General features: G+C 61.9%; 51 protein-coding genes and 1 other RNA gene (2 of these 52 only partly in view). 29 read left to right on the plus strand and 23 right to left on the minus strand.

Features of this window, described 5'->3' with window-relative positions; all coding sequences use genetic code 11:
- From ABDX79_RS00225 to ruvA, 5 genes are all read left to right on the plus strand, one after another.
- On the plus strand, positions 1-300 hold the 3' portion of the coding sequence (locus ABDX79_RS00225) for an FAD-binding oxidoreductase (protein ID WP_346218866.1). Its footprint begins 1122 nt before the window's first position; 300 of the gene's 1422 nt are visible here — the last part of the coding sequence; its start codon lies beyond the left edge, outside the window; the stop codon is at positions 298-300.
- Between the two features lie 105 nt (positions 301-405).
- The gene (gene ruvC, locus ABDX79_RS00230; protein ID WP_346218252.1) at positions 406-924 is read left to right on the plus strand and encodes a crossover junction endodeoxyribonuclease RuvC; all 519 of its coding nucleotides are present in this window, start codon (positions 406-408) and stop codon (positions 922-924) included.
- A 79-nt stretch (positions 925-1003) separates the two neighbouring features.
- The gene (locus tag ABDX79_RS00235) at positions 1004-1267 is read left to right on the plus strand and encodes an AbrB/MazE/SpoVT family DNA-binding domain-containing protein (RefSeq protein WP_346218253.1); all 264 of its coding nucleotides are present in this window, start codon (positions 1004-1006) and stop codon (positions 1265-1267) included.
- Positions 1251-1661 carry a type II toxin-antitoxin system VapC family toxin gene (locus tag ABDX79_RS00240; protein ID WP_346218254.1) on the plus strand — a complete coding sequence of 137 codons (411 nt, stop codon included), beginning with the start codon at positions 1251-1253 and terminating at the stop codon, positions 1659-1661. Before ABDX79_RS00235 ends, ABDX79_RS00240 begins: the two co-directional genes overlap by 17 nt.
- Positions 1658-2278, plus strand: coding sequence for a Holliday junction branch migration protein RuvA (gene ruvA / locus ABDX79_RS00245; RefSeq protein WP_346218255.1), 621 nt, complete (start codon positions 1658-1660; stop codon positions 2276-2278). The genes ABDX79_RS00240 and ruvA overlap by 4 nt, the downstream gene beginning before the upstream one ends.
- A 35-nt stretch (positions 2279-2313) precedes the next feature.
- On the opposite strand, the gene ABDX79_RS00250 is transcribed toward ruvA, so the two are convergent.
- From ABDX79_RS00250 to metX, 11 genes are all read right to left on the minus strand, one after another.
- Positions 2314-3213 (minus strand): hypothetical protein, encoded by a 900-nt coding sequence (locus tag ABDX79_RS00250; RefSeq protein WP_346218256.1) that lies wholly within the window; start codon positions 3211-3213, stop codon positions 2314-2316.
- A 65-nt stretch (positions 3214-3278) separates the two neighbouring features.
- Positions 3279-4151 carry an ABC transporter permease gene (locus tag ABDX79_RS00255; RefSeq protein ID WP_346218257.1) on the minus strand — a complete coding sequence of 291 codons (873 nt, stop codon included), beginning with the start codon at positions 4149-4151 and terminating at the stop codon, positions 3279-3281.
- Positions 4148-4945, minus strand: a complete 798-nt coding sequence (locus ABDX79_RS00260) for an ABC transporter ATP-binding protein (protein ID WP_346218258.1) — start codon at positions 4943-4945, stop codon at positions 4148-4150. Before ABDX79_RS00260 ends, ABDX79_RS00255 begins: the two co-directional genes overlap by 4 nt.
- A 71-nt stretch (positions 4946-5016) precedes the next feature.
- Positions 5017-5700, minus strand: coding sequence for a hypothetical protein (locus tag ABDX79_RS00265; protein WP_346218259.1), 684 nt, complete (start codon positions 5698-5700; stop codon positions 5017-5019).
- A gap of 53 nt (positions 5701-5753) precedes the next feature.
- Positions 5754-6731: a PQQ-dependent catabolism-associated beta-propeller protein gene (locus tag ABDX79_RS00270; protein ID WP_346218260.1), complete on the minus strand. Its 978-nt coding sequence runs from the start codon at positions 6729-6731 to the stop codon at positions 5754-5756.
- A gap of 112 nt (positions 6732-6843) precedes the next feature.
- A complete protein-coding gene (locus ABDX79_RS00275; RefSeq protein WP_346218261.1) occupies positions 6844-7116 on the minus strand; it encodes a hypothetical protein in 273 nt (90 codons plus the stop codon).
- A gap of 263 nt (positions 7117-7379) precedes the next feature.
- Positions 7380-8024, minus strand: coding sequence for a response regulator transcription factor (locus ABDX79_RS00280; protein WP_346218262.1), 645 nt, complete (start codon positions 8022-8024; stop codon positions 7380-7382).
- Entirely contained in the window at positions 8021-9385 is a 1365-nt protein-coding gene (locus ABDX79_RS00285) for a sensor histidine kinase (RefSeq protein ID WP_346218263.1), read from the minus strand. The genes ABDX79_RS00280 and ABDX79_RS00285 overlap by 4 nt, the downstream gene beginning before the upstream one ends.
- Positions 9386-9436: 51 nt before the next feature.
- On the minus strand, positions 9437-10714 hold the full coding sequence (locus ABDX79_RS00290) for a hypothetical protein (protein WP_346218264.1): 1278 nt from the start codon (positions 10712-10714) through the stop codon (positions 9437-9439).
- An 85-nt stretch (positions 10715-10799) separates the two neighbouring features.
- Positions 10800-11456: a methionine biosynthesis protein MetW gene (metW, locus tag ABDX79_RS00295; protein WP_346218265.1), complete on the minus strand. Its 657-nt coding sequence runs from the start codon at positions 11454-11456 to the stop codon at positions 10800-10802.
- Positions 11453-12640 carry a homoserine O-acetyltransferase MetX gene (metX, locus tag ABDX79_RS00300; protein ID WP_346218867.1) on the minus strand — a complete coding sequence of 396 codons (1188 nt, stop codon included), beginning with the start codon at positions 12638-12640 and terminating at the stop codon, positions 11453-11455. The genes metW and metX overlap by 4 nt, the downstream gene beginning before the upstream one ends.
- Before the next feature lie 264 nt (positions 12641-12904).
- Here metX and ABDX79_RS00305 point away from each other — a divergent pair, with 264 nt between their 5' ends.
- From ABDX79_RS00305 to serA, 3 genes are all read left to right on the plus strand, one after another.
- Complete coding sequence (locus ABDX79_RS00305; protein WP_346218266.1) at positions 12905-13717, plus strand: outer membrane protein; 813 nt, start codon at positions 12905-12907, stop codon at positions 13715-13717.
- 180 nt (positions 13718-13897) lie between these two features.
- Positions 13898-15073: a phosphoserine transaminase gene (locus tag ABDX79_RS00310; RefSeq protein WP_346218267.1), complete on the plus strand. Its 1176-nt coding sequence runs from the start codon at positions 13898-13900 to the stop codon at positions 15071-15073.
- Between the two features lie 268 nt (positions 15074-15341).
- Positions 15342-16940 (plus strand): phosphoglycerate dehydrogenase, encoded by a 1599-nt coding sequence (gene serA, locus ABDX79_RS00315; RefSeq protein ID WP_346218268.1) that lies wholly within the window; start codon positions 15342-15344, stop codon positions 16938-16940.
- A gap of 160 nt (positions 16941-17100) precedes the next feature.
- Here serA and ABDX79_RS00320 read toward each other — a convergent pair whose 3' ends face one another.
- Positions 17101-18204, minus strand: coding sequence for a GGDEF domain-containing protein (locus ABDX79_RS00320; protein ID WP_346218269.1), 1104 nt, complete (start codon positions 18202-18204; stop codon positions 17101-17103).
- A gap of 769 nt (positions 18205-18973) precedes the next feature.
- Here ABDX79_RS00320 and ABDX79_RS00325 point away from each other — a divergent pair.
- Positions 18974-20884, plus strand: coding sequence for a methyl-accepting chemotaxis protein (locus tag ABDX79_RS00325; protein ID WP_346218270.1), 1911 nt, complete (start codon positions 18974-18976; stop codon positions 20882-20884).
- A gap of 128 nt (positions 20885-21012) precedes the next feature.
- Here ABDX79_RS00325 and ABDX79_RS00330 read toward each other — a convergent pair whose 3' ends face one another.
- From ABDX79_RS00330 to ABDX79_RS00340, 3 genes are all read right to left on the minus strand, one after another.
- Positions 21013-21183 carry a hypothetical protein gene (locus ABDX79_RS00330; protein ID WP_346218271.1) on the minus strand — a complete coding sequence of 57 codons (171 nt, stop codon included), beginning with the start codon at positions 21181-21183 and terminating at the stop codon, positions 21013-21015.
- Between the two features lie 438 nt (positions 21184-21621).
- Positions 21622-23166, minus strand: coding sequence for a putative bifunctional diguanylate cyclase/phosphodiesterase (locus ABDX79_RS00335; protein ID WP_346218272.1), 1545 nt, complete (start codon positions 23164-23166; stop codon positions 21622-21624).
- An 84-nt stretch (positions 23167-23250) separates the two neighbouring features.
- Entirely contained in the window at positions 23251-24150 is a 900-nt protein-coding gene (locus ABDX79_RS00340; protein ID WP_346218273.1) for a DMT family transporter, read from the minus strand.
- A 281-nt stretch (positions 24151-24431) separates the two neighbouring features.
- Between ABDX79_RS00340 and ABDX79_RS00345 the strand changes: the two genes are divergently transcribed.
- Together ABDX79_RS00345 and ABDX79_RS00350 are read left to right on the plus strand one after the other, a co-directional pair.
- Positions 24432-25727, plus strand: a complete 1296-nt coding sequence (locus ABDX79_RS00345) for an adenylosuccinate synthase (RefSeq protein WP_346218274.1) — start codon at positions 24432-24434, stop codon at positions 25725-25727.
- A 50-nt stretch (positions 25728-25777) separates the two neighbouring features.
- Entirely contained in the window at positions 25778-27670 is a 1893-nt protein-coding gene (locus tag ABDX79_RS00350) for a hypothetical protein (RefSeq protein WP_346218275.1), read from the plus strand.
- A gap of 38 nt (positions 27671-27708) precedes the next feature.
- Here the strand turns inward: ABDX79_RS00350 and ABDX79_RS00355 are convergent, their stop codons facing one another.
- The gene (locus ABDX79_RS00355; RefSeq protein WP_346218276.1) at positions 27709-29787 is read right to left on the minus strand and encodes an NAD(+) synthase; all 2079 of its coding nucleotides are present in this window, start codon (positions 29785-29787) and stop codon (positions 27709-27711) included.
- A 143-nt stretch (positions 29788-29930) separates the two neighbouring features.
- Between ABDX79_RS00355 and ABDX79_RS00360 the strand changes: the two genes are divergently transcribed.
- Positions 29931-30386 carry a methyltransferase family protein gene (locus tag ABDX79_RS00360; protein ID WP_346218277.1) on the plus strand — a complete coding sequence of 152 codons (456 nt, stop codon included), beginning with the start codon at positions 29931-29933 and terminating at the stop codon, positions 30384-30386.
- A gap of 11 nt (positions 30387-30397) precedes the next feature.
- Here ABDX79_RS00360 and chrA read toward each other — a convergent pair whose 3' ends face one another.
- Both chrA and ABDX79_RS00370 read right to left on the minus strand, forming a co-directional pair.
- Positions 30398-31588, minus strand: coding sequence for a chromate efflux transporter (chrA, locus tag ABDX79_RS00365; protein WP_346218278.1), 1191 nt, complete (start codon positions 31586-31588; stop codon positions 30398-30400).
- 117 nt (positions 31589-31705) lie between these two features.
- On the minus strand, positions 31706-32140 hold the full coding sequence (locus ABDX79_RS00370) for a DUF4112 domain-containing protein (RefSeq protein ID WP_346218279.1): 435 nt from the start codon (positions 32138-32140) through the stop codon (positions 31706-31708).
- A gap of 223 nt (positions 32141-32363) precedes the next feature.
- Between ABDX79_RS00370 and ABDX79_RS00375 the strand changes: the two genes are divergently transcribed.
- Complete coding sequence (locus ABDX79_RS00375; protein ID WP_346218280.1) at positions 32364-33770, plus strand: cation:proton antiporter; 1407 nt, start codon at positions 32364-32366, stop codon at positions 33768-33770.
- A gap of 92 nt (positions 33771-33862) precedes the next feature.
- On the opposite strand, the gene ABDX79_RS00380 is transcribed toward ABDX79_RS00375, so the two are convergent.
- On the minus strand, positions 33863-34690 hold the full coding sequence (locus ABDX79_RS00380) for a glycoside hydrolase family 25 protein (protein WP_346218281.1): 828 nt from the start codon (positions 34688-34690) through the stop codon (positions 33863-33865).
- A gap of 245 nt (positions 34691-34935) precedes the next feature.
- Here ABDX79_RS00380 and ABDX79_RS00385 point away from each other — a divergent pair, with 245 nt between their 5' ends.
- From ABDX79_RS00385 to murC, 16 genes are all read left to right on the plus strand, one after another.
- A complete protein-coding gene (locus ABDX79_RS00385; protein ID WP_346218282.1) occupies positions 34936-35649 on the plus strand; it encodes a DnaJ family molecular chaperone in 714 nt (237 codons plus the stop codon).
- Positions 35646-36428: an N-acetylmuramoyl-L-alanine amidase gene (locus tag ABDX79_RS00390; RefSeq protein ID WP_346218283.1), complete on the plus strand. Its 783-nt coding sequence runs from the start codon at positions 35646-35648 to the stop codon at positions 36426-36428. The genes ABDX79_RS00385 and ABDX79_RS00390 overlap by 4 nt, the downstream gene beginning before the upstream one ends.
- Before the next feature lie 60 nt (positions 36429-36488).
- An RNA gene (rnpB, locus tag ABDX79_RS00395) (RNase P RNA component class A) lies at positions 36489-36936 on the plus strand.
- Between the two features lie 554 nt (positions 36937-37490).
- Complete coding sequence (gene mraZ / locus ABDX79_RS00400) at positions 37491-37955, plus strand: division/cell wall cluster transcriptional repressor MraZ (protein ID WP_346218284.1); 465 nt, start codon at positions 37491-37493, stop codon at positions 37953-37955.
- Entirely contained in the window at positions 37952-38974 is a 1023-nt protein-coding gene (gene rsmH, locus ABDX79_RS00405; protein ID WP_346218285.1) for a 16S rRNA (cytosine(1402)-N(4))-methyltransferase RsmH, read from the plus strand. The genes mraZ and rsmH overlap by 4 nt, the downstream gene beginning before the upstream one ends.
- A gap of 7 nt (positions 38975-38981) precedes the next feature.
- Positions 38982-39338 carry a cell division protein FtsL gene (gene ftsL / locus ABDX79_RS00410; RefSeq protein WP_346218286.1) on the plus strand — a complete coding sequence of 119 codons (357 nt, stop codon included), beginning with the start codon at positions 38982-38984 and terminating at the stop codon, positions 39336-39338.
- Positions 39338-41059 (plus strand): peptidoglycan D,D-transpeptidase FtsI family protein, encoded by a 1722-nt coding sequence (locus ABDX79_RS00415; protein ID WP_346218287.1) that lies wholly within the window; start codon positions 39338-39340, stop codon positions 41057-41059. Before ftsL ends, ABDX79_RS00415 begins: the two co-directional genes overlap by 1 nt.
- Before the next feature lie 149 nt (positions 41060-41208).
- Positions 41209-42660, plus strand: a complete 1452-nt coding sequence (locus ABDX79_RS00420) for a UDP-N-acetylmuramoyl-L-alanyl-D-glutamate--2,6-diaminopimelate ligase (protein ID WP_346218288.1) — start codon at positions 41209-41211, stop codon at positions 42658-42660.
- Positions 42657-44174 (plus strand): UDP-N-acetylmuramoylalanyl-D-glutamyl-2,6-diaminopimelate--D-alanyl-D-alanine ligase, encoded by a 1518-nt coding sequence (locus ABDX79_RS00425; RefSeq protein WP_346218289.1) that lies wholly within the window; start codon positions 42657-42659, stop codon positions 44172-44174. Before ABDX79_RS00420 ends, ABDX79_RS00425 begins: the two co-directional genes overlap by 4 nt.
- Positions 44171-45253, plus strand: a complete 1083-nt coding sequence (mraY, locus tag ABDX79_RS00430; RefSeq protein WP_346218290.1) for a phospho-N-acetylmuramoyl-pentapeptide-transferase — start codon at positions 44171-44173, stop codon at positions 45251-45253. Before ABDX79_RS00425 ends, mraY begins: the two co-directional genes overlap by 4 nt.
- 5 nt (positions 45254-45258) lie before the next feature.
- A complete protein-coding gene (gene murD / locus ABDX79_RS00435) occupies positions 45259-46650 on the plus strand; it encodes a UDP-N-acetylmuramoyl-L-alanine--D-glutamate ligase (RefSeq protein ID WP_346218291.1) in 1392 nt (463 codons plus the stop codon).
- Entirely contained in the window at positions 46647-47804 is a 1158-nt protein-coding gene (gene ftsW / locus ABDX79_RS00440; RefSeq protein WP_346218292.1) for a putative lipid II flippase FtsW, read from the plus strand. The genes murD and ftsW overlap by 4 nt, the downstream gene beginning before the upstream one ends.
- Positions 47805-47808: 4 nt before the next feature.
- The gene (locus ABDX79_RS00445) at positions 47809-48078 is read left to right on the plus strand and encodes an amino acid transporter (RefSeq protein WP_346218293.1); all 270 of its coding nucleotides are present in this window, start codon (positions 47809-47811) and stop codon (positions 48076-48078) included.
- Complete coding sequence (locus tag ABDX79_RS00450) at positions 48078-48224, plus strand: hypothetical protein (RefSeq protein WP_346218294.1); 147 nt, start codon at positions 48078-48080, stop codon at positions 48222-48224. Before ABDX79_RS00445 ends, ABDX79_RS00450 begins: the two co-directional genes overlap by 1 nt.
- An 88-nt stretch (positions 48225-48312) precedes the next feature.
- A complete protein-coding gene (murG, locus tag ABDX79_RS00455; RefSeq protein ID WP_346218295.1) occupies positions 48313-49404 on the plus strand; it encodes an undecaprenyldiphospho-muramoylpentapeptide beta-N-acetylglucosaminyltransferase in 1092 nt (363 codons plus the stop codon).
- A 117-nt stretch (positions 49405-49521) separates the two neighbouring features.
- Positions 49522-50937, plus strand: coding sequence for a UDP-N-acetylmuramate--L-alanine ligase (gene murC / locus ABDX79_RS00460; RefSeq protein WP_346218296.1), 1416 nt, complete (start codon positions 49522-49524; stop codon positions 50935-50937).
- 84 nt (positions 50938-51021) lie between these two features.
- On the opposite strand, the gene cysE is transcribed toward murC, so the two are convergent.
- From cysE to ABDX79_RS00480, 4 genes are all read right to left on the minus strand, one after another.
- The gene (gene cysE / locus ABDX79_RS00465; protein ID WP_346218297.1) at positions 51022-51840 is read right to left on the minus strand and encodes a serine O-acetyltransferase; all 819 of its coding nucleotides are present in this window, start codon (positions 51838-51840) and stop codon (positions 51022-51024) included.
- 170 nt (positions 51841-52010) lie between these two features.
- Positions 52011-52844, minus strand: a complete 834-nt coding sequence (locus ABDX79_RS00470) for a TIGR02186 family protein (protein ID WP_346218298.1) — start codon at positions 52842-52844, stop codon at positions 52011-52013.
- The gene (locus tag ABDX79_RS00475) at positions 52841-53776 is read right to left on the minus strand and encodes a sulfite exporter TauE/SafE family protein (RefSeq protein ID WP_346218299.1); all 936 of its coding nucleotides are present in this window, start codon (positions 53774-53776) and stop codon (positions 52841-52843) included. The genes ABDX79_RS00470 and ABDX79_RS00475 overlap by 4 nt, the downstream gene beginning before the upstream one ends.
- A 125-nt stretch (positions 53777-53901) precedes the next feature.
- Positions 53902-57523, minus strand: partial view of a peptidoglycan-binding protein gene (locus ABDX79_RS00480; RefSeq protein ID WP_346218300.1) — the 3' portion only. It continues 209 nt past the right edge of the window; 3622 of the gene's 3831 nt are visible here — the last part of the coding sequence; the start codon falls outside the window, past its right edge — the gene reads right to left on this strand; it ends in the stop codon at positions 53902-53904.

The raw sequence follows: 57523 nt of genomic DNA on the forward strand, positions 1-57523 counted from the left end.
GGGCTCATAGCGCCGATCGTCGGCCATGTGGGCGACGGCAATTTCCACGTGTCCCTCTTGATCGATACGGCCGTCGCGGCTGAAGTGGCGAACGCGGAAGGCTTCATGAAGCGGCTTGCGGAACGGGCGCTCGATATGGACGGCACCTGCACGGGCGAACACGGCATCGGCCAGGGCAAGCGTGGCTATCTCAACGCCGAGCTCGGCGATGCGGTCGATGTGATGCGTGCCATCAAGACCGCGCTCGACCCGCTCAACATCATGAACCCAGGCAAGATCTTCTCGATGGACGCCGAATAGGCGAACAGCCGCGCCCTGCGGAAATCTCGAATTGTTTCATCTTTGTTCACGATTCGGATGCCATTCCTCCACTGGTGTGATAACCAAATGGGGAACGCGTCCATCATGTTGCAGGAGATACCCATTCGCATCATCGGCATCGATCCGGGATTGAGGCGCACGGGCTGGGGCATCGTGGAGACGCAGGGCAATTCCCTGCGCTTCGTTGCGAGCGGAACGGTCACCTCCGATGCCAAATGCGATCTTGCCTCGCGTCTCAAGCAACTTCATGACGGCTTGAGCGAGATCGTTCATGCCTACCGGCCTGACGAGGCGGCGGTCGAGCAGACCTTCGTCAACAAGGACGCGGTGGCGACCCTGAAGCTCGGACAGGCGCGGGGCATCGCCCTTCTTGTGCCATCGCTGGCCGGAATTCCGGTTGCCGAATATGCGCCCAACGCTGTGAAGAAGGCCGTCATCGGCGTCGGGCACGGCGACAAGAAGCAGATCCACATGATGGTCAACGTGCTGATGCCGAAGGCGACTTTCGACACGGATGATGCGGCCGACGCGATTGCGATTGCGATCTGCCACACCCATCACCGCCAATCGGCGCAATCTCGACTGGCGATGGCCGGGCGCTGAGGTGCGTCGTTCGCGTTCTTGACTTGTTCTCGTTTCTTGGGTAGGTATTACCGAGACGGTATTACCGGAGCCGGACCCGATGCGCGTGACTGAAAAGGGGCAGGTAACAATCCCCAAGCCGATCCGGGACAAGCTCGGAATCGGGCCGGGCAGCGAGGTGGACTTCGTTCAGAGCGGGGACGACGTCTATCTCGTCAACGCCAAACAGGGTTTCGATGAACGGGTCGAGGCTATGCGTCGGCATTTCAGCCAATTTCAAGGTCAGAATTTGTTCAACGGCATGGATGGCAAGACTTATGTCGACTGGCTGAGGGGGCCTCGAGACGATGTCGACCCTGATTGATACGAATATCTGGATCGATCTTACTGAACCCAGCCCGCGATTCGACGCATCCGCGAAATCCATTGTGCTGGCGCTTGGGGAAGGGCCGGTGATTCTGAGCGCCGTCGTGTGGGCTGAATTGACTGCCGGCCTTGGTCCCGACATCGACATAGAGGCTATCTACTCCGTGTTTGCATATCGCCGTGAAGCGTTTCCCTTTGCTGCCGCTTATCCCGCCGGTCAGGCTCACCGCCTTTATCGCCAGCGCGGTGGCCGGCGCGATCGAACGCTGCCGGACTTTCTGATCGGCGCCCACGCGCTTGTCGGCGGGCACCGGCTGCTGACGCGCGATCCCGTGCGGTATCGCAGCTATTTTCCGGATCTCGAAATCATGACGCCGGAAGGCACGGTATGATCGGCAAGCTCAAGGGGACGGTCGAAGAGATCGGCGAGGATCACGTGGTCGTCGACGTCCATGGGGTCGGATATGTGGCCTTCTGTGGAGCGCGGACGCTTTCAAGCCTGACAGGCGTCGGCGAGGCGGTCGTGCTCTTTATCGAGACCATCGTGCGCGAGGACATGATCCGGCTTTACGGGTTCGCCTCAGCGTCCGAGAGGGACTGGTTTCGCCTGCTTCAGACCGTTCAGGGTGTCGGCTCGAAGGTGGCGCTTGCGGTAATTGGCACCCTCGCGCCGGGCGACCTTGCCAATGCCGTCGCGCTTCAGGACAAGGCGATGGTCGCGCGCACGCCAGGCGTCGGTCCCAAGGTCGCCCAGCGGATCGTTGCCGAACTGAAGGACCGCGCACCGGCCTTTTCGGGGGCGGGATCGGAGGAGAGCTTCGGGCTGAAGCGCGACATCGGCGGCGGCACAGCCTCTGCGCCGGTAGCGGATGCGGTCTCGGCGCTCACCAATCTTGGCTATCCGCGCGATCAGGCCGCGACTGCCGTCGCGACCGCGATCAAGGAAGCGGGCGAGGGCGCCGACAGCGCCAAACTCATCCGTCTCGGTTTGAAGGCGCTGAGCCGGTAGGCTTTGCCTGCCGGCTTCGTTCCCGGCCGCCGGTTTCAGCCGAGATTACGGCTCAACTCGCGTCCGAGCGAAAACGCACGCTGTTCGATCAGGATCGGCACTTCACAGACATAGGTGAGTGACTTGCGTCGATCATCGAAGATGCGCGTGTCCCATTGCATTTCTTCGCGGATATCGGCAAAGGCCGTGGCGTCGCCTTCCCGGCGAATCTCCGCCATCCGCCGTGATTTCTCGCGGAGGGTTTCGGCGAGCTGCTTCTGGCGCGAGCCGTAGCGCAGGATGCCGTTCATCACCTGGCCGCGCTCGGCATTCAGGCGGTCGAGCATATCGGTGAACAGTGCAGCGGCAACCTTCTTGCGATCGGCTTCAGGCATTGTGTCGATATAATCGCGCACCAGCTTCCGGGCTTCCTCGCCGGAGATGCGCCGGGCAATCGCGCGGTCCACGATGGCGCGCATTTCGGGCGTCCGTTCCACGTCGTTTCCAAGGGAAAGATCGGGTCCGGCCCACATCTGCGCGGGCTGGATCGTCTCGACCTGTCGCTGGACGCAGGGCCAATCGGTGGTTCCGGTTTCCGGTGCCGTGGCGAAGGCCATCGGATTGGCGGCTGTGCGTCCTTCGCCGACGACGGTCGGCGTCGCTGGGGCGAGCGTGCCGCCTTGGGACGTCGCGGCGGCGCTACCACTATCGGGAGAAGCTGGATCTCCGTCTTTGCTGGTTCCGCTCTGGTTTTCCGTGCCGGGCACGGTTCCGTCGGGATTGGCGTCGGGCGCGTTCGTCGGTGCCGGACCCGGCAGCACGAACCCTTCAGGGATTGCGCGCGGCTGGCTCTCGTCGCGCTGGGCAAAGGCCGGCTGGACCAGTGCGAGGCAAAGCCCCGCCGCCATGAAGGTGGCTGAGCGCGTCAGCCTCAGCGAAATGGTCTTGATCGTCATCGAATGAGCCTCCCAAATTCGTATGGTTTCTCTGCGTTGCCGGGCTTCAAACAGCCCGGTTTCGATCAACCCTGCTTCTTGCGCGCGATGGTGCCGCGCGCCGGGTCGTAGGCGATGATCGCTGCACCGAGGAAGAACACGGTGCAGCCCGTCACGATGAGAAACGCTTGCAGATTGAACTGTTGATAAAGGGCGAAGCGCACGAGCTCCACCGCATGGGTGAACGGGTTGAACAGGCAGATCGTGTAGAGAAGCGGGCTCGATTCCTGAACGCGCCACAAGGGATAGAGCGCCGAGGAGGCGAAATACATCGGGAAGATCACGAAGTTCATGACGCCCGCGAAGTTCTCCAGCTGCTGGACGAGCGAGGAGAGGAGCATGCCGAGCGAGCCGAGCATCAACCCCGTCAGGATGAGGGCCGGCAGGACGTAGACGTAGCCGATCCAGTTCGGGCGGACCTCCCAGAACCAGGCGATCGCTAGGAAGACGTAAACCTGCAGGATGCCGACCGCGACGCCCGCAGCGAGCTTCGAGACGAGCAGGAACCAACGGGGCAGGGGCGAGACAAGAAGCGTCTTCATGGTCCCCGTCTCCCGGTCGTAGACCATGGAAAGCGAGGACTGCATACCGTTGAAGAGAAGGATCATGCCGATCAGGCCCGGCGTGATGTAGACCTCATAGAGGATGTAGGTCTGGTAAGGCGGGACGATCGAGACGCCGAGCACCTGCCGGAAACCTGCGGCGAAGATGAAGAGCCAGAGAAGCGGGCGCACCAGAGCGGACACGAAGCGCTCGCGCTGGTGCAGGAAGCGCAGGGCCTCGCGCCAGATGATGCCGCCGGCGCAGATGGCATAGGCCCGTGCGGAAAAACCTGTCGCTTCTTCCCCGTAGGACGGCGAGCCAGTGGCGGAACTCTCGGTTGAGACGGCCTCGCTCATGCCAGAATCTCCATCTGCCTGGACTGATCTTGCCCTGCAAGGCCGGTCAACCGTGTGAAGGCGTCGTGGATCGATTCCGCGTTCTCGGCTTCGGTCACGTCCTCGACCGAGCCTTCGGCGAGAACCGTTCCGCGATGGAGGACGACAACCCGGTCCGATGCGTCGATCTCGTCGATCAGATGGGTCGCCCAGAGGACGGAGACGTTCTCCTCTTCCACAAGCCGGCGAACCTCAGAGACGATTTCGGCGCGAGATTTGATATCGAGACCGGTGGTCGGTTCGTCGAGCAGGATGAGGCGAGGGCGATGGATGAAGGCGCGAACGATCTCGATGCGCCGAAGCTGCCCTCCGGATAGGCTGCGCGCCTTCTCGCCGAGCCGTTCGGAGAGTTCGGAATTTTTCAGGATTTCGCCGATGCGGTCTTCTGCGGCCTTGCGGCCGATACCGTGCAGCGCGGCGTGATACACGAGGTTCTGCCTGATCGAGAGGTCGAGATCGAGCGTGCGCGCCTGAAAGACGACGCCGAGCCGGCGGAGGGCTTCCGTCGACTGGCCGCGCAAGGGAAAGCCGAGAATGCTGATCTCGCCTTGCCGCGTGTTGAAGAGGCGCGTGATCAGCGAGAAGAGGGTCGACTTGCCTGCGCCGTTCGGGCCGAGCAGTGCGGTAAACGAGCCTTGCGGCACGGAAAACGAGACATCGTCCAGCGCCTTTCGTGAGCCGTAGGAATGGCTGACGCCGTCCACCTTCAGGGCGAGCGGCGCTGATGTCGTCGAAACGTCAGCCGTATTGGCCACGCGATATGCCTCCCAATGCTGGCACGGCGCGAAAAGCGCGCCGTCCCGATGTTCAATGCGTCGACAAAGGCTTACGGGACGACCGTGATCGTGCCTTTCATGTCGTGCTCTTCGTCCGCGAGCCCTTCCACATACCATTCATAGCGGCCGGGGCGAATGGTCTGGAACTGAACCGTGATCGGCCCCTGGGTATCGAATTCCAGCCATGCGGGCGAACCGTCCATGTGGATCTCGCGATCCTCGATGACGATCTGGTTGTTCCAGACGTTCCGGAAGAAGTCCGGCGCGTGCCACTTATACTCGACGCCGCCCTCGGACACGATGTCCCAGCGATAGGGTTGGCCGGCGCGCAGCACGAAGTCCTTGGCACTGACCGCGTAAGGCTCACCGTCCTCGCCGATGACGAGGGGCGTGATGATCTGGGAAGACAGGGAAACCGGCGGAAGGCCGATCTGGTCGCCGTTGAGGGCTGCTGCCGGCATCATCTCCGAGCCCGGCGCCATATTGAGCTCGCTTGCGGGCGGGACCATGTCACCGGATGCGACGTCGTCATCATCGTCGTCATCGTCCATATCAGCGGATGCGCCTGATGTCTCATCGTCGTCATCCGCGTTTGAGGATGCGGCTGCATCGCTCGAAGCGCTCGATTCCGACATGCTTTCCGATGAACCGGACGTGTTGTCCTGGGCATGGGCCGCCGGTGCGAGGATGAGGCTCGATGCCATGAGGGCGAGCCAGAGTTTGGTGTTCAGCATGTTTCCTCCAGTCTGCTGTATTCAGGTCTTGCGAGGTGATGGCCCTTTCGAGCCTATTCGACATCGGCGACGGCAACGCCCCAGGGCTGCTGGCCGACCTGCACCGATTTGATGACCTCGTCCTCGGAGACGTCGACAATGGAGATGTCGTTGGAGATGCCGTTCGTCGTGAAGAGGTATTCGGCGTCCGGCGAGAAGGCGAGCTGCCAGACGCGCTGGCCGACGAGGAGATAGTCCAGCACCTCATAGGTGTTGGCATCGACGACCGCGACACGGTTGGCGGGGCCAAGCGCGACATAGGCCTTGGTGTCGTCCGGCGTAATCCGCACGCCGACCGGCTGGATTGCCTCGGAGCGAATGCCCTGGATCTCGAAGGTTATCTTTTTCTTGATCTGCTTGGTCTCGGCATCGATGACCGAAACGGTGCCGCCAATCTCGGCCGAGACCCAGATTTCCGACCCATCCGACTTGTATTGTGCAAAGCGCGGGCGGGAATCGACAAGCACATTCGCCGTGATCTGCTGAGAATCCCTGTCGATGAAATGGGCCATGTTCGTCGTTTCCGAGGTGTTGACGATCGTCTGGCCATCCGGGGAAATGCCCATTCCCTCCGGTTCGACGCCCACTGGAATTTCGATCACGCGGGACCCGGTTTCCAGATTGATCACCGTCACCAGATTGTCGTCCTCGTTGGCCGCATAAAGCCGCGTTCCGTCGGGCGAGACGACCAGAAGTTCGGGATCGGGACCGGACGGCAGGGTGCGGATGAACTCGTAGGTGTCGGTCGAGAATTCCTTGATGATGTCGTCGTCGGACGTGCAGACATAGAGGCTCTTGCCGTCCGGGCTCACCGCGATGCCGCGGGGTCTCTGACCGACATCGAAGGTGTCGACCACCTCGAAGTTCTCCGAATCGAGAACCGTGATGTCGTTGCCCTTCTCATTCGACACGAAGATCTTGTAGGCGAAAGCGGGCGTGCCGGCGAGCATCAACGCTCCGGCGATTGCACTGGAAACCAAAAGGTTTTTCATCGGTCCTCCCTTGGGGTCGGAACGCCGAGGCGTTCCGATAGTCACTTCAAAGTCCGGAAAGGCTGCTGCGATCGAGGCAAAGCTGAGCCGCAGCCGGTTTTGCGGGCTCTTCTTATTCGTCGATCGACATGACCGTGATCTGATAATCGCCGTTCAACTTGATGTCGTATTGGCCAATTTCACAGGTCGCATCGTCGACTTCGAAGAGATTGTCGCTCTCTTTCTCCACAGCCGTTGCTTCGCAGCCGATCTTGGACAGCGTTTCGTTCACCATCTGAACTTCTTCGTCGGATGCCATTTCCTCAACGGTGTCGTCGCTGTCCTGGGCAAATGCGACGGTCGAGGCGGCGGCGAAGGCGGAGGCAAGCACGAGGCGTTTGATCATCGTCGATCCTTCCTGTTCAATCTCGGTTTGTGGTGAGGGTGTCACCGACAATCGTCGAGGCCCGCAGCTTGAGAGAAGCATCAAGAATCAAAGCGGTCCGATGCTTCGCCTGCGGGCGAAACGTGTCACCACCGCTTCACTGCACCTTGGGAGACGCGGCAAAGCGGCGGTGACTGTTTGCAGGATGTGGCGGCCGCAAGGTTGCGACAACGGGATTACTTCCCGTGTTCTTCAACGGGGTGCGGTGCTGCCTGACTTTCCGGTTACGAATCGGCCTTCTGTGCAGCCACAAGCATTCGCCCACCCCGGGTTTCGAGGGCAAAGCGCACGAGGTCGGCCGTCCGATCGAGTCCGAGCTTTTCCTTCAGCTTGGTCGCGGTGTTGGCGGCCGTCTTGTAGGCGATGCCGAGTCCGTCCGCGATCTCCGACAGGCTGTTGCCCTCGCCAAGCATCTGGAGGATCTGCAATTCGCGCCGGGTAAGGGTTTCGAGGCCTGCATTCTGCGGCTGCTCGCTCATGAGCGCCGCCGTCTCCGTGTCCGTATAGGTTTTGCCCTCAAGCGCCTGCTCGATCGCGACGAGGAGTTCGTCGGAGGATGCGCTCTTGGCCACATAACCCAACGCGCCCTCGCGCCGTGCCGATGCGGCATAGGCGATATCGGAATACATCGAGAAGACGACGATCCTCGCCGTCGGGGTGTCCGCTTTCAGCCGTCGCAGGACTTCGAGGCCACTTCCGTTCTTGAGATTGATGTCGAGAACGGTCACGTCCGGCCGCAGCCGGCGAAACTCCGTCAGCGCCTCCGCCGGTGTTTCCGCTTCCCCGAATTCGACGACGCCGAGCGTATCGACCAGACGCTTGACGCCGTCCCGAACGACCGTGTGGTCGTCGACGATGAGTATCTTCACGTCTCGTGCCCCATCCCGTTTCCTCCTGATGCAGCCGAATCTTCCTGTCGCGAGAGAGGTATGCTTCCTTTGACGCGAACGCCAGCGGGAAGAAGCACTTCGCCGACTTCAAGAGAGCCGCCTGCCGTCTCAAGGCGCTCGCGCATGCCGATGATCCCGAAGCCGTTTTTCTGTCTCCCCTCGGGAAAGCCGCCGCCGTCGTCGCGAACGGTGAAGGTGAGCGCGTTCTCCGTCTTTCTCAGTTTGACCGCGATGCGCGTTGGCAGCCCGTGTTTGAGGGCGTTGTGAACCGCTTCACGGATCGCCCTGAACATCGTCGTTTCGACAGGGGCCGGATAGGTGTCATCCTCCGCCTCCAGCTTAAACGTCACGTTCGGATGCCTTTCACCAAGTGTCGCAAGGTGGTCTTCGAGCGCCGCCTTCAGGCCAAGACCGGGCATGACGCCCGGCCTCAGTTCGGTGAGGATGCGCCGCACGGCCTTGCGGGCCTCGGCCGCGCTGGTCTTGATGGCCTGCGCGCGCTCCGCCGTTCCGTCCTTCTCGTCCTTCGGGAGCTTGCGCGCGATCGCGCCGGCCTCGACATCGATGGCGAAAAGAAGCGGGCCGACATCGTCGTGAAGATCGCGCGCCAGTGCCGCCCGCTCCTCGTCCTGCAGACGCTGAAGCTGTTCGGACAATCGCCGGTTTGCGATCGAGGCTTCGTCGAGGCGGATGGCCATCCGATTAAGGCCTTTGGCGAGGTCACGCAGTTCCGGTGGGCCCTTGGGCACGATCTGCACGGCGGTCTCTCCGGCCCCGATCCGCTCATGGGCTCTCTGAATGGCGCCGATCGACTTGAGTGAGGCATCGACCACCAGCCAGATCGCCGCAAAGGTGATGAGGACGAAGGCGACCAGGATCATCACGACATTGACCGCATCGCTCCAGGTCTCGGCGATTTCGTTGCGTGGATCGATGGAGACGACGACCGCGACGACCGGCGCCGCAAGCCCGCTGAGTGGGATAATCCGGGTCGGCTGTGGCGGGGCGAGCAGCGTGACGAACCAGTGCGGCAGTCCGCGATAGACCTCTGCCGGCTGGGAGGTCGCGCGCACTTCGCCGCGCGCATCGATGAGCATCATCCGCACGTCGCGATCGCCGTTATGGGAGCGGATGAAACCCTGGAGCTTGCCCTGCACATCGCGCGTGGCGGGGAGTTCGGCGATGAGTTGCGCCACGCGGTTCTCCGCGCTCGTCTCGGCAGCTTTCAGTTCGGAAGCGATCGAGTCCCGCGCCTGTTCATAGGCGAGGACCGCACCAATCGAGATGATGGCGACGAACGCGATGGCAAAGGTCAGGGCGAGGCGGGCTTTGAGTGACACGAATGATGTGTTGCCTCGTTATCCGCCCGGAGGCAACACGGTGAGCTTCTTCTAGTTCTTCGGGCAGCGGCGGAATTCGGAAAGGCGGGGCGAGGTCAAAGCCTGCGCCGGATCGCTCGACCAGTCCGTGCGCCGAAGGGTATCGCCGCTGTGTTCGAAGACGAACCAGCCGAACCACGACATGCCCTCGCCAGAGCAGAGCCCCTCGACCATCGACGTCGTCTCGCCGACGGATCCCTTGTCGAACGTACAGGCGCTTTCGTAGGCCGAATAGGCGACATTCGCGCCATCGGGGCCTTCGGAAAACGCGATGGGACCGAGATCGCAGCCCAGTTCGCTGTTCTCGTGCACGGATCCGAAACGGGAGCCGAACAGTGGAGCGAAATAGGCCTGAACGTCTTGCGGAAGTGGCTCTTCCCTTGGATAGCCCCAAGCTGGCAGGATGGTGTCCAGCGCCTCGTTCAGCGTCGAAAATTCCCGTTCCTCGCTGCAGACGTCGGAAGGACAGGTTAGGGACCAGTCCTCTCGAACCCCGGAAAGCACGTCTTGCGGCATCATCGCGGCCGTCGCGCGCCAGACGCCGAGTTGAGCGCCTTCCGCGATGAGACCGGCGACGAGGCCCTGCGGAAGGGAGCCGTCGAAATCCCCGTTACTTTGGGAATTCATCAGCCGGTTCAGATCGTTGATGTACTCCTTTCGCAGATAGGGCCGATACCACTGAACGTCGGTGACATCCTGAAGGCCGTCCGGTTCGAGCTTGTGGATGCGTGTCGGCGCCAAAGAGGCGGCGTAGCTGTCGAAGAAATAGAGAAAGCGCTGATCGACCGTGATGATCTCCCTCGTGCCGTCCCCGTCAATGTCTTCGAAAAGGGCGCCGCCGCCGTCGTAGTCGCCGAAGTCCAGCTTCTCGATCTCGCCGCCCCGTTCGCGAAAGAACACGATCGACGTGCAGCAATGTGCACCGCCGGAATAATAGGTGAGGAAAAGCGTCTGCCCATCGGACGTGAGTGGCTGGAGACCGATCTCGCCGCGCGGGTTGTATTCGCCATCGAAGAGGTCGAACAGTTGTGATGGCCCGCCCTCGCGGGAGATGTCGGCGACGCTTCGGGACGTCTCGTTGGTTCCCATCTTGCGCAGCGTTACGCGCCAGTCGTCGCCCTCGAAGGTCTTGCCGAAACTGCTTTCGTCCCAGGCCATCGTGCCGTCATAGGGCAGATAGGTCGTTTCGTCGGCATCCTGAGCCTGCGCGTCTATCGCGGAAAGCACGCCTGTCGTCGCCAGCGTCCCGGCGGCTATCAGGCGCGCGGCGACTGTTCTGAGTTTCTTCATCCCTCGCGCACTCCCCGGCCACGTCGATATCCACGACGTTAGCATGGATCTGGCGGACCGAAAGCGTGCTCGTAAGTCAGACGTGCTATCGCTTCAGAACGAAGACCGCTTGCTGGCCGAACAGGTTCCAGAACGACCAGGGCATTGCCATCGCCATCTTCTGGCCGGTCGCGTTGATGGCCTGAGCGGTCTCCACCTCCGCGCCAAGCTCTGCCGCAAGCTCCGCGAAGTCGCGGATCGTGCAGTAGTGGATGTTCGGGGTGTCGTACCAGGGTTGCGGCAGGTTCTTCGTGACCGGCATCCGGCCCCCGAACATGAGGGCGGCCCGGATCTTGAGATGGCCGAAATTCGGGAAGGAGACGATCGCGCGTTCTCCGATCCTGAGGAGCTGGGAAAGCACTTCCTTCGGATTGCGCGTCGCCTGGATCGTCTGCGAGAGGATCACATAGTCGAAAGACTGATCGGGATAATGTATGAGATCGCGGTCCGCATCGCCCTGAATGACCGACAGACCGCGCGCAACGCAGTCGTTCACGCCGGCCTGCGATAACTCGACCCCGCGCCCGTCCACCTTGCGGCGCGCCTCGAGCAGCTGGAGCAGGGAGCCGTCGCCGCATCCGACGTCGAGAACGCGGCTGCCCGGGGTCACCAGTTCGGCGATGATATCGAGATCGACACGCGCGCTCGGCGGCGCGGCGACGGTCGCGGTGGTGGCTTCGCCGTTGAGATCGATCGCGCTCATTCGCTCAGCCCCCGTGCGCGTGCCGCAGACGACAGGAAACCGTCCATGGCCCGATAGAAATCCGGCTCGTCCAGAAGAAACGCATCATGCCCCTTGTCGGTCTCGACCTCGACGAAGGAGACCGATGCCGCCGCCGCATTGAGCGCATGGACGATCTCGCGGCTCTCCGCCGTCGGGAACAGCCAGTCGGATGAAAACGAGATGAGGCAGAACCGCGTCTTCGAGCCCTGAAAGGCGTTGGCGAGAAGGCCATCGAAATCGGCGGCGATGTCGAAATAGTCCATGGCCCGGGTGAGATAGAGATAGGAGTTGGCATCGAACCGGTCGACGAAGGTCGAGCCCTGGTGCCTGAGATAGCTTTCGATCTGGAAGTCGGCGTCGAAGCCGTAGCCGAAGGTCTCTCGATCCTGAAGATTTCGGCCGAACTTGCGATGCAGCGCCAACTCGGAAAGATAGGTTACATGGGCCGTCATCCGCGCGACGGCGAGACCCTTGGTGGGACGCTTGCCTTTGGCGAAATAGCGCCCGCCATACCATTCGGGATCGGCCATGACCGCCTGGCGGCCGATCTCGTGAAAGGCGATGTTCTGCGCCGAATGGCGCGCGCCTGTCGCGATCGGGACGGCGGCGAATACCTTGTCGGGATAGCTGACGGTCCACTGGAGGACCTGCATCCCGCCCATGGAACCGCCCACAACGGCAAAGAGCCTATCGATGCCGAAACGCTCGACGAGCATCTTCTGGGCCCTCACCATGTCGCGGATGGTGATGACGGGCAGGTTCAAGCCGTATGGGTCGCCGCCATCGGGTTCGATCGAGGCCGGTCCGGTCGAGCCGCCGCACCCGCCGATGACGTTCGAGCAGATGACGAAGAACTTCGAGGTGTCGATCGGCTTTCCCTCGCCGATGAGGGAAGACCACCAGCCCGGCTTGCCGGTGGTTGGGGAGGGGCTCGCCGGATAGTGGTCCATGGTCAGCGCATGGCAGATCAGGATCGCGTTCGACTTGTCCGCATTGAGTTCGCCATAGGTGTTGTAGGCGATCCGAAACGGGGCGAGATCGATGCCGGCATCGAGGCGCAGGGGCTCGTCGACGCCGAACTCGGCGACAGGGCTCGATGGCCTGTAGGCTTCGCGGCTTCCCGCAGCGCGGCTCAGATTGTCGTCGATGACGGTTTCGCTCATGGTTTCGCCGGGTTCGATCTCGTTCAATTCCGCGTTCTCTAATGCATCGGAACGTCCGGGGAAACATCGGAAGGTCCGGTGCGGCTCCATGGACCGAATGCGCGCGCCGCATGGGCAAGCTCCCTGGTTGCGGCGAACCACGACGCGGAAAAATCATGGTTAAGAGATAGGGTTAATCAGCTCTTAACGCTTTAGCGCCATGGTGGCCCCAACGTTCACTCGATCGCGGATCGACGAACCGCCTTGAAGCAGGGGGATGCCGACATGTCGACAAAACTGAATGCGGCGCTTGTCGCGAGCGTAGCGTTGCTCGGATGGACCGCCGCACAGGCCGCTGACCTGCCGCCGATCTATTCCACACCGATCTATGAGACCGCGCCGGAATTGCAGCCCGTCGAGATCGGCAATGGTTGGTATCTGCGCGGCGATGTCGGCTACGCTTTCGAAAGCACGACCGATGCGGACTGGACGGTCGATCGCTACTACAACGGCACGCAAACACGGTTCGGTCAGGGCAGCTACAGAGAGCTCGATATCGAGGGGGGCGCTGAATTTACTCTCGGTGCCGGCTATCGCTTTACCGATTACCTGCGGACGGATGTCACCGCCACACGCTTCGAGACCGATGTCAACATCGCCGACGGCACCTTCGACAACCTGCGTTCCGGTGATCTGACGGCCTGGCAGTTGATGGCGAATGGCTATTTCGATCTTGGAACCTATGTCGGTCTGACGCCCTATGTCGGCGCCGGTGTCGGGGCGACCCATGTCAATATCGATCAGACGACCTGCTCTTATCTTGGCGGCGACTGCACCTTCGGCAACACGTTCGTCTACGAACCGCAGGAAACCGATGATTGGCGCTTCACCTACTCGTTGATGGCGGGTGTTTCCTACGACATCAACAAGAGCCTGAAGCTCGATGTTGGCTACCGTTACTCCAATATCGACGGAGCGGATATGCCGGGGATGAGCGTCACCCATATCGCGGATGGCGATGTGTTCCGGCTTGAGCAGAAGGACAATGGTTTCGACCGGCATGCGATCTCGGTCGGCCTGCGCTACTCGCTCTGGTAGGATCTGTTCGATCTTCGCATCTTTGACTGCGGCTGAACCAGAAGCGCTTGCGGCCTTTCAAGCGGCGATATTCCTTCTTCGGAGAAAGACAGCTTGACCATCTCGTAGAAAGGTCATATCGCCCACAGTGGGACACGCCTCCCCAACGAGGCGCGCCTATCTGAAAGGGTAGCCAACGCTATGACACTTCATGCCAAGCCGGACACGCGTCCGGCCAATCCACGTTTTTCGTCCGGCCCGTGCGCAAAGCGCCCCGGCTGGAGCCTCGAAGCTCTTCAGGATGCGGCGCTCGGCCGGTCCCACCGCGCCAAGATTGGCAAGTCCAAGCTGGCGAGAGCGATCGACGAAACCCGCGAACTTCTGAATATTCCGGCCGATTATCGTATCGGCATCGTGCCGGCCTCCGATACGGGTGCTGTCGAGATGGCGATGTGGTCGCTGCTCGGTGCGCGCGGCACGGATGTCGTTGCATGGGAAAGCTTTGGCTCCGGCTGGGTGACCGACGCCGTCAAGCAGCTGAAGCTTGAGGACGTCCGCAAGTTCGAAGCCCCCTATGGCGAGATCGTCGATTTTTCGAAGGTCGATTTCGACCGGGATGTCGTATTTACCTGGAACGGCACCACGTCGGGCGTGAAGATGCCGAACGGTGACGCGATCCCGTCGAATCGCGCCGGCCTGACCATCTGCGACGCGACCTCCGCGGCCTTCGCGCAGGATCTGCCCTGGGACAAGCTCGATGTCGTCACCTTCTCCTGGCAGAAGGTCATGGGCGGAGAGGCGGCCCACGGCATTCTCATTCTCTCCCCGCGCGCCGTCGAGCGTCTCGAAAGCTACACGCCGTCTTGGCCGCTCCCGAAGATCTTCCGCATGACCAAGGGCGGCAAGCTGATCGAGGGCATCTTCAAGGGCGAGACGATCAATACGCCCTCCATGCTGTGCGTCGAGGATTATCTCGATGCCCTGCAATGGGGCAAAAGCATCGGCGGGCTCGATGCGTTGAAGGCCCGGGCCGACGCCAATCTTCAGGCGATCGAGACCTATGTGGAGGCGAACGGCTTCCTCGGCTTCCTCGCGGCTGACAAGGCCATCCGCTCGAACACCTCCGTCTGCCTCTCCTTCACCGATCCCGACGTGATGGCACTGACCGACGACGAGCAGGCGGCGTTCGCCAAGGGCGTCGTGACGCTGCTCGACGATGAGGGTGTCGCCCTCGATATCGGCGCGTATCGCGATGCCCCTCCCGGATTGCGTATCTGGTGCGGCGCGACTGTGGAAACTGCCGATATCGTGGCGCTCATGCCATGGATCGGCTGGGCCTTCGAGAGCCAGAAGGCCTCGTTGAAGAAGGCGGCCTGAGGGCCGCTGCGCCGTCATCCTCGGCCTTGATCCCCAAGCTCGAACCTCATGATGAGGCTTCTGACCCCGGATCTTTCGTCACCCCGGCCTCCGAGCCGGGGTCCATTCCTCTCCGCTCGCCTCAAGCTCGGTCTTCCCATCGGTTTTGACGCGCTTCAGGCGAGGTTTGGATGCAATCCCGGTCCGCGAGGCCGGGGCGACGCTCTGCACGATTTCAGACAATCCCGCGCGCCCTTCATCGGCAGCGCCCATCCCTAGGACATCTCCCATGGCACCACGCGTTCTCGTATCCGACAAGCTTTCCGAAACCGCCGTCCAGATTTTCCGCGATCGCGGCGTGGAGGTCGACTTCCAGCCGAACCTCGGCAAGGACAAGGAAAAGCTGCTCGAAGTGATCGGCCAGTATGACGGCCTCGCGATTCGCTCGGCCACCAAGGTCACCGAGAAGATCATCGAAGCTGCGACGAACCTGAAGGTCGTCGGCCGGGCCGGGATAGGCGTCGACAATGTCGACATTCCCGCGGCCTCCAAGAAGGGCATCATCGTGATGAACACGCCCTTCGGCAATTCGATCACGACGGCGGAACATGCGATTGCGATGATGTTCGCGGTGGCGCGCCAGCTGCCAGCGGCCGACGCCTCCACCCAGGCCGGCAAATGGGAAAAGAGCCGCTTCATGGGTGTCGAGCTGACCGGCAAGACGCTGGGCGTGATCGGCTGCGGCAATATCGGCGCGATCGTTGCGAGCCGCGGCGTTGGCCTTCGCATGCGGGTCATCGCCTTCGATCCCTATCTCTCGCAGGAGCGGGCAAACCAGCTCGGCATCGAGAAGGTCGAGCTCGAAGATCTTTACAAGCGCGCCGACTTCATCACCCTCCATACTCCGATGACGGACAAGACGCGCGGCATGATCAATGCCGAAGCCTTGAACAAGATGCGCAATGGCGTGCGGATCGTGAACTGCGCGCGCGGGGGCCTGATCGTCGAGGCGGATCTGGCGGAAGCTATCAAGTCCGGCAAAGTGGCGGGCGCCGGTGTCGACGTCTTCGAGACCGAGCCGGCCACGGACTCGCCGCTCTTCGGTCTCGACAATGTCGTCTGCACGCCGCATCTCGGCGCCTCGACGACGGAAGCGCAGGAGAATGTCGCGCTTCAGGTCGCCGAACAGATGTCGGATTACCTGACGCGCGGCGCTGTGACGAACGCAATCAACATGCCGTCGATCACCGCCGAAGAAGCGCCGATTCTGACGCCCTTCGTGAAGCTCGCCGAATGCCTCGGTGCGTTCGTCGGTCAGGTGACGGAAGAAGCGATCCGCTCCGTCGAGATCGTCTATGACGGGCTCGTGTCGGACATGAACACGAAGGCTCTCACCTCGGCGACGCTCGCCGGCCTGATGAAGAGCCAGGTTGCCGATGTGAACATGGTGTCCGCGCCGATCATGGCGCGCGAACGCGGTATTCAGATCACCGAGTCGAAGCGCGACAAGTCCGGTGTGTTCGACAGCTTCATCAAGCTGACGATCGTTACGGAAAAGCAGACCCGCTCAGTGGCCGGCACTGTATTTTCGGACGGCAAGCCACGCTTCATCCAGATCAAGGGCATCAATATCGACGCGGAGATCGGCGAGCACATGGTCTACACGACCAACAACGATGCGCCGGGTATCATTGGCCTTCTTGGTTCGGTGTTCGGAGATGCGGGTGTCAATATCGCGAACTTCCAGCTTGGCCGTAACCGGCCCGGCGGTGACGCGATCGCGCTGCTCTACGTCGACTCGGCGGTGCCGGAGGGTGTGCTGGATCAGGTGCGCGACCACAAGGAAATCCACCGGGCGGTCGCCTTGCGGTTCCCGAATATTTCGTAGGCGAAAAGACCATTCCTATAGCATGAGATCCGATTTCGACATCGGGTCTCATGTTCTTCGAAAGCCGGACCTATTTTGGGCTCCAACGCTTGATGCAGCGGGATGAACGACTGGGCTGCCGTCGCCCCATGAAACTGATGGTTTTTAAGCTCCGCTGAACCTATGCCGCCACGCGTTCTGGTCCGGCCCCGATGACAACCCGATTTCGGCCCTGGCGCTTGGCGGCATAAAGCGCCTTGTCCGCGGCATTGAAGAGATCGGCAAAGTTCTCGATCTCTGTCGCAACGCCAATACTGATCGTTACGCGATGGCCGGTATCAGGGTCGAGCGGGCCCTTCTCTTCCACGACGCCGCGAATGCGTTCGGCGGTGCTGGCCGCCCCTGCGGCATCGGCGCCTGGCATCGCAACGACGATCTCCTCGCCGCCATAGCGAGTAATCAGATCGCTGCGCCGCATGTGTTGGCGAATGATATCCGCGATCCAGACGAGAACGACATCGCCTGCCTCATGTCCCAGCGTGTCGTTGATCGTCTTGAAATGATCGACATCGATGACGAGCAGCGAGACCGGTGTGCCGTCTCGGCGAGCGCGTTCGAAAACGGGTCCGATTCGGCGTTCGAAATCGCGTCGGTTCGGCAGCTTGGTCAGCGGATCGGTGTGCGCCTCGACCGCAAGGCGCTGGCGCGAGGAATGTGTCTTGCACGCGTCGTTGAGCACCTTGCCGAGAATGAGAACGCCGAGTGTATCGGCGACGGTCAACGGCCCGATTGCCGAAAGAAACATCTGAGCGGCGTTTGGAACGGGCACGATCAGGATGAAGAGCAGCGGGATATTGCTCAAAAAGCCGAGAATCAGCAGTTTCGCAAACGAGATCGGCAGGGTTTTGCCGATTGCCAATTTTGTGAACGCGATGCCCAGTATCGCGGTCGAAACGATGTTGGCCACACCCGCTGGCGCGCCAACGCCGCCATCGTAAAGTCGCAAGGCGACCGTCATCGCGGCGGCAATCACGGCTGACAGGGTTCCGCCGAAGGGCGCGGCAAGAACCAGCATGACCGCGCGGGGATCGATGAAAAGACCGGGAACGAATTCTGTGGTGTTGGCTATCGCGAGGCATCCGCCGGTTCCGAACATGATGCCGATCAGGATGCTTCTCACGGCGCCTTTATCCGTGCCTCGCAGGATGTAGGCATAGGCGAGGGTCACCAGGGCAAAGACGCCAAGACTGTTCACCATGCCGAGCAGCAATTCCGGTTCGCGCATCAGTCTCCTCGCGGCGAGGGGGCCGGTAAGCGGGCCCCGCTTTTTGGACAACCCTTTGCGATAGCAAGGGATTGGGGCCTGCGTTCCGATGTGACAAAAGCGGGTTCAAACTTGAGATCGAGACTATGCCGGTAAAGTTACGCAAATCGTAACGCCCAGATGCGTCACCAAGATCGATCTCGGTTTACGGCGCTGTTTAAGAGCGTAGCGTTTGAACCGTTATTAATATTTTTGTGATGTGAAATTAATGCCTGACAGCTATCAAATCATTACATGTGCGCGAAGCGTTACGATATATAGATTCTTTGACCTATAAAAATATGCGTTATTGACCTGTCTGAATTTTCAAAATGAGTGACAGACCGCTAGATGTGCTTGGTGTTCCATTTCAATTGCCGCAGGTTTGGGGTGAAATGACGAAATCGAATTCTTTCCTCGCAACAGCATTCTAGTTCGGGTTTCTCTGATTTCGCCAGTCGCTTCGTCAATAAAACGGAGAAGGGGCAATTCTGTGAACCGAGATATTGAGAACTCTTCCACGTCCTCCGGGTGGAAAGATCAAGCTTTAAGCCAGCACGAAGCGATAGAAAGAGGGTGAAATCCGTTGCATTCGGCTCGGGTCAGTGCGGCCTTTCGATTTTAATATCCGGCCATTAACGGCTTCCTTACCGAGACCCGGCACATGATAACGGTCGTTATTCGATCTCGACCGAGATTAAGAGGGTCCCCGATGCTATCTAAACTGTCGTTGTCTGCGAAAACGGCCGGCATGGTCGTCATCAGTCTGCTGATGCTCATGGCAGCAGTCCTCGGCACGACCGTCGTGACATTGGACCAAAGCGCCGAAGACCAGGCGATCGCGCGCCAGGAAACAAACATGCGGGTCGCGTGGAATGTGCTTGGCAATATTGGCACGAATTACACCTTGCGGAACGGCAAGATGTACGCCGACGGAACCGTTCTCAACGACAATACCGCGATGGTCGATACGGTGAAGGACCTTGTGGGCGGGACTGCGACGATCTTCATGGGCGACACGCGCGTCACCACCAATGTGATGAAGGACGACGGCACCCGCGCGGTGGGTACGAAGCTGGCGAAAGGCCCGGTCTACGATGCGGTTCTCGAGCGCGGCGAACCCTATCGCGGGGAGGCCGACATTCTGGGAACATCGTTCTATACGGCCTACGACCCCATCAAGAATGCCAGTGGGGAAACAATCGGCGTTCTCTATGTCGGCGTGAAAGCAGACGAGTTCTTCGCAACCGTCCATCGTCTGGAGATGAGCATTTTCCTCGTTTCGCTCGTCCTTGTTGTGCTGCTCTCGATCGGCTGTGTTTTGGCATCGCGCAAGATCTTCGCTCCTCTCAACTATCTGAAAGTTGCAACCGAGCGCCTTGGCACTGGCCAATTGGAAACTGCAATTCCCGGCACCAGACGCGCCGACGAGATCGGTGCGCTTGCGCGCACCATCGACGGCCTGAGAAAAGGCGCAATTGAAAAAGAGCGCGTCGAACAGCAGGCCCGGCAGACCGAACAGACGGTGAGCGCCGAGCGGGATAATGCCGATAAACGCCAGGAAGAGACCATGTCTCAGCAGGCGAAGGTCGTCCGGGATATCGGCGCGGGCCTCAACAGGCTTGCCGAGGGCGATCTCACCGCGCGCATCGAAACGGCATTCCCGCCAGCCTACGAAAAGCTTCGCAGCGATTTCAACCGCGCTCTCGAGGCCATTGAATCGGCGATCGGCTCGATCGCCGATGTGTCTGGCTCGATCGAGACCGGCGTTTCGGAAATCCGGGCCGCTTCCGACGACCTCTCACTGCGGACCGAACGCCAGGCCGCGAGCCTTCAGGAAACAGCCTCTGCCATCGGCGAGATCAGCGAGGGCGTGAACGACACGTCGAAGCAGGCGCGCACGGCGCGCGAGACGGCGAACGCCGCGAAGCGTAGAGCCGACGATTCTGTCTCCGTCGTCGAGGAAGCGCGTCAGGCCATGTCGGGCATCGATGCATCCTCAAGGCAGATGTCGCAGATTATCACCGTGATCGACGAGATCGCTTTCCAGACCAACCTTCTTGCGCTCAATGCGGGCGTCGAGGCGGCGCGGGCCGGGGAGGCGGGCCGCGGCTTTGCGGTGGTCGCCCAGGAAGTGCGCGCGCTTGCCCAGCGCTCGGCCGACTCGGCCCATGAAATCAAGAAGCTCATCAACGATTCAGGCGAGAGGGTCGGCCACGGCGTGCAGCTCGTCGACAAGGCGGGCTCGTCTCTCACCGAAATCGCGGGGCTGATCGCCGAGATCAACGCGTCGATCTCGGCGATTTCCGAGGCGGCGTCGGGCCAGTCGACCGGACTTGGCGAAGTGAACACGACCGTGACGGATATGGATCAGACAACACAGCAGAATGCCGCGATGGTGGAAGAAACCACGGCCGCGACCTATCAGCTGGCAGAAGAGGCGAAGCATCTCGGATTGTTGATCGCGAAGTTCGCCCTTTCCAAGCGTCCGGCCGCCAAGGCGCGACCTGCGGCTCCCGAGCCGGTCGCCCACAAGCCGGCCCCGGCTCCCGCATTGGTCGCGGCCAAGCCGAAGCCTGCGCCGGCCCCCAAGCGCAGCGCGCCAATTCAGGTCGGCAACACGATGATGAAGCCCGCCGAGGACGACTGGGAAGAATTCTGAGCCACGCTTCAATCCTCGAATTTTCGAAGACGACGCCGGTCCGCCCGTGAGGTGCGGACCGGCGTTTTTCATGTCTGCTTGCTGCGCTTCTATTTTCGCAAGAATGATCCGGCCTCATTCCGAGCCGTTTAAGACCGCAATATCCGGTCCATTCCTTGCTCCTCCAGCAGGATTACCTCGATAACGAAAGACAGCACTGCGATGTGGTGGCCACGCAGCACTTCGCCGAGGATCAGGACGGCGAGGATCGCGCCGAAGATCGGGACGAAATTGACGAAGAGGTTCGCGCACTTGGCCACGATGGCCTTGACGCCCCGGATTTCATATCTGCTGTAGGTTTGAACTCCAACGGTTTCATGGGGCCGTCGCGAGCCTGAGCAGCGCCCAACACCAGCGGCCCAATATAGTGACGCATCGGGCCGATAAAACGCTCACGAGCCATTCGTCAGACGAGAATTGGCCCGCCGGTCAATCCAATTCTCCGGCGGGTCAAAGGGCGGGATGCGATCGCCTTTTCACCTGAATATCTAGGTCGGTTCGATCAGCTTCTGCGACCTTCGCCGGCTGAGCACGCATTTGTCACCGTCGGAGCAGGTGGATTGGCAATAAAACAAGTATCGCCAGAATGGTCTGAACTCTTTCTGGCGGCGAATGCTTCGCACGAGGTCGCTGGATATGAGAGCGAGACCGGTCAGATCAGCCGACTCGGCAGTTCGTTGACAGTTAAGCGCTTTGCGTCACGCGACGTCGGGCAGCGATATCTTGTCTTTCTGGCTTCCGTGCTGGGTCCTGCGCTCGGCTGCGAGGCGGGTCAAAGCTTTGAGAGTGACCGGGCGCGCCAAGAAATATCCCTGGAACAGGTTCGCGCCGGCCTTCTTCGCGAGATCGAGTTGCTCGGCGGTCTCAATGCCCTCCGCAACGACGCTTATCTGGCAGGCATGCGCAACATTGACGAGCGCTGTTACAAGGACGTCGCTCGCATGGCTTTCCCCGAGCTTCGAAATAAACGAGCGATCAATTTTGATCGAGTTGGCCGGATATGACTGCAGGTAGGAAAAGCCGCTGTGGCCGGCGCCGAAATCGTCAAGTGATATTTTCACTCCAATTGCTTGAAGACGCTCGATTCGGGAGCGCGCTTCGACGATCTGGTCAAGGCCCATGCTTTCGGTGATTTCGAGCACCAGCCGGTGCGGTTCAACGCCGGTTTCCTTCAGGATTGCTTTCACCATCGGCACGAGCTCGTCCCGCTTGATTTGGCCAGGAGAGATGTTCACGCCAATCCTGAGATCCGCGAAGTCCGAAAGATCGGTGCACGCTCGGCGAAGAACCCACTCGCCGAGCTTGTCGATCAAGCGGGATTGTTCTGCGATCTCGATGAATTCGGACGGCATGATGCGCCCCCGAACAGAATGTTGCCAGCGGACCAGGGCTTCGCAGCCGATCATGTTTTCATCGCGGTCGAAGATCGGTTGATATTCGAGCATGAGTTCATCGAGAAGGATAGCGGCGCGGAGCTCTCGCTCGACGAGTCTCACCCTCCTGGTTTCGCTGAGCATCGAAGGATCGAAGAAGCTGGCTCTTGCCCGCCCGGCTTTCTTGCTTGCGTAAAGCGCAAGGTCGGTTTGGTGCAAAAGTTCATCGGTCTTCGCTGTATTGTCGCCCACCAGGGTGATCCCGATCGATGTCGACAGTTCCAGCGTGACGCCTTGGATGCGCGCGGGATGATCGAGGTGCTTCCTGATCTCCTCCGCAACCCATTTCGCTTCACTTGAAGGGCGATCCATCACAAGCATTGCGAATTCATCGCCACCAAGACGTCCCAGAATTGCCTGGGAATCAACGGCGCGGGCCGCGTTCATCAGCTGTTTGAGCGCGAAGTCGCCGGCATCGTGACCATGCGTGTCGTTGATGACCTTGAGATTGTCGAGGTCGAAATGAAGAAGGAATCCAAGATTGTTTTGTGCGGTCTTTAACGCCGTATCGCAGCTCTCGATGAACGCATTTCGCGTCAGGGCTCCGGTCATTGCATCGAATTGAAACGACTTGGACTGTTCGCGGATCGACGCCTGGATCTGGTTGTTCAGCTGCCCGACAAGGTTTCGCGTCACGAAGAGGAGTATGAGAAGCGACACACTCAAGGCGATCAGCCCAGACTTCTCGATCGTATCGAACTTCGAGTTGGCGGAATGCGAGAATACGAGGTCGCATAAAAGGATAAAAATGAGCGAAAACAGGACAATAACCCAGTCGAAGCGACGGGAGATGTTCGAAGTGAAGCTCATCGCAGTGGTGTTCCCCTTGCGTCCGCAAAACGCATCTAGGCAATGATCATTTAAGTTTCGCTAACAGGCGCGTTTTGTCCCCCATCATCGCTTCCTCATACTGCCTTTCTGCTCCGCCAGCAGAATGCCCCCGATCACGAAAGCCAGCGCCGCGAGGTGGTAGCCGTGCAGCACTTCGCCGAGGATCAGAACGGCGAGGATCGCGCCGAAGATCGGGACCAAATTGACGAAGAGGTTTGCGCGATTGGGGCCGATGGCTTCGACGCCCCGGATATAGAGGGATTGCGCGATCAGGGACGGGAAAATCGCCGTGTAGAGCGCGGCAGCCGCACCCTGCATGTCCGGCACGTTGGAGTATCCGAGGGCGTATTCGCCGAGCGCGAAGGGGATTGAGGCGAGGAAGGCCGCGAGCGATAGGCAGAAGATCGTCGACTGCCAGGAAAGCTTCGGCTTGACCCGGAGCGCCACCGTATAGGCGCCATAGACGAAGACGCCGATCAGCATGATGCCGTCGCCGAGATTGAGCGAGAGTGTCAGCAGGCGAGACGGATCGCCGTGGGAAGCGGTAAGGAGGACGCCGGTGAAGGTGAGCAGGAAGCCCGCGACCTGATAGCCGGTCACGCCGGAGCGAAAAATCAGGAAATTGAGAATGAAGACGACCAGCGGCATCGAGGACTGCTCGATGGTGACATTGATCGCCGTCGTGAAATTGAGCGCCGCGTAGAGCGAGGCGTTGAACATGGTGAAGCCGCAGGCGCCGAGCAGGCCAAGCGTGAGAAGGCGCGGACGGATTGCCGGCCAGTCGGCCTTCAGGTGCTTCATCGCGAAGGGCGCCATGAAGAGGGTCGCGAATGTCCAGCGAATGAGCGTCAGGAGCATGGGCGAGACATGACCCGCGGCGAGCTTCCCAGCGATCGCATTGCCGCCCCATAACAGCATGGTGAGGGCGAGCAGAACGTAAGGACTGGCGAGAACGCGAATCATGAGCCGGCTTCTGGCGAGGGTGGCGAGGGTGGTCGAAGCCTGTTTCAAAGGCCTGGGGAGCCCGCAGATGCCGCGTCGCAAGGGGGAGACAAGGCTTGTCGCGCAAATTTCACCGTCAAACAGTGAAGAATTCCAACCATTCCGTTCGCATCTGCGAGGACGGTCCTCTATAGGGCTTGATGGCAAAAAGCCGTATCGATCGGCTTTTAAAGACATCACGGTCTCGCCATGTCACTTCGAAAGAGGTGACTGGCGGTGACGAGGATCAGCAGGAGTATTCCATGGCCAATGTCGTCGTCGTCGGTTCCCAGTGGGGCGACGAAGGAAAGGGCAAGATCGTCGATTGGCTGTCCGAACGGGCAGACGTCGTCGTGCGCTTCCAGGGCGGCCACAATGCCGGCCACACGCTCGTCATCGACGGGGTGTCCTACAAGCTGTCGCTCCTGCCTTCGGGCATCGTGCGCGAGGGCAAGCTCTCGGTGATCGGCAACGGCGTCGTGTTCGATCCCCATGCCTTCGTCTCCGAGAAGCGTCGGCTGGAAGGGCAGGGCGTGACGATCACGCCGAAGAATCTGCGCATTGCCGACAACGCGGCGCTGATCCTCTCGGTGCATCGCGAGCTGGACGCCGCGCGCGAGCAGGCGGCAGCGAAAGGCATGAAGATCGGCACGACGGGGCGCGGCATCGGACCCGCCTATGAGGACAAGGTCGGACGTCGGGCGATCCGGGTCATGGATCTTGCCAATATCGAGACGCTGCCCGGCCGGATCGAGCGGCTGCTCACCCACCACAACGCGCTGCGGCGCGGGCTCGGCGAGCCGGAAATCGAGCATGCGACGATCCTGGAAGAGCTGACGAGCGTCGCGAGCGAGATCACGCCCTTTATCGATCGGGTCTGGCGTCTGCTCGACGATCGGCGCCGGGCGGGCGATCGTGTGCTATTCGAAGGCGCACAGGGCTCGCTCCTCGATATCGACCACGGCACCTATCCGTTCGTCACCTCGTCCAACACCGTCGCGGGGCAAGCAGCTGCCGGCTCGGGTACGGGACCGGGGCAGGTGGGGTACGTGCTCGGCATCACCAAGGCCTATACGACCCGTGTCGGCGAGGGGCCGTTTCCGAGCGAGCAGAAGAATGAGATCGGCCGGTTCCTGGGTGAGCGGGGCCGCGAATTCGGAACCGTGACCGGGCGCGAGCGTCGGTGCGGCTGGTTTGACGCGGTTCTCGTGCGTCAGGCTGTGGCGATCAACGGGTTGTCCGGGCTGGCGCTGACGAAGCTCGACGTTCTGGATGGGCTGGAAGAGATCAAGGTCGTGACGGCCTATCGGCTGAACGGGGAAGTGATCGACTACCTGCCGGCAAGTCTAGCCGATCAGGAAGCCTTGGAGCCGATCTACGAGACCTTCCCGGGCTGGAGCGAAACCACGGCAGGTGCGCGCCGCTGGAGCGATCTACCGGCGCAGGCCGTGAAGTATGTTCGGCATATCGAAGAGCTGGTTTCGGCACCGATCGCTCTTCTTTCGACGTCCCCGGAGCGGGACGACACGATACTTGTTCGCGATCCGTTTCAGGACTAGAGTTCCGGCGGATCAATTCTGGCTTTGTTAGAACTGGGTAATAGCGTTTCATGGCTGACTTGAGCGGCGTACTTCGCAAGACGATCGACGGTCTTCCGCGATCGACGCCGGACATGCGCTCGCGCGTCTACGAAAAGGCACGCGCGGCGATCCAGCGCCAGATCCAGGCGGCAAATCCGCCTCTCAGCGAAGATGTCGCCGCTGCCCGGCTGCACGCTCTCGAAGACGCCATCCATCGGACCGAGCAGCATTATCTCGACATCGAGAATGGCGGTCCGGCTGAGGAGCCAGCCGCCGAGGCGGCGGCTGCGCAACCACCGCAGGTCGAGGAACCGACCGAAGAGCCGGACGCTGCGCCAGAGCCAGATCATAATTTGTCTCCGGCCGAAGAAGAGCGGCAGGAGCAGGTGGTCGAGGATCGTCTGGAAGAGGCTCCGCTCGAGCCGGTGCGGGGACACTACGAGCCGGAAGCCGCCGAAGAGCCTCACGCCGATCACCAGGAAGCGGTTCATTCTTCTTGGGGGGCCTCACCCGTCTCCGACGAGCCAGGCGACGATTCGTCCGCTGAAGATGACGACGAGGCATCTCGGCCCTATGGTGATGCGGGCAACTCAAGCTCAAGCTCCTATGGCGAAACCGGCGGAGCCTATCGCGACGGTCGATCCGACGCGGCGCTACCCGCCGCGGGTGGCGTGGCTGCGGCGCAGGCCGACTATTCCCACGACGACCTGCACGAGGACGAACGCACCACTGGCGACGACGATTTCCATCTCGACCGGCAGGGCTCGTATGATCGCGACGACGATGGCTCCGTCTCGATTCCGGAGGCCGATGTCTCCGCGCCAGCCTATGTGCCGAAATCCCAGGAGCGCCACAGCCAGCGCGGCGGTGCTCTCGTCGGAATTCTCTCGCTGGTCGTCATCCTCGGCGGGCTGGGCGCTGCCGCCTGGTTCTACGGAGACGACATCTCCAACGCGATCCTCGGCGAGGATCAGCCGATCGTCGCTACCAATCCGCAAGATGGTCTAGCAGAGGGCGACGGCGATCAGGCAACTGCCGGTGATGGCACGGAGACAGCCGGGGCAGACGGGCAATCCAATGCAGGCACCGGTACAGAGGGTACGGGGACGACCCGGGACTACACCCAGCGCCTGCTGCCCGACGGCTCCGAGGTCGACGAAGGCCCGGCAGAACGCCAGCCGAACCAGTTCGGCGAAGGCACCGATGTCGCAGCCGCGACACCCGCCGAGGAACCGGGGAGCGATGGAACCTCGCCGACACTGTCGAGCGAGATTGGTCGTGATCCCGAGATCGTCGGCGGTCAGCCGGCTGACGGTGCGGATGCCGAGAATTCGGACACAGCGGCGGCCGATACGGGTGAGAATGCCGGGGTTCCTGTCGCGCAGCGGGCGGTTTTCTATCAGGAACGCACCGGTGATCAGCCTGGAACGCAGCAGACCGGCAATGCCGTCTGGTCCCTCGTCGAGGAGCCGCCGATCGAGGGCCAGCCGCCTGAGCCTGCGATCCGGGCCGTTGCGGAAATCCCGGACGAAGATCTGACCATGACAATGACGATCCGGCGGAATGCCGATCCGACCCTGCCGGCGAGCCATGTCATCGAGCTTCTGTTCGACACGCCGGAAAATTTTGCGGGCGGAAATGTTGCCACCGTTCAGCGGCTCGCGCTCAAGAAGACCGAGCAGGCGCGCGGAGAGCCGTTGATCGGCGTTGCGGGAAAAATCTCGGACGGCTTCTTCATCATCGCGCTCAATAACCTCGATCAGGCGGTGGAGAACAATCTCGCATTGCTCGAAAGCCAGCAGTGGATCGATATCCCGATCGCCTACGCGACTGGACGCCGTGCCCTGATCTCGATCGAAAAGGGCGTGCCGGGCGACCGCGTCTTCAAGCAAGCGATCGCCGCATGGGATGGCAAGAGCTGATCGGCGAGTAAGGCGTGGCCTCTCTTCGATAAAGAGCGCTACGCCTTACGTCCAAGGGCTTCGCGCAGTTCCGCGATCCAGAGATCGGCGCGTCCGTCAGAAGGCGCGCGCCAGTCGCCGCGCGGCGACAGGCTCCCGCCAGCCGAGACCTTCGGCCCGTTGGGCAGGGCCGAGCGCTTGAACTGGGAGGTCTGGAAGAAGCGGAACAGGAACTTCTCCAGCCAGTTCGCGATCGTATCCAGATCGTATTCGTTCTTCTTTGCCTCCGGAAAGCCGATCGGCCAGCGTCCGTCCGTGGTGGATCGCCAGGCATGATGAGCGAGGAATGCGACCTTCGACGGTGGCAGGCCGTAGCGGAGCGTGTGAAAGAGGAAGAAGTCGTTGAGCTCGTAAGGGCCGATCTTCTCTTCCGTGCTTTGAAGCCCGCCCGGCGCATCCTGCGGAACGAGCTCCGGGGAAATCTCTGTGTCGAGGATCGCGTCCAGAACGGTATCGGTCACCGGATCGAACTGGCCTGACGTGACGCACCAGCGGATGAGATACTGGATCAGCGTCTTGGGCACGCCGGTATTCACTGCATAATGGCTCATCTGATCGCCGACGCCATAGGTGCACCAGCCAAGGGCGAGCTCCGACAGATCGCCCGTGCCGATCACGAAGCCGCCGCGCTGGTTGGCAAGTCGGAAGAGATAGTCCGTCCGCAGACCCGCCTGCACATTCTCGAAGGTGATGTCGTAGACCGGCTCACCCTCGGAAAAGGGATGCCCCATATCGGCAAGAAGCTGGCGGGCGGCAGGCCGGATATCGATCTCTTCCGCCGCAATGCTCATGGCGCGCATGAGGGCCCAGGCGTTCGACTTCGTCGAATCCCCCGTCGCAAAGCCCGGCATGGTGAAGCCGAGGATGTTATCGCGCGAAATTCCCATCCGGTCGCAGGCCTTGGCGGCGACGATGAGGGCGTGGGTCGAATCGAGACCGCCGGAAATGCCGATCACCATCGTCTCGCCGGGCGTTGCCTTGTAACGGGTAATCAGCCCTTCAACCTGAATGTTGAAGGCTTCAAAGCAATCGAGATCGAGCTTGTCCGCATCGTTCGGAACAAAGGGGAAGCGACGGATGGCGCGTTTCAGATCGGTGACCGTGCCGGCGGGACGGTGATCGAAGCCGATCGTGCGGAAGCTGCGTTCCGGATGTCCGCGCTGCACGGCCGCATCCCGGAATGTGGGCATGCGCAGACGCTCCTCGCGGATGCGCCCCGTGTCGATATCGCACAAGACGAGGGCGTTCTCGTGGGAGAAGCGCTCCGATTCCGCCATGAGGTCGCCGAGCTCGTAGATGCCGCTCTGGCCGTCCCAGGCGACGTCTGTTGTGCTCTCGCCATGGCCGGCGGCCGAGTAGATATAGGCCGCTAGGCAGCGCATGGACTGCGACGCCGAGAGAAGGTCGCGGTCGCGGCTTTTGCCGATCGTGATGTTGGAGGCGGACAGGTTGCAGAGGATCGTGCCGCCGGCGAGGGCGCCGTCGATCGAAGGCGGAAACGGGCTCCAATAGTCCTCGCAGATCTCCACGTGGACGACGAAGCCGGGCATGTTCTCGGCGGCAAACAGCAGGTCCGGGCCGAAGGGAATGTCCTTGCCGCCGAGGCGGATTGTCATACTCTCGGTACCGGCCCCCGAGGCGAACCAGCGCTTTTCGTAATATTCGCGGTAATTCGGCAGATAGGTCTTCGGGACGACGCCGAGAATTTCGCCGCGATGAAGAACGACGGCCGTGTTGTAGAGGCTGCCGTTTCGCTCCAGCACCGCACCGACGAGGAGCATTGGAGCCAGATCGCGGGTCGATGCGGCGAGCGCTTCGATCTCCCGCGCTGTCCTTTCGAAGAGTGCGGTCTGAAGGTGCAGGTCGTCGTTTGCATAGCCGGAAAGGCAGAGCTCGGGATAGACGACGAGATCGGCGCCGGCCTCAGTGGCTTCCCGCGCCTGCGCCAGAATTGCCTTTGCATTATAGGCGGGGTCGGCATTGCGAACGGTCGGCGTTGCGGCCGCCACGCGCACGAAACCGTGGCTATGGATATCGAAAAAGGCACCTGGAACGGCGCTGGTCTGCATTTCGGTCATGCCTGCCGGCCGAGCCCCCGCGAATTGGATCATCGCAGCGGATATAGCAGTACCAATGCAAATCTGCGAAGGCAGGAGCGGTTGTGTTCACGCGAAACTCTGTCAGCCTTAACGGGCATGGCAGCGGCAAGGGGCGATTTCACATGGCGATGCGCGACAAGTTTCCCGATCTTCCGCCAATCTGGGCGACCGGCTTCTTCGCCGCCGAATGGGTGGCGGCAACCATTCTCCCGGTCGTCAGTTTCGGCGCACCGGTAACGGCCGCGTTCGGTGCTGTCTTCGCCGTCGCCGGCTTCGTGATCGCCATCTGGGCGGCAGTCTGGTTCGGGCGGAAAAAGACCGGGATCGAGCCGGGCGATAAACCGACCGCGCTGATCGTGGAGGGGCCTTTCCGGATCAATCGCAACCCGATCTATACGGGCATGGCCCTCGTGCTCCTTGGTGTCGCACTCTGGCTCGGGGCGCTGAGTTCAGTGCTGATCGCGCTGGCCTTCCCGTTCGTGATCACGGCGCGCTTCATCCGCGACGAGGAAGCAGGGCTGCGTAAGGCATTTGGCGCAGAGGCGGAGCGGTATTTCGCGAAAACGCGGCGCTGGTAATCGGCAAATCGCTAGAGAACGAGCGGGCCGCCGATTGCGCCAAGGGCAACGACCAGAATCGGCGGCGTCTTCCAGACATTGAGAAGGACGAAGAGGAAGGCCGCGAGCGCGAAGCTCGGCAGGTCCAGAATGGCGCTCGTGAAGACCGGATCGTACAGGGCTGCCGCCAGGATGCCGACGACGGCGGCGTTTGCCCCGGAAAGCGCCGAGCGCAACCGCGGCGAAGCGGAGATCTCGTGCCAGAACGGCAAAACGCCGATCAGCAGCATTATGCCAGGCAGAAAGATCGCGGCAAGCGCAAGAAGGCCCCAAAGGAGACCGCCGGCCTCAGTGCCGAGAAAGGCCGCGAATGTGAAGAGCGGGCCCGGCACGGCCTGTGCTGCGCCATAGCCGGCAAGGAAAGCGTCTTCGGAGATATAGCCCGGCGCGACGGTTTCCGCGCTTAGAAGCGGCAGCACCACATGCCCCCCGCCGAAGACAAGCGCTCCGGCGCGATAGATGCCGGCGAGAAAATCGACGAGCGGACCGATCCCGGTAGCGAAAAGCGTTGCGCTGAGAAGCGCGGCGAAGAACCCCAGCGATGTGAGGGCAACGGTTTTTGGGAGCCGGATCGGCGGCAGCCCGACCTCTGCCTGTTTGTCGTTGGAAAGTGCGATGACACCGGCGATACCGCCGGCGAGGATCGCAACGATCTGTCCGCTTGCGCCGGGCAGAAGCGCGAGAAGGGCGATTGCGAGAACGGCGATAGTGGCGCGTCTAGGTTCGGGCGTCAGGGTTTTCGCCATGCCGAGGAGCGCATGGGCAACGACAGCGACCGCTGTGATCTTCAGCCCGCCGATGATGTCGGCGCCGAACCCGTCGCTCACCATGCCGACGCCGAGGGCAAAGAGCATCAGCGCGAGGGCGGAGGGGAGGGTGAACGCGCACCAGGCAAGAAGCGCGCCCAAAAAACCGCCCCGCGAAAGGCCGATGGCGAAGCCCACCTGGCTCGAAGCGGGGCCGGGGAGAAACTGGCAAAGCGCCAGAAGATCGGCAAAGGCGGCGTCCGTCAGCCATTTGCGCCGGGTGACGAACTCTTCGCGAAAATAGCCGATATGGGCGATCGGTCCCCCAAAGGCGGTGAAGCCGAGCTTGCCGAAGGCGGAGACGATCTCACCATAGGCGCCGGCATCGTCGTTTCGAGGGTCGGCCCGGTCGGTCACGCGCGCTCCAGATCGAGACAGGGGTGCGCTTCTAGCCCGGACTTGATGTCAGGCGCGCATTCGAGTCCGGCTCATGCCATCTGAAGATGACGGGTTCGCGACAGTTCGCAAAGTGCCTCAGCGTCGGCCGGAGCTCTTCGGCGTCACGTCTTTCATCTCACGTCCTTCGCGGACCTCCTCATGCAGATGACCCTCGCCGAAATGCTCGCTGATAATCGCGAAGTTGCGGCGATGCGCCTTGAAGGCGACATCGAAGATATCGCCGACGACAGGCACCGTACCGACCGCGGCGTCGACGACCAGATTGCCGACCATCTTTCTCAGCTTGTGGCCCGGCATGCCGAGGCGTCGGGCCTCGTTGACGCTCCAGAGGCCGACAAGTGCCCCGCCCGCGTCGCCGATACCTGGGACCAGCCCCACGATGGAGTCGCCGCCAAAGCGGATGCCGGTGCCGGGGATACGGATCGCCGTGTCCATCAGGCGCGCCACCTTGCCGAGCCTTTTCAATCGGCGGATGCGATCTGGATCGTAGACGTGGTCGGCCTGTGTCATTCCCGTGCTTGCCTCGCAAAACTGTGATCGGGCCTGGATATGGGGATGTTTCATTGCTTCTCCAAGCGGTTACCCAAACTGGTGCCCGGTATTCTTCATCGCGATTCGAGCCGCGTCGTCGCCTTCGATGCGGGCGGGCCCGGGGAAATTTGGGCCACGTCTTTCTTTGGCCGAGCGGAGCGGCGATGTTGGCGAATCGGCGTGGAGGGAGACGATCGGCAGAATGGAACTTGCAGCGGATCAAGCCCATGGGACGGGATTGACGGAGATTGCCTTCGTCATCGTGATGGCTGTCTCGGTCGGCATGCTTCTCATGCGGCTCAAGCAGCCGCCACTTGTCGGGTTCATTCTGGCGGGAGCATTGCTTGGGCCATCCGGGCTCGGATTCATTTCCACTTCCAACGAAAACATCACCATGCTCGCAGAGATGGGCGTGTTGATGCTTCTGTTCTTCATCGGCATGGAGCTGTCGCTGAAGGCGTTCGTTGCGTCGCTGAAGCCTGCGGTGCTGATCGCCGGCGGTCAGCTCCTCGCCGCGATGGCGATCTCCTTCGGCCTGATGGCCATCTCGAACGCGACCCTCTCCGAGGCGATCATTCTCGGCTTCATCATCGCACTGTCGTCGACGGTGGTGGCGATGAAGATGCTGGAAGATATCGGCGAGTTGCGCTCCGAACCGGGGCGGATTGCCGTCGCCGTGCTTATCGCGCAGGATCTTGCCGTCGTCCCGATGCTGATCATCGCGACATCCCTTGGGGGCGAAGGGCTGGACGCTGCGGGCTGGATCGGCCTGACGATCAAGATTTCCATTTCGGTCGCCGTGCTCGTCTGGCTTCTCTGGTATCTCGGGAACCGGCCCAAGCTGAAACCGGCGTTTGCCGGCGCGGTGGAAAAGAATGTCGAAATGCTGGCGCTGGGCGCGCTGGCCTTCTGCTTCGGGGCGGCGGCGATCTCGGGCTTTGCGGGCCTGTCGCCTGCCTACGGCGCGTTCATTGCAGGTCTCGTGGTGGGAGCCTCCACCTTGCGCTCGCCGATCATCCACGTGGTGGAGCCGATCCAGGCGATCCTGCTCGTCGTCTTCTTCCTCTCGATCGGACTTCTGATCGACATCCAGTATATCATTCGCGAATGGGTGCTTGTGCTGGTCGCCAGCGTCTTCGTGATCATCGCCAAGACGGGCTGGAACATCGTGTTGATCCGGCTCGCGGGCCTGCCTCACAAGACGGCCATGGAAGCCGGCCTGTCTATGGCGCAGATCGGTGAGTTTTCCTTCGTCCTGGCTGCCGCCGCTTTCGCCTCGCAGGCGATCGGCTCGGATGTCTACCGGCTGGCGCTCGCCGTGACGGCGGTGTCGCTGCTCGTCTCGCCAGCCTGGATGGCGCTGATGGGGATCATCGAGGGCGAGGCTCGGTTCGGCTATGTGGAGTTCAAGCGGGCCCTCGCCGAACTCTATGAGGATCAGGTGGAAAATGTCGAAGACGCCGGACTCGCGATCCGCGTGCGCCGGCGCGCCCTTCGCCGGGCCTTCAATCGGCGAAGGCAGGCAAAGATCGAGGCGAAGCGCGCAAAATCTGCCGTTAAGTTCGATGCGGAGCCGGGCAACCGCGATAAAGGCTTTCCGGCAGAGTAAATACCCTGCGTTTTTTAAACATGAAAAAGGCGCTCGGGCAGACAGTGCCCAAGCGCCTCGATTTCATGTCAGCGGATAATTCGATTACGGGATCAGGCGCCGGTGTGATGGCGCTTCCATCGCTCCCAGTCTGCCCGCGTGCCGGCGAAGGCATTCTTGTCGACGCCGCCGCGAATACCCGGAACCGTGCCGCTCTCGGTGTACTGCCAGAAGCGGAATTTGCGGCGTTCGTAGACATTGTCCGGATGGTCGGCGACCGCGCGCGCCCAGATTTCGTGGGAGTTCGTCGCATCGACCCAGCGATCGCGATGGACGTCGATCGGGATGTAGAGGACGGGGCGCTGGCCGTAATGGGCTTCCAGCTTGTTCGCCATCGCCATCACTTCGCGGATGAGATGCTCGCGCTCCGGGCGTTTGGTGCAGGTCGGCGAGAACGGCGTCCATTCGACGTCGATGACGGGCGGCAGGGCCGAAGCGTCCTTTGGTACGTTGCGGATAAACCAGTCGGCCTGCTCGACGCCCGGCCGGCAGTGATACCAGAAGTGATATGCCCCGCGCGGAACGCCCGCTCGCTTGGCCTCGCGCCAGTTTTCGAGGAACCGGTCGTCGAGGATGTCGCCGCCTTCGGTCGATTTCAGATAGGCGAATTCGATGCCGCCGTTGCGCACGGCGTTCCAGTCGATCCTGCCCTGGTATTTCGAGACATCGATGCCGTGGACCGGGTAGTCGGACGGCTTTTCACCCTTGAACTCGCTTAGCTGGATTCCGGGATAGCCAAGTCCCAGGGACTGGGTGCTGAGCGGCGTCGAGGGGCTGCACGCCGACAGGCCGAGCGCCATGGCGCAGCCGATCAGCATCGCTCCGAACTTCGTCGTTGTCCGGTGTCCGCCTGAACCGCCGGCTCTCGTCGTCGCGCGCATGTCGTTCCCCAAAAAATCTTCCCCTGCGTTCAGCGTCGTTCGGAAAAAGGCGAAATTATTGCAATCGGGCCGGCATCTCACTTGACGCTGACGCGAGACTGTCGAATTCGACGGGCTGCAACATGAAGGACACACCGGTGCGCGTTAACGAATTGAATATCGCTCCCGGCGGTGAATCTATATGTTGAAAGAGTGGGACCCGTGACCAATTCCCGACCGAACGGACGTGAAGGGCCGACCGCGCTATGAGCATCTTTTCCCGGTTGAGTGAACTCCTGCAATACCTCAGGACGTCCGGGCGCACGACGATCGACGCGATCATGGAGGCCTTGCGCACCGCATGGGGCGGCGATGCGGTAACGCGCCAGAGGGTTGCGTTCTCTGTCGCGATCATCGCGCTTTCGGCGAAGATGGCGAAGGCCGACGGGGTCGTGACCATGGACGAGGTCAAGGCCTTTCAGGAGATTCTGGAAATCCCGCCGGAAGAGACGCGCAATGTCTTCCGGCTCTACGACATCGCCAAGCAGGATACGGCCGGTTACGAGCACTATGCCAGCCGGTTGCGTGAGTTCTGTTCCGGCGGCTCGTCCGAATGTCCCCTGATGACGGACGTTCTCGACGGCCTGTTCCACATCGCCAAGGCGGACGGGCTGATTCATGAGCGCGAGCTCGAGTTCCTTGCCGATGTCGCGCGGATCTTCGGTCTTTCAGAAAAGAGCTTCGAGCGGATCAAGCTGCGGCATGTGGAGGGACCGAACGATCCTTATGCCGTTCTTGGCATCGACCCCGACAGCAGCAGGCAGGAAACCCGCAAACGCTATCTGTCGCTTGTGCGTGAGAACCACCCCGACCAGCTGCAGGCGCGGGGTGTTCCCGAAGAATTCCTGTTCATCGCCACCGAACGGATGAAGGCGATCAACACGGCTTATGAGCAGATTGCAGGAAAGAGTGCCGCGTGACACCCGATAGCCATCTCGTGGGAGAGCTGAGGCCCTCGCCGAACTTCAACGCGCGCAAGAATGGATGCGAGCCGACGATCCTCCTGCTTCATTATACGGGGATGGGGACGGGCGATCAGGCGCTCGACTGGCTTTGCAATCCGGAAAGCAACGTTTCGGCCCATTATCTCGTCCACGAGGACGGAACGGTCGTTCAGCTCGTCGCGGAGGCGAGCCGCGCCTGGCATGCGGGCGAGGGAAGCTGGCGGGGCCAGGGCGATGTCAACTCTTCCTCCATCGGGATCGAAATCGTCAATGGCGGGCATTGGGGCGAGCTCCCGCCCTATCCGGACGAACAGATGGCCGTGGTCGTCGATCTCTGCCGGGAGATCGTCGCACGCCATGCCATTTTGCCTGAGTTCGTGCTCGCCCATTCCGATATCGCGCCCGCTCGCAAGGAAGACCCAGGCGAGCATTTTCCCTGGGAGCGGCTTCATGCCGCCGGGATCGGACACCGTGTCGAGCCGTCGCCGTTGAGGGGCGGGCGGTATTTCGGACCGGGCGATCGGGGGGAGCCGGTTTCGGCCTTTCAGGCGATGCTGGCTGCCTATGGCTATGGCGTGCCGATCGACGGCGCCTTCGGCGAGGTGACCCGGCTCGCGACCATCGCCTTCCAACGGCATTTTCGGCCCGAGCGGGTCGACGGTATCGCCGATATCTCGACGATCGAAACCCTTCACCGCCTGATCGGGTCTCTGGAGCGTTCCCCCTTCGCGCAGGGAAATGCCGCAACCGCCTGAACGGCGACGGGCTCCATTCCCGTTTGACATCCAAACCGGCAGACGGCACATGCCACTCTGTCAGCCGGCCGGGCGGCCGCTCTCGTCACATGCCGAAAGGCGGCGGGAGAGGAAAGTCCGGGCTCCACGGAGAAACGGTGCCGGATAACGTCCGGCGAGGGTAACCTCAGGGATAGCGCCACAGAAAACAGACCGCCCCGCCTGCAGTCCGGTCCACACCCATGGGAAGCCATGGGTCGGAGATGGACCGGAGTGCTGGCGGGGTAAGGGTGAAACGGTGGAGTAAGAGCCCACCGCGTCTTCGGTAACGAAGGCGGCACGGCAAGCCCCGCCGGGAGCAAGACCGAATAGGGACGGCGCGGATGGCATTCGCCATCCATCCTCTCCGGGACAGCCGTCCGGGTGGGTTGCTCGAGGCGTTCCGCAAGGAGCGTCCCAGAGGAATGGTCGCCACGCAGGCTGTTCGCAGCCCTGCGTACAGAACCCGGCTTACAGGCCGGCTGACGCCTGGAGCTCTAGCTTCTCCATTTGAAGACATCGTCTTCCGAAGGGCGGAACAGGTCTGCGTCTGCTCCTTCCGGCGCGCGCAAGAGGTGAGTCTGCGGGCCGAATTTGCCTGAAGCTCAGAATCGTCACGAAAATTTATTTGTCAGCCAAACCTTCTTTGGGCGAACGGACGTGAGAGCCCTCTGCGCGGGCATTCGCGACGATCTTGGGAAGGCACCACTTTATCTCTGGGTTTTTGTGGGCCGGTAGGATTTCGTCAATCTTAACGGTGCCTTAACCGTTCATTCGGCATGGTGGCGGAAGCCTGCGCGAAGCCGGCTCGGTCTTCCTCTCTCCATTGACGCCCATGGGGGCCCATGATATCCCCTAAGTCATCTTCCGAAGGGTCATCGGGACCCATTTTCGAGCATTCCGAAGACGCAGAAATCGCACTGCGTCCAAGTCGGTGCCGCGTAGTCGCGCGCATCGCTGGAGAGGCTGTGTCTTGCATCTGGGTCAAGTCAGAGGGGGCAATGATGAGCGCCGGGCCGCGAAGGCAGCGAGCGGCCTGGCCTGATGAATCGGTTTCTTTCCCACTACACGCACAGCGTCGATGCCAAGGGGCGCATTTCGGTGCCGGCAGCCTATCGGCAGGTGCTCGCCTCGCGAGGCATTCGCGACCTGTTCTCGATGCGGGATCTCTATCTGCCGGTGATGAATGTCGGTGGACCGGAACTGATGAGTCACTTCGAAGCGAAGATGGAGACTCTGGACCCATTTTCACAGGAATATCAAGAACTTGCCATCCTTGCTTATGGCGATGGAACCTATCTCAAGACCGACGCCGAGGGACGCATCGTGATCAACGATCTCATTCGCGACCATACCGGGATCACCGATCGGGCGACCTTCGTGGGTGTCGGCAAGATGTTTCAGCTGTGGCGCCCAGAGGACTTCGAGGAGAAGATCGCGGCGCTGCGCGAACGACAATCCAGGCCGAGAACGGCCGGTACGGGGTCGGCGGGAACGACGGAACGATGACGGGTCATGGTGAGTGCGAAAGCGCGACCATTGGCGGACCGACCCCTCACGTTCCCGTCCTTCTCGCCGAAGTCATCGAGGCGCTTGCGCCGAAGGGCGGCGAGGTGATCGTCGACGGGACCTTCGGAGCTGGCGGCTATACGCGGGCCATACTGCGCGAGGGCGCCGATGTGATCGCCATCGACCGCGATCCAACGGCGATCAGCACGGCGAAGGTGCTTGCCGCAGAAGTCGATGGCAAGCTGACGCCGGTTTCCGGACGGTTCGGCGAGATGGGCGCGCTGCTAGCCGATCGGGCGGGCGAGATCGACGGTATCGTTCTCGATATCGGCGTCTCCTCCATGCAGATCGACGAGGCCGACCGGGGCTTTTCCTTTCAGAAGGACGGGCCGCTGGATATGCGCATGGGAAATCATGGGCCGACGGCGGCGGATGTGGTGAACGCCCTCTCTGTCGGCGATCTTGCGCGCATCTTCAACTTTCTCGGTGACGAGCGTCATGCAGGGCGTGCTGCCCGTGCCATCGTCGCGCGCCGCGCGGAAGCGCCCTTCACGCGGACCCTCGATCTTGCCGGCGTCATCGGCAAGGCGGTGGGGCGCGGCAAGAAGGACAAGATCGATCCGGCCACCCGCTGCTTTCAGGCACTCCGCATTTTCGTCAACGACGAGCTGGGCGAACTCGCTCGCGCGCTGGTCGCCGCCGAACGCCTGTTGAAGCCCGGTGGCCGTCTCGTGGTCGTCTCGTTTCATTCGCTCGAGGACCGGATCGTCAAGCGCTTTTTCCTGGACCGAGCCGGCAGCCAGGGCGGTTCGCGCCACCTGCCGGATGTGATGCCGGAAGAGCCGACCTTTTCGGCGCGCAACAAGGCCATAGCGGCCAGCGAGGGGGAGGCTGCGCAAAACCCGCGCGCCCGCTCCGCCAAGCTGCGCTCCGGCACCAGGCTTCAGGCCGAACCGCGCGGCGGCGACACTCTCGCCTTCGCTTCATTGCCCGATCTTGTAGACCTGTCGAGGATTTGACCCGATCATGATGAGAACCCTGGACATTCTTTCGATCATCGCGCTCATCGGCGCCGCGTCCTGGACCTTCCAGGTCAAGCACGACGCCGATCTGGTCGAGACCGAGATCCGCAAGGTGGAACGCAAGATCTCCTCCGAGAAGGAGACGATCGCTATTCTTTCCGCCGACTGGACGCTGCTCAACCAGCCGGGCCGTCTCCAGACCCTGAGCGAGACATATGCCGAGGATCTGAAGCTCGCCGAGTTGCGCCCGGACCAGATCGTTGCCGAACACCAGCTGCCGGCGCCGCCTGAGCCGAAGGAGCTTACGATCGAGGATATCGAAGCCGAGCTCGTCGCCTCGAACGACAGGGCGCTCCGCTAATGGCCGGCAAGAGATTCCTGATTCCCGATCTCGTCGCGCGAAAGCAGCAGACACCGGCGACACCAAGCAAGCGGATCGACAAGACACCTGGCAATCAGAGCCGCTTCGTCATCGCGATCATGCTCTTTGTCTGCGTCTATGTCGCAATCGGCGCAAGACTCGTGACCTGGGGAACGGTACCCAACGAGCGGATCACCGCTTTCCGGGCGGCGGACCAGATCATGGCGTCGCGTCCCGATCTCGTCGATCGCAACGGTCAGGTTCTGGCGACGGACATCAAGGTCGCCTCGCTGTTCGCCGAGCCTAAGAAGATCGTCGACGCCAACGAGGCGAGCGAGCTGCTTTTGTCGGTTCTGCCCGATCTCGATCCGAAATGGCTCTTCAACAACCTGTCGAGCGATGCCGGCTTTCTATGGTTGCGCCGCGAGCTGACGCCAAGTCAGCAGCAGGCGATCCTCGACCTTGGCGTTCCGGGTATCGGCTTTCGCACCGAGAAAAAGCGTTTCTATCCCGGCGGCTCGACCGCCGGCTTCGTGACCGGCCATGTCAATGTCGACAATCAGGGCATTGCCGGCATGGAGAAATATCTGGACGATCAGGGCTATCTCGCGCTGCAGAATTCCGGCCTGGCGATCAATGCCGAAATGGAACCGGTCGCGCTTTCGATCGATCTGCGCGTGCAGCACATCCTGCGCGACGAACTTGCCGCGGCGATGAAGCGCTATCGCTCGATCGCAGCCGGCGGTGTCGTCCTCGACGTGAAGACCGGCGAGATCGTCGCAATGACGTCGCTGCCGGACTACGATCCGAACCAGCCCAAGCAGGCTCTTGAAAAGGACCGTATGAACCGGACCTCGGCCGGCCTCTTCGAGATGGGCTCGACCTTCAAGACCTTCACCAGCGCGATGGCTCTGGACTCGGGCAAGGTCACTCTCAATTCGCGCTTCGACGCCTCGAAGCCGATCCATATCGGCGGCTTCCGGATCTCGGACTTTCACGGGAAGAAGCGTGTACTGACCACCGAGGAAGTCTTTATCTATTCCTCCAATATCGGGTCTGCCAAAGAGGCCGAGGTCGTGGGCATCGAGGGCCATCAGGAATTCCTGACGCGCCTTGGTCTTCTGACAAAGCTCGATACCGAACTGCCGGAGATCGCGACCCCCACCCAGCCGAAGGAGTGGAAGCAGGTCAATTCGATCACGATTTCCTACGGCCACGGCGTGTCGACGACCCCGCTCCAGACGGCGGTTGCGGCGGCTGCCCTCGTCAATGGCGGCATTTATATACCGCCGACCTTCATGCCCCGCAGTGAGGAAGATGCCCAGGCAATCGGCAAACGCGTCGTCTCTGAGAAGACGAGCGACGACATGCGCCATCTTTTCCGCCTCAATGTCGCGGATCAGCGCGGCTCGGGGAACTATGCGGATATCGATGGGTATGCGGTGGGCGGCAAGACCGGAACGGCGAACAAGGTGGTGAACGGCCGCTACTCGAATACCAAGAAATTCAACGCGTTCCTGTCGGCCTTCCCGATGGATGATCCGCGCTACGTGGTTCTCGTCTTCATCGACGAGCCTCAGCCGGAGCCGGGCAAGTACTATGCAACGGCCGGCATGAACGCCGCACCGACGGTCGGCAATGTCATCCGCCGGGCGGCTGCGCTCCTCAAGGTGAAGCCCAATCTGGGTGATACCGGCGAGACACTGCTCGTTTCCTACTGACATTGAGCCGGGGCGGGATTGATTTCTCGCCCTATTCCCGCCGCGCGAGTTTGAAATCCCGGTTCGCGCAACGCGAATGTTGGATCAATAAGCTCGGTGGGTGTGCGACGACGCCGGCCGGCGAACTCGCAAACCGGAACTGATGACGCATGAATCTCGCAAGCCTTGCAGATGGTATCGCCCGCGCGCCGGACGGATCCGACAGGATCGAAATCTCCGGTCTGACACTGGACTCCCGTGCGGTGAAACAAGGCTACCTCTTCATCGCCATTCCCGGCGCCAAGGCGGATGGAACGCGCTTCGCGGGGGATGCAAGGCAGAATGGCGCGGCCGCGATTCTTGCCGGATCTGAAGCGACCGTCGAGACTGATCTTCCTGTGCTTCGGGCTGACAATCCGAGGCTTGCCGCCGCAAAGCTGGCGGCGCGTTTTTACCGAAAGCAGCCCGGGACAATCGTCGCCGTGACCGGCACGGCCGGCAAGACTTCAATTGCATCCTTCCTGCGTCAGATCTGGTCCGCATCAGGGCTCAAGGCGGCATCGATCGGCACGACGGGGGTCGTCTCGCCGAGCCGCAACGATTACGGGACGCTGACCACGCCGGACCCCGTGGCGCTCGCCGAGCTTCTGGCAAGCCTCGAAGGCGAGGGCGTGACCCACGCCTCGATGGAGGCCTCCAGTCACGGGATCGACCAGTACCGGCTGGATGGCGTCCGGCTTTCCGCGGCCGGTTTCACGAATCTCGGCCACGACCACCTCGACTATCATCCCGATCTCGAAAGCTATTTCACGGCGAAGATGGGGCTCTTCACGCGGCTTCTTCCAAAGGGCGCGCCGGCCGTCATCAATACCGATGACCAGTGGTCCGGGCGCGCCATCGAAGTTGCGACCGGCGTTGGTTGCGATGTGCGCACCGTCGGGCGGAACGGGTCGCTTTTGGCGCTCAAGCGTCTCGAACACGAGCGTGAACGGCAGGTCGCCGAGGTCAAGACGCTGGATGGCATCGAGCGGGTGGTTCTTCCGCTCGCCGGTGAATTCCAGATGTCGAATGCCCTCGTTGCTGCTGGTCTCGCGATCGTCACGGGAACGCCCGCCAAGGAGGCGCTTCAGGCGCTGGAGACCCTGAAAGGCGCGTCCGGCCGCCTCGAAAAGGCAGGCATGACGGCCGATGGCGTGCCGGTTTTCGTCGATTACGCCCACAAGCCTGAGGCACTCGAACACGTGCTGCGCGCCGTCCGGCCCTTCACCACCGGCAGGGTCATCGTCGTGATGGGATGTGGCGGTGACCGGGACAAGGCCAAACGACCGATGATGGGCGCGATCGCGGACCGGCTAGCCGACGTCGTCATCGTGACCGACGACAATCCGCGCAGCGAAGACCCTGCAGTGATCCGGTCCGAGATCATGGCCGCCGCTGGCAAAGCGCGCGAGATCGCTGACCGGCGCGAGGCGATCGGGGCGGCGATCGGCGATGCGCGCATGGGCGACACCGTCATCATTGCGGGGAAGGGGCACGAGACCGGCCAGATGATCGCCGGCGTGAACCATCCCTTCAGCGACCATGAAGAAGTGCGACGCGCGATCACGGAGACCAAGGCGTGACCGATTTTCTCTGGGAAACCGGTGTTCTCATCGAAGCCATGCGGGCAAGACCGGTCGGCATGGGCCTGCCAGCCGGCATCAAGGGCATTTCCATCGACAGCCGAACGGTTGAGGAGGGGGATGCTTTCTTCGCGATCGCCGGCGACCGTTTCGATGGCCACGACTTTCTGACGAATGCCCATCGCGCGGGCGCGGCGCTCCATGTCGTCTCGGAAAAGCGGCTCCCCGCCCTTGGCCGATTGCAGGCGCCGATGCTCGTCGTCGATGATGTTCTGGCGGCGCTCGGACGTCTGGCGGAAGCGGCAAGGGCGCGCTCAAAAGCGAAGATCATCGCCGTCACCGGAAGTGTCGGCAAGACGACGACCAAGGAAGCGTTGCGGCAGGGACTTTCGGCTTGCGGTTCGGTGCATGCGAGTGTCGCCTCCTTCAACAATCACTGGGGCGTGCCGCTCAGCCTGGCGCGTCTGCCGGCGGAAAGCCGGTTCGCCGTCTTCGAGATCGGCATGAATCATCCAGGGGAGATCCGGCCGCTGGTCAAGCTCGTCCGGCCCCATGCGGCGATGATCACGCTGATCGCGGCTGCCCATCTCGGCCATTTCCGCGACCTCGATGAAATCGCCGATGCCAAGGCGGAGATTTTCGAAGGCCTCGTTCCGGACGGGACGGCGATCGTGAACGCGGACGACGACAAATGCATGCGGCTGGCTGCAGCGGCGAAGGCGGCGGGCGTGACGAAGGTGCTCACCTTCGGGGAAGCCAAGGGCGCCGACTTCCGCATGACCGAATACGACCCCGACGCCGAAGGGGCCGCGCTGATCGCCGATATCGCCGGCGAAGAGGTTTACGTGCGCCTTTCGATGCCCGGCAAGCACTTCGCGCAGAACACGCTGTGTGTGCTCGGCGCCGCTCATGTGGTCGGCGCGGACGTTGCCACGGTCGCCGATGCGCTCGGAGAATGGCGGGCGATGAAGGGGCGTGGCGAGCGTTTCGAGCTGCCGATGCCATCAGGCGGCGAGATTACCCTTTTCGACGACAGCTATAACGCCAATCCGGCATCGATGCGCGCGGCGATCGCGACGCTCGCAAACGCCAAGCTTGGCGAGAACGGTCGGAGGATCGCCGTTCTCGGCGACATGAAGGAGCTTGGCGGCCACAGCGCCTCGCTTCATGCCGAACTGGCCGATCCGCTGAAAAGCGCCAGGATCGACCGTGTTCTTCTGGTGGGCGAGGAAATCAGGCCGCTTGCCGAGGCGCTCGCCGAAGACGCGATCGAATGCTCGATGCATGAAAGCCCGGCCGCGGCTGAAGAGCAGCTGCTCGCCGATATGCGGGCTGGCGACGTCATCATGGTCAAGGCGTCCCGCAGCATCGGTCTTGAAAAGGTCGTGGCGGGTCTGACCGATCGCTATCCGCCGAAGCCCCAGCTTGACGCGGACGGCATGACGGGTGAAACGCGTGCCATGTCGGACGAGAGACCGGCGAGAGACTTCGTACCGGAGACCCCGTCTCAATGATTGCCTATCTCGGACAGTTCGCCGATCAGATCGCGATCTTCAACGTCTTCCGTTACATCACCTTCCGAACCGGCGCGGCGATGATCTTCGGATTCATCACCGTCTTCCTGTTCGGTCCGGCGATCATCTCGGCGCTGCGCCTGCGGCAGGGCAAGGGACAGCCGATCCGCGCGGACGGCCCCCAGACCCATTTCAAGAAGGCCGGCACGCCCACAATGGGCGGGTTGATGATCCTTTCGGGTGTCCTCGTCTCGACGCTGCTCTGGGCCGATCTCACCAATATCTATGTATGGACGGTGCTTCTCGTCACGGTCGGCTTCGGCGCGATCGGCTTTTATGACGACTATCTCAAAGTGACGAAGCAGAGCGACAAGGGCTTTTCGGGCAAGTCCCGCCTGGCGCTCGAGTTTCTCATCGCGGCGGTGGCGGTGCTTCTGGTGGTCTTGAAGACCGAAGGACCATTCGGCACCTCGCTGGCGTTTCCGTTCGTGAAGGAACTCCTGTTCAACCTCGGCTGGTTCTATGTGGGCTTTGCTGCCTTCGTCATCGTGGGGGCGGCGAATGCCGTGAACCTCACCGACGGGCTGGACGGGTTGGCGATCGTGCCGATCATGATCGCCGTCGCCGCGCTCGGCCTGATCGCCTATCTCGCCGGCAACGTGAACTTCTCGAACTATCTGCAGATCCACTACGTCGTCGGCACCGGCGAACTCGCGCCCGTTTGCGGCGCGGTAATCGGCGCCGGTCTCGGATTTCTCTGGTTCAACGCGCCACCTGCCGCGATCTTCATGGGTGATACCGGTTCCCTCGCCCTTGGCGGCATGACGGGCGCGGTTGCCGTTGCGACCAAGCACGAGATCGTTCTTGCGATCATCGGCGGTCTCTTCGTGATCGAGGCGCTATCGGTGATCATCCAGGTGGGCTGGTTCAAACTGACCGGCAAGCGCGTGTTCCTGATGGCGCCCATCCACCACCATTTCGAGAAGCTCGGATGGACCGAGAGCCAGGTCGTGATCCGGTTCTGGATCATCGCATTCATGCTGGCCTTCGTCGGCCTTTCGACGCTCAAGCTGCGCTGACGCCCATGAAGATCGACAGCTTTGCCGGAAAACGCGTCGCTCTGTTCGGGCTTGGGGGCTCGGGACTGGCAACGGCTGCCGCGCTGATCGAGGGCGGGGTCGATCTCATCGCATTCGACGACAACCCGGAGAGCGTCGAGAAGGCGAATAGCCGGGGCATCCCGACGCGGAACCTGCACGATGTCGAATGGGACGGTCTCGCCGCGTTCGTACTTGCGCCCGGTGTTCCGCTGACCCATCCAAAGCCCCATTGGACGGTTGACCTCGCCAATGCCGCCGCCGTGCCGATCATCGGTGACATCGAGATCTTCGGCCGCGAACGCGCGATGAAGGCGTCAGGCGCTCCCTTCGTCGCAATCACGGGTACCAACGGCAAGTCGACGACGACGGCGCTCATTGCCCACTGCCTGAAAGCTTCGGGGCGCGACACGCAGCTCGGCGGCAATATCGGCGTCCCGGTCCTGACCCTTGAGGAGCCGGCTGCGGGCCGTCACTACATCGTCGAATGCTCGTCCTATCAGATCGATCTCGCTCCGGGGCTGAACCCGAGCGTCGGTATGCTTCTCAATCTCACCGCCGACCATCTCGACCGGCATGGCACGATCGAACATTACGCCTCGGTGAAGGAGCGTCTGGTGACAGGCTCCGACCGCGCCGTCGTCGGTATCGACGACCGATGGTGCCGGACCATCGCGGATCGCCTCGAAGCGGGCGGCCGGACGGTGGCGCGCATCAGTGGTCAGGGCAGTGTTTCACAAGGTGTCGGCTTTGAGGATGGTGTCGTCATGCGGCGCATGGCCGATTACCCGGTCACGGACTTCGATCTTCAGGGGATCGGCTCGCTGCGCGGGCGGCACAATGGCCAGAACGCGGCGGCAGCCGTGGCGGCGCTGACCCTTTGCGGCCTCGAAGATGCAGAAATCCTCAGCGGTCTGAAGACGTTTCCCGGCCTTGCCCATCGCATGGAAGAGGTCGGCCGGATCGGAGAAACGCTTTTCATCAACGATTCCAAGGCGACGAACGCAGATGCCGCCGCGACCGCGCTTGCTTCGTTCGAGCGGATCTACTGGATTGCCGGCGGCCTTCCGAAAGAGGGCGGGATTACCGAGCTTTCCCGTTTCTTTCCGAAGATCGTGAAGGCTTATCTCATCGGCGAAGCGGCACCGGCTTTTGCCGCGACCCTTGGCGAGGCGGTGCCTTACGAGATCTCCGCAACGCTCGATAAGGCTGTCGCAAGCGCGGCCCGAGACAGCGCAGAGGACGAAAAATCCGCTGCCGTGCTGTTATCCCCGGCCTGCGCCAGCTTCGACCAGTATCGTAATTTTGAGGTGCGAGGGGACGCGTTTCGCGATTTTGTGCGCGCCCTTAGCGGAATCGAGGTCGAGGCAGGGCGATGAACGAATCTGGCAGCATGTTCGTCAAGGTATCGGACTGGTGGCGCGGCCTCGATCACTGGCTGCTCGGAGCCTTCACGATCCTGCTCGTCGGCGGCGCGGTGCTCTCCTTTGCCGCCAGCCCGCCGGTGGCGGAGCGGATCGGCCTGCAGCCCTTCCACTTCGTCGAACGCCATCTGTTCTTTCTGATTCCGTCGGCCTTCGTACTCTTCGGGGCCTCGCTCCTGACGCCGCGGGGCGTGCGCCGGGCCGCGCTGATCATCCTGGCGGTTTCGCTGGTTGCAATGGTCCTGACGCTCTTCATCGGCAGCGAAATCAAGGGCGCGCGCCGGTGGCTCGATTTCGGTCCGATCAGTCTCCAGCCGTCCGAATTCATGAAGCCGGCCTTCGTGGTCGTCTGCGCCTTCTTCTTTGCGGAAAATGCGCGGCGCACGGAAATTCCCGGCAATCTCTGCGCCCTGGTGCTGCTCCTGATCACGGTTGCGCTGCTTGTCGCGCAGCCGGACCTTGGTCAGACGATGCTCGTTGCTGCGACCTGGGGCGGCCTGTTCTTCATGGCCGGCATGCCCTGGCTCTGGATTGCCGTTCTTGCGGCGGTCGGCCTCACCGGCGCTTTCTTCGCCTACGAAGTGTTCGATCACGTGGCGAGCCGCATCGACCGCTTTCTCACCGGTGAAGGCGACACCTATCAGACCGATACGGCGCGCGAGGCAATCCTCAACGGCGGCTGGTTCGGCCAGGGTCCCGGCGAGGGCACCGTCAAACGGCTCCTGCCGGACAGCCATACCGACTTCGCCTTCGCCGTGATCGCAGAAGAATTCGGCATCATCACCTGCATGATCCTCGCGCTCCTCTTCGCCTTCATCGTGATGCGGGGCCTTTCCGTGGCGCTCGCCCAGCGAGATCCGTTCGTGCGCTTGTCGATATCCGGTCTGGTGTTCGTGTTCGGCCTTCAGTCGATCATCAACATGGCGGTGAACCTGCAGCTGATGCCCGCCAAGGGCATGACGCTGCCCTTCATCTCCTATGGCGGCTCCTCGATGATCGCGATTTCGATCAGCGCCGGATTCGTGCTCGCCCTGACCCGGCGACGGGCGGAAAATCGCTCCTATACCGACCGGCTGATGGAGAGGACCGCGCTCGTCCACGGCGTTTGAACCGATGGGCGAAGGCGAGAGTCCGAAAGATGAGCGCGAGGCACTCGCCGCGGTCAAAACGGAAGGCGAACGCGAACAGATCAAGCTTCAGGCTGCGTATTTCAACGGGATCGCAATCGGGCTCTTCGTTGTCGGCGGACTGACGATTCCGACCTCCATCCTTCTCAGCGGAAACGGGGCGACGATCGGAGCGGCGATTATTTCGATCCTTTGCTTTCTGGCGAGTCCGGCCTTACATTTTGTGGCGAAGCGGTCCTTAAAGGAACTTGACTGATGAGCACGCTGGAAATCGTCTTGTTCGGATCGATAACGCCCATCGCCGCGCTGCTGATCGCGTGGTGGGTGTTCGACGATGCCAAGAAAATCACCGCGCAAGCAAATGCTCGAGCCGCGCGCGAGCGCGACCGCGACGGCCGGTAAGCCCGTCTTCACCATCCTTCGGCATCTTGCCCTGCCAACGGCTTCGTTCATCGCAAAGCCGACATGATCGCGCGATAGCGGGAGTGGCATGAGCACCATACTTCTTTCCGCCGGGGGAACCGGCGGCCATCTGTTTCCCGCCGAAGCACTCGCCCACGAATTGATCGCGCGCGGGCACACCGTCCATCTTGCCACGGACGACCGGGCGGGACGCTTCACGCAGACCTTTCCGGGCGAGGCGGTTCACACCATCCGCTCGGCGACGTTCGCTTCGAGGAACCCGGTCTCGATGGCGAAGACGCTCTGGACCCTCTGGCAGGGCTTTCGGCAGGCCGGTGCCCTGGTGCGCCGCATTCGTCCCGACGTGGTGATCGGCTTCGGTGGCTATCCGACTGTGCCGCCTCTGATGGCGGCTACCCGCTCCGGGCGCCCGACGATCATCCACGAGCAGAACGCCGTCATGGGCCGCGCGAACAAGTTTCTCGCCAACCGGGTGGACATGATTGCGGCCGGTATTCCGCAGTCAAACGCCGATGAACGGATCGCCCAGAAACTTGTCGTGACCGGCAACCCCGTGCGTCAGCCGGTACTGAAGGCTGCCGAGACGCCCTACGAGCCGTCCCGTTCCGATGGACCATTTCGCCTCGTCGTCTTCGGCGGAAGCCAGGGCGCGCAGTTCTTCTCCGAGGTTCTGCCCAAGGCGGTCGAGCAACTGCCGGAGGCGTTGAAGAAGCGGTTGAAGATCACGCAGCAGGCCCGCGAGAAGGACGCCGGTGAGGTCGAGGCCTTCTATCAGTCTGCCGGGATCGATGCCGAGGTGTCGATGTTCTTTACCGACATGGCGGCGCGGCTCGGCAATGCGCATCTTGTCGTCAGCCGGTCGGGCGCTTCGACCGTCTCGGAGATCGCAGTGATCGGCCGCCCGGCGGTGCTCGTCCCTTACCCTTATGCGCTCGATCACGATCAGGCGGCGAATGCGGCACGGCTTGAAGCCGAGGACGGCGCGTTGGTGGTGCGCCAGGAAAACCTGACGCCCGAAAAGCTTGCGGGCATCGTCACCGATCTCGCAGACAATCCCGATCGCGCCGCAGCCATGGCGGCGGCGGCCAAGCGAACCGGCGTTGCGAACGCGGCCAGCTTGCTTGCCGATCTCGTTGAGTCTATGCCGCGAGACGCTTGAACCAGCCTCAATTTACACCCAGCGATTTGCCGGCGTACCGTTTGTAAAACCGTGCGAGAGAGATAAGTCGTTTGGGGTCCGGCTCACGCCGGCCAGGATCGAACAGGAGACGCCCTCATGAAAATGCCGCCCAATATCGGCCCGGTCCACTTCATCGGGATCGGCGGCATCGGAATGAGTGGTATCGCCGAGGTGCTCGTCAATCTCGGTTATACCGTGCAGGGCTCCGATCAGGCCGAGAACGCCAATGTGACGCGCTTGCGCGAGAAGGGCGTGACGGTTTCGATCGGCCACCGGGCGGAGAACCTGGGCGATGCCGAGGTCGTCGTGGTTTCGACGGCGATCAAGCGCACCAATCCCGAACTTGCGGCAGCGCGCGAGCGTCTGTTGCCGATCGTCCGGCGCGCCGAGATGCTGGCCGAGCTGATGCGGTTCCGCCAGGCGATCGCAATCGGCGGCACCCACGGCAAGACGACGACGACCTCCATGGTCGCCACGCTGCTCGATGCCGGCGGCCTCGATCCGACGGTGGTCAATGGCGGCATCATCAACGCCTATGGTACGAACGCACGCATGGGCGACGGCGACTGGATGGTCGTCGAGGCCGACGAGTCCGACGGCACATTCCTGAAGCTGCCAGCCGATGTGGCTGTCGTCACCAATATCGATCCGGAACATCTCGATCATTACGGCACCTTCGAGAAGGTGAAGGAGGCGTTCCGCTCCTTCGTCGAGAATGTGCCTTTCTACGGCTTTGCCGTGATGTGCATCGATCATCCGGTGGTGCAGAGCGTGGTGTCGGAAATCGAGGATCGCCGCGTCATCACCTATGGGGAAAACCCGCAGGCGGACGTGCGGTTTGAAAATGTCTCGTTCGAGCCGGGCAAGTCGCACTTCTCCGTCACCGTGCGTGACCGGGTGAAGGGCACGGAGACCCATCTCGGTGAACTGACCCTGCCGATGCCGGGCAAGCACAATGTATCGAACGCGACGGCGGCGATCGCGGTTGCGGACCGGCTTGGTCTGACGCCGGAAGATATCCAGAAGGGGCTCGCGGCCTTCGAGGGCGTGAAGCGCCGCTTTACGCTGACCGGTGTCGTCGACGGCATATCGGTCTACGACGATTACGGTCACCACCCGGTGGAAATCCGCTCGGTGCTCGCGGCGGCGCGCGCGTCCGCAAACGGCCGGGTCATCGCGGTCGTCCAGCCCCATCGTTATTCGCGGTTGCAGGCTTTGTTTCCCGACTTCGCCTCCTGCTTCAACGATGCCGATACGGTGGTTCTCGCCCCGGTCTATGCGGCGGGTGAAGAGCCGATCGAGTTCGCCAATTCCGAGATGCTGGTCGAACGGATCAAGCTTGGAGGACATCGCGACGCACGGCTGATCGACGGCCCGGACGAATTGCCGACGCTGGTCGATCAGATCGCCGAAGAGGGTGACATGGTCATCCTGCTTGGCGCGGGTTCGATCACCCAGTGGGCCTATGCCCTGCCGAAACAGCTTGCGGACATTCGGGGTAAGCCGGCCTGATCGAGACGCTCTTCGAAACCAACGTCAAACAGTATGAAGCAGCCCGGATCGGCCGGGCTGCTTCAGAAAATCAGTGCGCGGGTATCAACGCTCTATGCCCTGGTCCATGACGCGGGCCGGCGGCTCGCAGCCCTTTCGCACGACAACGACACGGGCAGGCACACCCGCGACTGTCGAATATTGCGGCACATCCTTGAGAACGACCGATCCGGCCGCGATCTTCGAACAATCGCCGATCTTGATATTGCCGAGGATCTTCGCGCCAGCGCCGATCAGGACGCCCTTGCCGACCTTCGGATGGCGATCGCCATCGCCCTTGCCGGTCCCGCCAAGCGTCACTTCCTGAAGGATGGAGACATCGTCCGCGACGACCGCGGTCTCTCCGACGACGATTCCCGTCGAGTGGTCGAGGAAGATGCCGCGTCCGAACTGCGCGCAAGGGTTGATGTCGACTTGGAAAACCGAGGACGAGCGCGATTGCAGGAAAAGCGCGAAGTCGCGGCGGTCCTGCTTCCACAGCCAGTTCGCCAGACGATGGGTCTGCAGGGCGTGGAAGCCTTTGAAATAAAGCAGCGGCTCGATATAGCGCTCGCAGGCGGCGTCGCGATCAAGCACGGCCTGTATGTCCGTCCTGATGATCTCCGAGAGCTCACGGTCGTCGTCGAACATCTGCTCGAACGCCTGGGTGATCATGTAGGCGGGAACGTCGCCATGATCCATCCGCTGCGCGATGCGGTGGGCAAGCGCGGCCTCGAAAGAGTTCTGGTTCAGGATGGTCGCATAGACGAAGCCGGCCAGCGTCGGCTCAGCCTTGGCCATCGCCGACGCTTCGTCGCGAAGGGTGTTCCAGATCGGGTCGACGTCGCGGACCGCTGTCAGCGTCGACGCGTTGCGCTGAGCCATGAGTATAGCCTCTGTTCGGAGTTCCGGCACTGTGTCGGACTTCACCATAACGACTGTACCGGTCAAGATAGTGACAATCGCCAAGCGGTCCAATCTCGCGCGTTCAAAACTGCGAGTGGGATTAACGAAACGGCCTGGCGGACAAATCTGCCGTGTATTATCGCTTCGGGTCAGTCGCGCTTGAACATAACGCGACCGATCCAGCCCGTGACGATTGCGACGAAAACTGCGAACAGACCGAATATCAGGCCATGATTGCTCGAAAAAGCATCGATCCGAGCCTGAAAACCTACCTTTATGACATTGAGCGTTCGAGAGGTCTGGCGAATGACCTTGCCCTCGCGGAACAGATAGGCGCGGGCGGTATACTGGCCAACGGTCAGATCCGCGGGGAGGCGAAGATCGGCGCGAAAGAGGCTCGGACCCAGGAACGTCACGCCGCCGATCGATTCGGTGTAAAGTCCGCGTTCCGTCTTGATCTCGCGCAGCGCCTCCTCGAACCGCTGTTTGGGCTGATATTGCGGCCGTTCCTCTCCGAGTTTCGGTGGAGCTCCACCAAGGCGCAAAGTGGAAACGCCGAGACTGAGACGCTCGCGGACCTCCAGCGGCGCAATGTCCCGCAGGGGCCGGGTCGATGCCAGGGAATAGGTCGCCGGAGCTGACGAGATGGTTTCGGAGGCGCGATTGATCCAGATACCGAAGAAACGGCCCTTTTCGCGGACCACGATGGACTCGCGCGGGCCGAAGAGCACAACGACGATATCATAGCGTTGTTGCCGGCGAATGCGGTCGTCGGCATTGTCGACAGCGCCGAAAATCGTGAGATCCTCGCCGTTGAATTCCGAGGTGATGCCAATCGTCGAGGAAGAGAGGCCTATCTCGAAGCTTTCGGGTGGCTCCTGCGTGGCCTGCTGCGCCTGGGGTTGGCCGACGAAGATGCCGGCTGTCAGGAAGAAAACGAGAGCTGCGAAAGCGGTTCTGACGATTGTGAGACGCCGCTTCATTCCATCTTCCCCGTCGGGGTGGCGAGCGAATAAAGCGAGTCGGGCGTCAGGACCAGCTCGACGCCCAGTCTCACCCCAACAGCAAGGACGAGCAGAGCCAGCAGCGCGCGCAGCTGGTCGCCGCGCAACTTGCGGCCGGCCTCGGCGCCGAACTGGGCGCCGACCACTCCGCCGATCATCAGGAGGAAGGCAAGCACGATGTCGATCGTATGGTTGGTTGCTGCCTGCAGGACGGTCGTCACGGCGGCTGTGAACATGATCTGATAAAGGGAGGTGCCGATGACGACATTTGTCGGAACGCGCAGCAGGTAGATCATGGCCGGCACCATCACGAAGCCGCCGCCGACACCCATGATGGCGGCGAGAATGCCGATGAAGAAGCCCAGACCGATGACGGGTATGACCGAGATATACAGCCGGGATCTCGGAAAGCGCATCTTGAGGGGAAGGCCGAGAATCCAGCTGTGCTGGCCGGGGCGGCGCGAATCGGTCGCACCCGCCCCGCCGCGACGGCTTTTCAGCATGGAACGGACGCTTTCATTGAGCATCAGCCCGCCAATGCTGCCGAGAAAGACCACGTAGAGCAGCGATACTGCGAGATCGAGTTGGCCCAGAGACCTCAGGAGCCCGAACAGCCAGACACCCGCGATCGACCCGATGGCCCCTCCCAAGAGCAGCATCGTCCCCAGCTTGATGTCGACGGTGCCTCGCTTGTAGTGGGCAAGAGCGCCGGAAAATGAGGAGGCGACGACCTGATTGGCGCCGGTGGCGACAGCAATGGCAGGTGGAATACTGTAAAAGATCAGGAGCGGCGTGATGAGGAAGCCGCCCCCGACCCCGAACAATCCCGACAGGAACCCAACCGCCATGCCCATGCCGACGATGACGAACAGGTTGACCGAAATTTCCGCGATCGGCAGGTGAAGGAACACGGGCGATACAGGCTCACATAGGCCGCAGCCGGGAAAACAAAGGGCTTCGCACGTCATCGCGCGAAGCCCTCGGCATTGTCAAATGTCTTCGCGCCAAACTGTGGCGTCGCGCCCGTTCTGGAACGTCAGCCGTCCTTGCGATCGAGGAGTGCCCTGATCAGCGCTTCGTCGATTTCGCCGGTTGCGGCAAGACCGGCATCCTTCTGGAAATCCATGATGGCGCTGGTCGTGCGATCGCCGATGAGACCGTCCGGCGGCCCTGCGTCATAGCCAAGCTTGCCGAGGATCGCCTGGATATTGCGGATCGCGCGATTCATGTCGATCGAGGCGGTCTTCGTCGGCTTTGGAGCGGCCGCTGCCCAGTCCTTCGGGATATCGACGGTGTTGGCGATTTCGGACCGGTTCTTGACCTTGAAGTTGGCAACCGCAGCTTTCGCCTCGGTCAGCTCTTCCGGCGAAAGTGACTTCGCGACTTCGTCACGCTTTTCCTGCGCGTCCTTGTCGCCGCTTTCGCCGACGATCGAGAACCACTTGTAGGACTCGGTGAGGTCCGGATCGACGCCGGCACCGCGTGCATAGAGGATCCCCAGATTGTACTGGCTGTCGGTCATGCCGTGATTGGCGGCCTCGATGAACCAATCGGCAGCCAGCTTCGGCTCCGATTTGCCGTCGACGCCGGTTGCGAAGAGGACGGCGAGATTGTGCATGGCGCGGACATTGCCGTTTTCGGCAGCCTTCAGATACCAGTCACGTGCCTTGATGGTATCTCGCTTGACGCCGTTGCCCTTCTCGTAAAGCGTTCCAAGGCTGTACTGCGCGGGGGCGAAATCGAGCTCAGCGGACCGCTCGAACCACTCGGCCGCCTTGGTCGGATTGGAACTGACGACGCGACCTTCCATGAGGCGAAGGCCGAGTTCGAAAAGGGCTTTCGCATCGCCGGACGTTGCCGCGTCGAGCAGCGGCTGTGAGCCGATTCCTTCGGGGAGGGATGCGACCTGATCGCCGTAATCGGCCGCGTTGCTCGCAGCGATTGTAGGGCCGACCTGAGCGATCTCGGCGTTTGGCTTGAAAGAGGCGGGGCTGACGGCCGAAGTCGACTGCGCGACGTCCGCCAGGGGTTTCTGCTCGGCGGGCTGGCTGTTCGCGATCTGCTGCTTCGGCTTGTCCGAAATGCCGATGACCGGTGCGGCGCTTTCTGCCTTGGCGGTTTGCGCCTTCTTGGCGGTTTCTTGAGCCGCTGCGGGCGCGTCGTTCCTGGCAACGCCCGTCGCCTCCGGTGCTGCAACGTCGGCAATAACGTCGTCCGAAGAGAAGAGGTTGGTCTTCTCCGCTATGACCTTGCCGACCGGCAGTGCCAAAAGGGCGAGAAGCACGGCGCTGGCGGCGAGCATGATCGGCTTGCGGCGACGTGCGATCGCGTTCGACATGCCGCCCATACGGTTGTCTTCGGCGGGATCGTCGTTCAAGCCTTCCGCTTCTTCGGCGGCTGCCATCGCGGCGCGACGCGCGGCGGCGATGAAATCGGCCTTTGCGTTTTCGTCCGTCGTGGCTGACTTGGCTTCAGCCTTTTGGTTTCGCACACGCTCTAGAAGTGCGGCGATGTCGGGTCCGCCGGAGCCGATGGCGAGGGGGCGGTTTGCCTCCTGGCTTTCAAGAGCGTCTGCCGCATCGAGCGTCGGGTGTTCGTGCGGCTCTGACGCAGCCGGCTCCGGGCGCTCGCCCTCGTCGCTGTCGTTATCGCTCCAGCGCGTGCCGGCCGCTTCATGGCGATGATCCTCTTCGCCGCGCTTCTTGAATTTGCGCGACAGAAGCGCTCTCAGACCGCTCGGGCTTCCCGACGCATTGGCTTCTGCGAGACCATCCCCATCGTTCTCAGGCGCCGGATCGCTCGCGTCAGCGCTCGTGACCGGCGGCGCGTAGGTCGCACGTGCCGCGTAACCGGTATCGGCCGCGTTCGAAGCGGTCTGCTTTTCGCCCGACTTCGAATGATCGAAGTCGCGTTCGATCGCGTCGATCCGATCGACAAGGCGGCTCAGAGCCGCGTTGACGGCTTCGTAGAAATCCGTCGAGCGAACCTTGTTGTCATTCGAAAGGCTCTGCAGGCGGACGAGTTCGTCCGTCAGGCGTGTGACGTGTTCGCTCTGGGCGAAATCGCCCTGGGCGAGCATCTGGCGTACAGCTTCGTCCGCCGCGCTCTTGGCAGCGAAGAAGATCTGCTCGGCATTCTCTTCCACCTTGCGTTCGAGTTCGCCGAGCCGGCGTTCCATATCGGCCGGAATGCTGAAATCTTCAGAGCTCAGAAACTCGGTGAGGCGACCGACCTGGCTCTCGAGATTGGCAATGGTCTCAGCGTCTTCATAGGGCTGTGCCAGTTGGGTCTCGATGCGCTCGGCCAGCGAGGCAAGGCGGCTTTCGATCGCCGCCATGTCCTTGTGGGACAGGCTGTTCTGCTCGCTCAGATCGTCGAGCCGCTCGTTGAGGCGGCTGATCTGCCCGGCGAGGACGTCGTTTTGTTCGCTGTCGCCCATCGTGTCGAATCGGGAGGTCAGCTCCGCCAGCTTTTCGGTCAGCAGCGAGACGCTGCCGTCGGAGGCGATATCGTCGACCCGTTCTGCAAGAGCGTGCATCCGCGCCTCGATCCGCTCGATCGGCGCGATGTCGATGGACGGAGGATTGGTCGCTAGAGTCGCGATCGCCTGGGTGATTTCCTCGAGACGGTCCTCGATATTGGCGAAGCGCTCCGAGCCGCGATCGTCGGACACCATCTGTCTGGAAAGCGTTTCGACGAAGTCGGACAGATCTGCAATCCGGCGATCGAGTCCGTCGAAGGGGAGGGTGCCCGGAAGCGCGACGAGGGACTCTTCCAGTTGCGCGATGCGATCGCCGATCTTGGCAATCGTCGCCTCGGTTTCATGGCGGGTGGTGAAGCGCGCCTCGACGCCTTCGAAAACGGATTCCGCAGCCTGCCGCGAATGCTCCGACGAAAAGTCATGCATCTGATCGCGCAGCTTGGCCATTTCGGCCATCATCCGGTCCGTCAGTTCGGTGGTCCGATCACGGCTTCCGATCTCTTCGACGAAACGCTTTTCGAAATCGGTCCAGCGTTGTTCGACGGCTCTCAGATGATCTTCGCTGGCAAGCGAGGAGAGCGATGCGCGCAGGCGCTCGATCTCCGCCTTCAGCTCGGCTCGCTCGTCGGCCTCGGGAGAATGATCCTGATGTCTCCCTTGGGCCCCGACGAAGCGCTGCTGCTCCTTAACTCCCTGACGCCGCGCGAGGAAATTGTCGATGTCGTCGAGCTGCGCCCGCATGTCGTCGACGATCGAGCCGTCGATTCCACTGCGCCCCATCTGATCGAGTCGATGGTGGAGGCGTGAGATTTCGGCACGCACGATCGATGGTCGCGCATTCTGGGCGATCGCGCTTTGCAGATCTGCGAGCGCTTCACGCATGTCTTCGACCTGCTCGGACACATCCGAGGATAGATTACGGGAGAGTTCAGCGCGCAGGCGCTGGAGTTCGGACTTCAGATCGCTGACCGAACCCTCGCCGCGCGTCGTGCCGTTCCTGCTGCCTCGTGGGTCGGCGCCGTAGACACCGCCGTTGTCGTTGGGTCTGCCGGCCTTTGCGCCTTTGTCCGACGACCGCGCCATGGGCCGGAATTGACCGCCTGGCTGTTCGTCGAGCAGCTTCTGGCGCATGACGATCTGCGACACGGCATCGGCAAGCTCAGGCCGCCGTCCGGTC

This window comes from Fulvimarina fulva, from assembly GCF_039652615.1.
Taxonomy (GTDB): domain Bacteria; phylum Pseudomonadota; class Alphaproteobacteria; order Rhizobiales; family Rhizobiaceae; genus Fulvimarina.

Coding starts and splice junctions, on each gene's coding strand:
- ruvC (WP_346218252.1), top strand. CDS start 406: ATGTTGCAGGAGATACCCATTCGCATCATCGGCATCGATCCGGGATTG.
- ABDX79_RS00235 (WP_346218253.1), top strand. CDS start 1,004: ATGCGCGTGACTGAAAAGGGGCAGGTAACAATCCCCAAGCCGATCCGG.
- ABDX79_RS00240 (WP_346218254.1), top strand. CDS start 1,251: ATGTCGACCCTGATTGATACGAATATCTGGATCGATCTTACTGAACCC.
- ruvA (WP_346218255.1), top strand. CDS start 1,658: ATGATCGGCAAGCTCAAGGGGACGGTCGAAGAGATCGGCGAGGATCAC.
- ABDX79_RS00250 (WP_346218256.1), bottom strand. CDS start 3,213: ATGACGATCAAGACCATTTCGCTGAGGCTGACGCGCTCAGCCACCTTC.
- ABDX79_RS00255 (WP_346218257.1), bottom strand. CDS start 4,151: ATGAGCGAGGCCGTCTCAACCGAGAGTTCCGCCACTGGCTCGCCGTCC.
- ABDX79_RS00265 (WP_346218259.1), bottom strand. CDS start 5,700: ATGCTGAACACCAAACTCTGGCTCGCCCTCATGGCATCGAGCCTCATC.
- ABDX79_RS00270 (WP_346218260.1), bottom strand. CDS start 6,731: ATGAAAAACCTTTTGGTTTCCAGTGCAATCGCCGGAGCGTTGATGCTC.
- ABDX79_RS00275 (WP_346218261.1), bottom strand. CDS start 7,116: ATGATCAAACGCCTCGTGCTTGCCTCCGCCTTCGCCGCCGCCTCGACC.
- ABDX79_RS00290 (WP_346218264.1), bottom strand. CDS start 10,714: ATGAAGAAACTCAGAACAGTCGCCGCGCGCCTGATAGCCGCCGGGACG.
- metW (WP_346218265.1), bottom strand. CDS start 11,456: ATGAGCGCGATCGATCTCAACGGCGAAGCCACCACCGCGACCGTCGCC.
- metX (WP_346218867.1), bottom strand. CDS start 12,640: ATGAGCGAAACCGTCATCGACGACAATCTGAGCCGCGCTGCGGGAAGC.
- ABDX79_RS00305 (WP_346218266.1), top strand. CDS start 12,905: ATGTCGACAAAACTGAATGCGGCGCTTGTCGCGAGCGTAGCGTTGCTC.
- ABDX79_RS00310 (WP_346218267.1), top strand. CDS start 13,898: ATGACACTTCATGCCAAGCCGGACACGCGTCCGGCCAATCCACGTTTT.
- serA (WP_346218268.1), top strand. CDS start 15,342: ATGGCACCACGCGTTCTCGTATCCGACAAGCTTTCCGAAACCGCCGTC.
- ABDX79_RS00320 (WP_346218269.1), bottom strand. CDS start 18,204: ATGCGCGAACCGGAATTGCTGCTCGGCATGGTGAACAGTCTTGGCGTC.
- ABDX79_RS00325 (WP_346218270.1), top strand. CDS start 18,974: ATGGTCGTCATCAGTCTGCTGATGCTCATGGCAGCAGTCCTCGGCACG.
- ABDX79_RS00335 (WP_346218272.1), bottom strand. CDS start 23,166: ATGAGCTTCACTTCGAACATCTCCCGTCGCTTCGACTGGGTTATTGTC.
- ABDX79_RS00340 (WP_346218273.1), bottom strand. CDS start 24,150: ATGATTCGCGTTCTCGCCAGTCCTTACGTTCTGCTCGCCCTCACCATG.
- ABDX79_RS00345 (WP_346218274.1), top strand. CDS start 24,432: ATGGCCAATGTCGTCGTCGTCGGTTCCCAGTGGGGCGACGAAGGAAAG.
- ABDX79_RS00350 (WP_346218275.1), top strand. CDS start 25,778: ATGGCTGACTTGAGCGGCGTACTTCGCAAGACGATCGACGGTCTTCCG.
- ABDX79_RS00355 (WP_346218276.1), bottom strand. CDS start 29,787: ATGACCGAAATGCAGACCAGCGCCGTTCCAGGTGCCTTTTTCGATATC.
- ABDX79_RS00360 (WP_346218277.1), top strand. CDS start 29,931: ATGGCGATGCGCGACAAGTTTCCCGATCTTCCGCCAATCTGGGCGACC.
- ABDX79_RS00370 (WP_346218279.1), bottom strand. CDS start 32,140: ATGACACAGGCCGACCACGTCTACGATCCAGATCGCATCCGCCGATTG.
- ABDX79_RS00375 (WP_346218280.1), top strand. CDS start 32,364: ATGGAACTTGCAGCGGATCAAGCCCATGGGACGGGATTGACGGAGATT.
- ABDX79_RS00380 (WP_346218281.1), bottom strand. CDS start 34,690: ATGCGCGCGACGACGAGAGCCGGCGGTTCAGGCGGACACCGGACAACG.
- ABDX79_RS00385 (WP_346218282.1), top strand. CDS start 34,936: ATGAGCATCTTTTCCCGGTTGAGTGAACTCCTGCAATACCTCAGGACG.
- mraZ (WP_346218284.1), top strand. CDS start 37,491: ATGAATCGGTTTCTTTCCCACTACACGCACAGCGTCGATGCCAAGGGG.
- rsmH (WP_346218285.1), top strand. CDS start 37,952: ATGACGGGTCATGGTGAGTGCGAAAGCGCGACCATTGGCGGACCGACC.
- ftsL (WP_346218286.1), top strand. CDS start 38,982: ATGATGAGAACCCTGGACATTCTTTCGATCATCGCGCTCATCGGCGCC.
- ABDX79_RS00415 (WP_346218287.1), top strand. CDS start 39,338: ATGGCCGGCAAGAGATTCCTGATTCCCGATCTCGTCGCGCGAAAGCAG.
- ABDX79_RS00420 (WP_346218288.1), top strand. CDS start 41,209: ATGAATCTCGCAAGCCTTGCAGATGGTATCGCCCGCGCGCCGGACGGA.
- mraY (WP_346218290.1), top strand. CDS start 44,171: ATGATTGCCTATCTCGGACAGTTCGCCGATCAGATCGCGATCTTCAAC.
- murD (WP_346218291.1), top strand. CDS start 45,259: ATGAAGATCGACAGCTTTGCCGGAAAACGCGTCGCTCTGTTCGGGCTT.
- ftsW (WP_346218292.1), top strand. CDS start 46,647: ATGAACGAATCTGGCAGCATGTTCGTCAAGGTATCGGACTGGTGGCGC.
- ABDX79_RS00445 (WP_346218293.1), top strand. CDS start 47,809: ATGGGCGAAGGCGAGAGTCCGAAAGATGAGCGCGAGGCACTCGCCGCG.
- ABDX79_RS00450 (WP_346218294.1), top strand. CDS start 48,078: ATGAGCACGCTGGAAATCGTCTTGTTCGGATCGATAACGCCCATCGCC.
- murG (WP_346218295.1), top strand. CDS start 48,313: ATGAGCACCATACTTCTTTCCGCCGGGGGAACCGGCGGCCATCTGTTT.
- murC (WP_346218296.1), top strand. CDS start 49,522: ATGAAAATGCCGCCCAATATCGGCCCGGTCCACTTCATCGGGATCGGC.
- cysE (WP_346218297.1), bottom strand. CDS start 51,840: ATGGCTCAGCGCAACGCGTCGACGCTGACAGCGGTCCGCGACGTCGAC.
- ABDX79_RS00470 (WP_346218298.1), bottom strand. CDS start 52,844: ATGAAGCGGCGTCTCACAATCGTCAGAACCGCTTTCGCAGCTCTCGTT.